We start from the raw sequence: 57,671 nt of genomic DNA, 5'->3' as shown, positions 1-57,671 counted from the left end.
TTACACGTATAAAGTGAAACTTTAATCAGCCCTCACCAATCGGTCTTTTACGGGAATCCCGCCCCCCACCTAACTTCTTTGCTTCCACTTAATTTTGAGATGTGGGTCTTACTACCCGTTAATGCGTGATAATACACTTTGCTTTTTTAAACATATTGAAGAAACCATCTGTTTTGCAAGTTGATTTGAACTGGGTAAAATAGCCCCCTACGATCCGAGGCCGCTTCACATACTCTTACATAAAACAAATAACATTCATAAATTCCTCTCCAATGTTAATTTAGAACATACAATCAATCTACTGAAAAAATCTTAATTTTCACCCTACAAAAATATTAAGATTTCTTAACATTGAATGGAGAATTTACATATTAAAAATGGACAGTTCCCTATACTATTAGACCTGTCCAAATTAACGTTTTTAATTTATAAATTAAAATATTATACTTTTCTTTATTTTATAATATCTGTCACTATAAACATTGATTTTCTATCTCTCTAAGTACATCATTTCCAATATTATCTATCTTTTCATTTTTTATGGTGTTATATAAACTCTGTAAAACTTTTAACTCTGTTCTTAAATGTAAAATGACACTAGATAATATATATAACTTAGCTACACTCTCTTTTCCACACTTCTCTTCATATACTTTTTGAAGGGTAGTAAGATATATCGTCAGTTGAGAAATTTTAGTTTTTAGCTGTTCTAGAATTAATTCTTCTTCCCCATATTGTGCAAAAAGTAGCGCTTCATATATAGGACGATGCATATCCTCTTTCTTTATCATTTGCTCTAATAATAAATGTTCAAATTCTTGTTTACCACTTTTAGTAATACCGTAAATAGTCCGTTCAGGACGTTGTTCATTACGAATAATATCAACAACCTCTATAAAACCCTTCTTTTCAAGTTGCTCAAATGTATAATATAAAGAGCCTTTAGTAATTTTTATATAATATTTCATTTCACTATTTTTTAAAAGTTGCTGGACTTCATACGGATGCCTATTTTTCTCCATAAGAAGACCCAGCATAAAAAGCTTTGTATTCATAACTCTCCACTCCTTAATAACCTATACCAATAGTATAAGCTAAAAATAAGTAAAGAATCTTTTTGTTTTATAAAATTTATAACTTCAAATTCACTTTATTATCCTTTGTACCAGCTTTGACATTCCCCATAAATAATATTGCCATAAACGAAACGATAATTGGAATTAAAGCTAATAGAAAAACAGTAGTAATGGAAGATGACATAGCAGCTATAACCTTTTCAAGAATAAAAGTAGGTATACTGGACCTTACATCTGAGCGAAATATTGCACTCGGATCACCTAGATTATTTAACATGCTGGAACCATGTTCTATTCCCTTAAAAGCATCCTTTAAGTTAGCTGTAAAGGTACTATTTTGAATGGAGCCAAAAATCGTTACTCCAATTGTCATACCTAGTGAACGAAAGAATGAATTTGTTGAAGTAGCTGAACCACGGAATCTCGGTTCCATATTATGAATAGAAACTGTGGGAAGCAAAGAGAACGAAAATCCAACTCCAAACCCCGTTATAATCATGTATATCGTTAAAAGTACACGGCTTGTTTGTGGATCCATCGTTCCTAACAAATACATACCTATCCCAAAGGATATTATAGATAATAACATCAAGTTGCGGTAACTAATTTTCGTTTGAAATATTCCACCAATTGCACTACCTACTACAGAACCTAACATCATTGGGGTTAAAATTAATCCAGCATTAGTTGCTGTTCCACCATATACAGCCTGAACAAAAATAGGAATAAATACTGTTAAAATAACAAATGTTGCTCCATAGAAAAACGTAATAATTTGTGATATTGCAAACTCCTTACGCTTAAACATCCAAAATGATATTATCGGATCTTTCACTTTTCTTTCTACCAATAGGAAGCCAACGAAAAATACAATAAACGATGCAAATAACCCAATAATTTGTATCGAATCCCACTTAAATTCCTTTCCTCCCAACTCTAAAGCGAACATTAAGCTAATTACTGCTATGACGAGTGTTATCGCCCCCCACCAATCAATATTTTGCTTAGTAGGTGGATTATTTTCTTTATAAGCTTTTAAAATAAAAATTAATGACATTAGACCAATTGGAATATTGACGTAAAAAATCCAATGCCAACTTATATTTTCTGTTATATACGCACCTAATAAAGGTCCTAATACACTTGAAGAACCAAATACGGCCCCTAATAATCCAGTCATTTTCCCTCTTTTTTCAATAGGAAAAATATCAAATACAATGGTAAAGGCGATTGGCATCAGTGCCCCCCCACCTATACCTTGAATTGCACGATAAATACTTAGCTGAACAATACTTTGCGCAGTACCACATAATGCAGAACCAATTAAGAAGATTAATAAACCAAAAATATAAAACCTCTTTCTACCATACATATCAGATAATTTCCCGAAAATAGGCATACCCGCCATAACTGCAACCATATAAGCAGAAGTAACCCAGATGAATTTATCCAATCCACCCAAATCTGAGACAATTGTACCAATTGAAGTGGCAACAATTGTATTATCCATTGCAGCCATTAAAATGCCTAGCATTAACCCAGCTATCACTAAGCGTAAGTTGCTCTCTTTTGCAACCATACCTCTTTCCTCCTTTTTTCACACTCAATAAAATATATAGTCTAATTAAACTATATACTCATTATAGTCTAATTAGACTATTTTTCAATAAATCATAAGAAAAAAATAAATCCCCCCAAATATATTGGAGAGATTATAATTGTAGAATTGCTTCCTATATAAAGTAATTAAAACCGTAAAAACTATTACTTTTTTATACTACCTTGATTTTGCATACATGTAGCTTACTCATTTAGTTTTGGTCTAGTTTGTAAATATAAATTCAAATCCGGACTTGAACCGCTAATAATTATATCTCGAACAATTTTAGAAAGCACCATACTATATACTAATCCATTATCTCCATACGCATAGATAAAGTGACAATTTGGAAACTCTTCATACATTCCAATTATAGGTAAACCATCATGAGTACCACCATAAAAAGCACTTAAATAAAATTCAGGTTCAACTGTTATATTGGGAAAGAGCTTATTAAATTCATTTACTAATTTCTCTTTTTTATGGATTAATTTTGAATCTCTTTCTTGAGCAATGTTTGTATCTTCATCTAACCCACCTATAATAATCCTGTTATCTGCAGTAGTTCTCATATAAATATATGGTCTCGCAGTTTCCCAAATGAGAGTACGTTTATACCAAGAAGATAAATCTTCTACAGGATTAGTAACAACTGCATATGAGCTAATCAGTGTAGCGTTCTTTTCCTTTTTAAATTCCAACCCTTCATATCCTGCAGCCACAATTACTTTATTGGCAGTAATAGAATTGCCCCCCTTTGTATAAAAGATAGCACATTCTTTCTCTAACTTTTTGCCAACAATCTCTGTATCTTCATAAATTTGAACTCCTTTATTAGCAGCTTGTTCTAATAAACTATGTGTAAATTTATAAGGATTTATTTCACCATCATTATACGTATAAATAGCTGCACGTTTTTTAAATGGATATCTCTGTCCAATTTGTTCCTCTGATAGCCAAGTCGCTTTAAAATCATGCTTATGTAAATAATACAGTTCTTTTTCTAATTTCTTTATATCCTCTTCATAACTTGCATAATATAAACTGTCACGTCGTTTAAAGTCAGAGCAATAAGGCAAGTTTTGATCAGCATATTCAATATCATTAATAGCTTGTTCACATAATTTCATATGCTTAACTGCATACTCTTCTCCAAATGTATTTACAAGTTCAAAAAACATCTTGTCACCTAAATATTGAATCAGTGCTGTATTTGTAAGGTTACTTCCGTGTCCTACCTTTCTTTTATCAACGACAACAATATTTAAATCGGATTCACTCAAATAGTATGCTGATTGAGCACCTGAACTTCCTGCTCCTATTATTAGTACGTCACATTTTATATCTTCTTCCAAGCGAGGATAAGAAGATGTATTAGAAAAAGTTGTGTTCCAATATAATTTCCCTTTCTGTAAATCCATTTAAAGTGCACCGTCCTAAATAAAATAGTTATATCCCCATCTGTATCTCCAAATCATTCTTACTATATACTTCTTATCAAATTTATTTTTGCTACCATTAGATTATTAATGCAATATTTTGTTCACCCATATATGGTATTAAACTAGGCTTATAAAAAGTTAATAGTATATATATTATTTATTTTCATTTAGAAATTTAAGAACTTGGTTAAAAGCTTCTTCACCTGCTGGAGTGTTCATTTTAAATTGAAATTCATGTGCTAACTCGCCAGAGATATTTTTATCAAAGAAAAGTGTATCTACAGGTACTCCTTTATTTTGTAAAGTAGAAGCTAATGCTTTACCTTGCTCTTCAAATGATGCAGTATTTCCATCTGTGATGAACGTTGGTGGGTAATCTTTTGTAACGTGTTTATAAATAGAGGCGATTTCCATTTCAGGTAATGTTTCAAATTTCTTTTTCCCAAAGTAAGCCCAGCCAGTAGTACGCATAAAGTCTTGCACTTCTTTGGATGTTTCCATTTTAGCTAATGCAGGCATATTATACGGGCCGCAAAATAGCAATATACCTTTAATTGTAGAAGGAGCAACAACAGCGTCAATCCCGGTTAATTTCGCATAATCTGGAGATGTTTGAATAGTAACAAATTGTCCAGATATTTGCGCTCCCGCAGAATCTCCTGCAAAATATAGGTCATCTAGTTTTACATTATATTTCTTTGCATTTGCTTTTATATATTCATAAGCCTCACCAAGTTGTAGTACTGGTGTAGGATACTTTCTTTTAGGAGCAAGAGCATAATTTATATTTATCACTGTATAACCACGAGCAGCTAATTCTACTGCATAACCAGTAATGTCTGATTTATCTCCACCTACAAATCCACCCCCGTGCACCCAAAAAATAACAGGTGTTTTCCCTATAAAATTTTTGGGATAAATAATGTCTAATGTACCACCAGGAAATTTAGAATTATAATTGATATCTTTAACAATTCGTGTCTCTTTTAGAGCGTTTTTATAATTATTAGATTGAACAAACATTCCACCTTCAAATGCTTTTTTTATGAGAAACGCTTTCGGAATAGGTGAAACATTCCAAAAAACAACCCCCGCAATAATCAATCCGAAAACAATAAAAAGAGTTAGCAACATTCTTTTTTTCCATATCACTTTAGGTTTTAACTTTTTTATTCTCATAATTAAAGAATCTCCATTCTTTTTAATAATAATCTTGAAATAAATCACAACATAATTTTTTATTTTCCGCTTGCTAATCCGTCCTTAAAATCTCATACAAAAGGTTATATATTTTTATTATGTACATATTAGATATCTCCTATAAAACACATGAAAAATTCAAACAAAAAGAGCAAAAGATCCCCATTTATAGAAGATTTCTTTTGCTCTTTGTAAAAGATATAAGTCCAAATAAAAGTTGCTTATCTATCGATAACTTACACATAAGAATGCATTTGTTTCAGTACTTTATTAGCAAAAACTTTAACAACCATTTCTTTTTCACCTGTTCTATCAATCCTGAAACCATGAACTTCAATATCAGAAGGTACTAATGGATGATGACGGATCATATCTATACTCTTTTCAATATTTTCACTAACATTTTTTTGTCCACTCAGCCATTGATTAAGGCTACCACTTGAAAATTCAGGCATGCAATTTTTAAAGAGATAGTCTAATTCTATATTATCTTTTATGAAATCACGTTGAGTTTGTAGATTAACTGAAGAAGTTTCTTTATCCTCTATTCCGACAACAAAAATTTCTTTAACATTTTCTTGATAAATAGCAATAATAATAGATCTCATTATATCTCCATAAGGATGTACAATTACAGAATCATAGCTGTGTATAGTCAACATGTTTTCTTGTTGAATGTTAGTTACTTGTTGGATACTAGGCTCTATTCCGTGTTCAATGTCTGTTAATAATAAAACTTTTTTATTCTTTGAATTCATATGGAGCACTCCTTCTTCATTATTGTATTTATGAAACTTTTAAGCTAGTAACAATAATAATTGTTACCAGTTTTTCCAGCGTCCCTCTGGATCAACACTTGCAAGTCTAACCCATTCATTTTGGACTTTTTCTCGAAATGTGAAATCATTATTTAACAAACGTTCTATATATTCAATAGGTGCTTGAATGACAATTAGTAAACGAAGTGGTGAATGATACGTCTCACTATCTGACTGCATAACCGATTGCCAAGGTAAGCCTGGCAACAGGTCACTAGCATTCCCTTGCATAACACCGAGACCCGCCGTTACGGTTTGGGTTGTTTTATTTCCACTACCATAATAATGAGGAGCTACAGTTGATGCGTAATATTGTAGATTTATCCACTGTGCAACTGTTCCTGGTCCTGCAATAATGTTAGCTAATATATCGCCACTTTCATCCTGTTTCCAATCATAATTATGAAGGAAAGCCCTACCTTCTAAATCACAATCTTGAGTTAATTCACGCTTTCCGATAATAAAAGATGCATTACGCGCTAATCCCCATTCTGGACGTATTTCACTCCAATCTTCTGCAAATCGATGCGCCTCTTTACTCGGATTTTTTATTTTCGTTTTGAAATTAGGTAATTGCGTTAAACGTTCTCTATTTGCATGTTGGCTCACATTTGGCATAATCGTCTCGATACAATCAAACGCTTCTTGCGCAGTTTTCGAAAGTTCTGGGACGTAAATCCATTCCAATTCGTCCACTGTTGTTTTATGTTCAGCTGCTGCAAAAATGGTATCCTCAGGAATGTTAATGCCTTCAGCAGACAACGCCTCTCTTACTTCTGGAAGATTACATAAAGTAGCGAAAACTCTTGCATTGAATCCCCCTGCTGCGCCTCCACAAGCACCACACTCAAGTGCTGCCGCATAAGGATTGTTCGTACTTTGACTACTATGTCCACACATTACAACTAAAGGAGCAAATTTTTCTGTCAGTCCCACCATTTTTAAAGCTTGACGCACATAGTTCACTTTTTCTTCTTTCGTAAAACCGATAGGTATCTCACCTTTTGTGTCATGAACATGATTAAGCGAGAATGTTGTATCAGGTTTTTGTAACATAGTTTTACGAAGTTTACGAATGAAACCACCAACTCCTCTTGGCACAAAACTCCTTGTCACCATCTGTAGACCAAGTAAAGGGCCACTTACCTCAGGTAGTAACATACTTGTCAGTACATTTTGTTTCATCGTCTTAAACGTATAACTTACTGAGCTGTCTATCTTCTTACGTTGCTGATAAGATTTATATTCATTTTCATCCGTGAGCTCTTTTATTTGATGTTTCGGTTTTAATATAACTGGTAAAGATGGATGGCTGTCATTACTCCCTAGTTCACTAGTCGCAATTGGTAACCCAAAGAAACCAGCTATTCCAAACGTTTCAAACGGACCTAGTTTTTCTAAGTGGCGACGAAACGGTTCTGAACGTACATCAATACAAAATGCTAATTGAGCTAATACATGCTTTTTATCATTAGTTACACGCTGTTTAGAAGCAATCTTCTCCCTTAATTGCTCTGCATGCGTTTGTTCCCAAGCTTCCAGCCAAAGTTTCCTGCGAATATTTTCATCAAAACGATATGCAAATGCTAACAATTCGCTTTGTTCAGCTGCAGGCATTCGTAACCATTCCCGTGTTGAAATATCTCCCCAATAGATCCAAGAAGCTATAAGTGGAGCAATCAAAACTTTTTTCTCAACCTTTTGATTTACTACAGATAAATAAGGTTTTACAATAGCCAACTCCATAGAAATTCGAACTGCTAAATATTCAATTAAGAGTTCCTGTTCCTGAATTGATTGTTTTGAGCGCCATCGTATCATTCCTGCCCACCCAGGCAAAGAAAGTAAGTGCCCTTCAAGATAAGCTTGGATGTTAGATTTAGAAATTCCTAGTTCAGATAATGCTCTCGTTAAAGCTAATCGGGCATCTTGTGGCCAATCTTTTAAAACTTTACGCTCATTTTTGCTGAGCGCTGGATCAAATTTAATAAGGTGTTGCCATGCACGATAAAAACCTTTCTCTCGATTTGGCATCGTCCAACTTGACTGGGAGTCATCAAGATATAATTTACACCATTTAATGATATGATAATTAAGAATATCAGATAGGTTTTCACCATTTTGATTCTCTATAAGCGAACTTATTGGTTGCATAACAGAGGCTTTCATACTCCCTGTATTTATATAACTCATTTCGTCTGCCAGTTTATTTAATTCTGGCGATGATAATAGACTAGAAGGTACTCTTTCTAATTTTAAAGCTGTTTGACAAAATCGCTCTGCTTTCTCTCGCGGAATATGAAAAGATTGTGAATCAAGCCAACGAGACAAACTACTTTGTAAAAATGATTCCTCAATCTCACCTTTCGCTTTTGCCGAATGAATCATGGAGGCACTAGGATACATATCCACATTACGAATTTCTTTTAACCAATTTGCAACTTGATCAAATGATTGCTTTTCAAGTCCCATCCAAGGATGGTGAGCTGCAAACGTAGAGATAGGCCAAAGTGGTGCAATAACTCTGCTAGCAGATGCAACTAAATCATTTATATTATTTTTTTGTATATCAATGTTTGTATCTTTCTTTAATATTGACGATATGCTCATCACGAATTACCTCCCTTTGATACATAATGTTTCAGATAGCTTGGGTGACTTTCTACTGATTTTCTTCTCGCCTCACCTACTCGAACTAACCAAAGATAAAGTACAGCGAATAAAGTAGAAGATTGATTACGAGTAACGAAAGTACTAATAGCACTACTAAATAGTAAAATACATATAACAAAGATAACGGCTGGAGCTGAAGGTTGAACACTTTGATAAATGTCAGTATGCAACCATTTATAAAGAGAATTATGAACAGTAGAGTAAATGAGAGAACATCCAATCAAAACAATTACGCCAGCAATTCGTCCCATTCTTCCCTCTCCAAAAACAACAAGCTGTTTCCATGAAAAATATAATGACCACCCTAAGATTAACGCACTAACTAGCTGATACCCCTCTCCAGAAGTCATAAACCAGAAAGTAATTGCTATAAATACTCCTAAAACACGCCCGACTATAATCCATAAATTGGACATCTTTTCATTAGACTGATTCACTACCCCACAACGTTGCACTGAAGAACCAGCTTGTAAAAACAGTGTAGCTTTAAACAAACCATGTAAAATTAAATGAATAACAGCCGCTAAATAGGCGCCTAATGCACATTGAATAAGCATAAATCCCATTTGTGCAATAGTTGAACCTACTAGCTGACGTTTATAATCAACTTGGACTAAACTAATTCCTGTTCCGATTAAGACAGAGATACTAGAGAAAATAAGTAAAATGATTTGTGCAATATCATCATGAAAAAGAGGTGAAAATCTAGTTAACATGATACCGCCAGCATTTACTAAACCCGCATGCATAATAGCTGAAACAGGAGTTGGAGCAACGGCAGACTCAATTAACCATCTTTGAAAAGGCCATTGTGCTGCTGGAATCATCACCGCTAATATAATTAATAAGTTAATTCCTGTTCTCTCCAATGTTCCATGTAGCGCTACATTTTCATTCGTTAAAACTGATGTTAATTGCCACTGTCCAGTTACTTGAAAAAGCCAAATGATAGCTGATAGCAACGCAATCCAACTTATTGTAAATAAATAGCCAGAGATTTTAGTTGCTTCACTAACTACTTTCCACCCTTTATTTAGCCCTATGAGTAGAACCAATCCTATAAGCGTTGCTCCCCAACAAATGATCATGAAACGAAGATCATCACTTAACCATGCAACCGAAGATACACCTGTAGTAAATGTAAAAAGTAAAAAATATTTTCGATATGAGCGGTCTCCCATTAAGTAACGTACAGAAAAACGCTGAATGATTAAACCAATTGTAAGAACAAAGAAAGCCATTAACCAAGCTAAAGTATCTAGATGCCAAGGCCCCACAACTCTATCTCCATTGTTATTAACAAGTGCGAGTAAAGAAATCAATGAAGGCAAAGCAGCGATACCAATATGGATATGAACAAAACGTAAAGGCATCCTTGCATTTAAAAACAATAATCCACTTAGCCAAGAAGCACTAAGCGCCATAAAAAATAATGTTAACAGTGTTGATGAACTCAGCGAAATTAACATGTTAAATACTCCCTTCTAAGCGAAAATAACCTATAAAATTCCTTTTAATTAAGATGTTTTTTTAAATTTCAATTTTCATTCACTCTTTTTAGTGCATCGTTTTTTCCCATAAAAAAAACCGACAACTTCCATAATTCAATGATTTTATATCATCATTGAATTATGGAGATTGTCGGTTTCCCTTCAACTAACTTCAATAAAGTTTTTTGAAGAGCTCCCATTTTATAGAGAATAATAATGTATGTATTACTCCTGTTAAAAAGAAATGTATATTTCTGATCTCCTAGATTATGCAATCAATATATCAATTTATGTTATACGCTATCTTTTAATTAAGAAACTTTTTCATTTAGTCAATATTACATATTAAAAAAATGCTAAAGCCTTAATTATAGCAAGCTGTTAAAATGAGCGTCTATCAATTTTTTAAAACAATTATAAGATAAACCATATTAAGCAGTTTGTCAATTTCTTTATCCGTTTTTTAAGAGTTATTTGAATTACGATTTATTATACCTAAATAACTTCAAGTTTTTAATTATTAGCCTGTTAATAAAGTGCAAAACTTGTAGGTTTCTTAATCCTTCCACTAACCTTAAGGTATTTTTAAAATTTCTCCTCAAGATTATGAAGCAATTTAAAAATCATCACTCGTTCGCCTGTACGGGAGCTTATATCCGTATGAAAGCTTTTCACTTTCTCTCCAGTTAATTCTAGTATAATCTCTTTCAGATCATCAATTCCAGATTCAACTAGCTCCGAACGATTCTTCTTTATCGTTAGCATACCGTCTTTTGTTTCGCAAACACTATATTCAGCCGGCGTTAAAACACCTTGTAAATTTACGATAATCATATCCCGTAATATATCTGTCTTAACGGATATAGACCCGCGTCCTAGGTAGTCCTTTTCCCAGTGAGTAATTGCTTTGCTTATCTCTGATTCAATAGAGCCTTTTGAGCTTTTCATCTATGTATCCTCCTTCAATAAAATAAATTTACAATAACAATATAATAATCCGGATTGATTTTATTTTCAATTATTGAGAAGAATTTATTGGGATTGCAAAAAAGAACTCTTATAAAATTAAGAGTCCCTTTTATATTAAATGCGCTTTTCCTTAGTAATGTAACGCAAAATAGCACTTAGGCATTTGTAGATTTATACAACATATTTCGAAGCAGAATACAAATAAACCCTAATACTAATGCAAACATGCCTACAAATAAAATATATTTCGTTCCAATTTGTGCAATAATTATCCCTGCGATCCCAGTACCAATTGTAGTCCCTAAATTACAAGAAGTTAAAAATAATCCATTAGCGAAATCTGGTGAATTAGGTGCTGAAGACATCATCCAATATTGATTGACATTACCACCAATCCCGCCAAAAACACCCCAAATTACAATAAAAATTGCAGTTGGTATCGCAAGATCTGATACAAAGAAAAAGGAAAAATATAATATCATTAGAGCAATGGGATAAATGATTACCGTACGGACAGGAGCTATTGTCAGTAATCTCCCTGCAAGAATATTCCCGATAATATTTGCTAACCCATAAACAAATAGCATGATACTTATCATATACGGCGACATTTTCGTAACTACATCTAAATATTCGGTTAGATAACTATAAATTCCAAATACCGCTCCATTTAAAAAAGTTACAGCAAGTATGGATAGCCATGTGATACCTTTCGTTAAAATCTTAAGCTGCGAACCATAAGAAAGCTTTTCCTGAACAGGCATAGAGGGAATAAATACGATTGTCATAATAAACGCAAAAATATTAACAAGTGCAAAAAATGTTAATGATATTTCAAGTGTAAATACATTTGCTAAAAAGTTGACAATCGGTACACCTAAAACCATACCAGCTGAAACCCCAATAAACACTTTAGCAACTGCTTTTGGAGCTTCTTTTGCACTAACTGAAGTTGCTGCTACTGATAAAGCCATCGATACGTACACTGGATGAAAGAAAGCCGGAATTACTCGTGCAACTAAAGCAACTGTAAAATTCGTTGTAAAAATTGAAATAACGTTGCCGATAATAAAGATTGCTAGTACGAACAACATAACCGTTTTTCGATTTACACCCGAAAAAACTAAAGGAAGCGTTGGAGCCGCAATGGCAATGGCGAGCGCGAACAAACTAACCATTAAACTTACCTTCGAAACACTTACATCAAAATGATCTGATAATGCCGGAAGCAAGCCAATATATCCCATTTCAGTATTAAGAATACCGAAAACCCCTACTGCTAATATAAAAATTAATACACTTTTTGAATTCTTCATAAAAAACATTTCAACTCCTCTTTCACTTCTTATCAATGCTTTTGGTAATGTGATTATAAAATGGTATTATTGAGATAACAAATACCTATATTGAATACATTCCTATAACAAATAGGCATACGAAGGAGAAGAGTTTTTTGGACATACGTGTATTACGCTACTTCATTGCGGTAGCAACGCAAGAGAATATATCTGCTGCTGCAAATGCATTGCATTTATCTCAACCTACATTATCAAGACAGTTAAACAACCTGGAAGAAGAGCTTGGAACTACTTTATTTGTGCGAGGAAATCGAAAAATCACTTTAACAGACGAAGGTATGTTTTTATTAGATCGAGCAATAGAAATTGTGGATTTAGTAGAAAAAACAGAAGCTAATTTTAACCAAAAATCTGAAATTATTAGTGGAGAAATTCATATTGGAGCTGGAGAAACAGAGGCAATGCAGTTCATTGCACAAACTATAAAAAAAGTTGTTGCCCATCACCCTAACATTAAATTTCATTTATATAGCGGCAACGCTGATGACATTACAACAAAATTAGATAGTGGTTTATTAGATTTTGGTATCGTTATTGAGCCAGCAAATAAACAAAAATATGACTACTTAAAGTTGCCAGCTACTGATGTATGGGGCGTACTTATGCGAAAAGACAGTCCCTTAGCGGAAAAAGCTTATATCCATCCAACAGACTTACTAAATAAACCTCTTATCATATCAAGACAAACGGCTGTAAGTAATGAATTATCAGGATGGCTTGGAGAGGAAATTGAAAACTTGAATGTTATAGGTACATATAATTTACTCTATAATGCATCCTTACTCGTAAAAGAAAATATAGGGTACGCATTATGTATTGATAAGCTTATGAATACGTCTGAGGAAAGTACACTTTGCTTCCGCCCCCTATCTCCTAAGCTAGAGGCTGGACTAAATATTCTTTGGAAAAAACATCAAACATTCTCAAGTGCTACAAAGATTTTTCTAACATATTTGCGAGGAGGTATGTAAATATTTTTGATAAACTGTATAGACTTATTTCTAGGACACATATAGCTAAAAAAGAAAAAATCTTAGATTAATTCTTTTTTTAGCAATGTGGTGCTCCCTCATCACCATCGAACTATAAAAAGCAAATACCCCAAAACGAAAAAACAAGCCGTTGTCTGTCAAATACACACTGGATTTTCGTTCTGGGGTGCTATAAATGTTTTAATTTGATAGGTACGGGGGCTACCAGAAAAAGAAGCCTATACATGTACCACAAGCTTTTTATCTGTTGGCAGTTTGTTTGATCAATTCACTTTTACTATCTCTTTGCAGCATAATTCTCCCCACCGCTATAAGAATGGTAATAATTGAAGTGCGAAGAAGAATATTCATATCGTGTGATAGATTTCCCCCTCCAAAAATTATTGTTTGATATCCATCGGCTACATAAGTTCCAGGGAAAAAAGAACCTACAGTTTGATAAAAATTTGATAGCAATGCTTTTGGGACAATTACTCCAAAAGTAACCAATTGTATTGACAGTGATATGATATTAAATACCATACCAGCAGGACCGAATAGAACGATAAACATTTGTGTTACGCTTAAGAAAGAGAAAAAGACAAGAGTTTGGAAGATCCATGTTTCAAATAAGCTTGTATTCAATTTAACGTTAAATACGGTCATCAATAATAACGTGATAATAGCTAAAATAACAGATACGACAATATTAATAACTTGTCTTGAGAAAAATATAGACCATTTTCCGTGCGTGTTTTTTAATATTGTTGCAACAATATTAAGATTTAAACTCATAAGCATAGCTCCAACCCATGAAGCAAGAACAATTAAAAATGGAATCATGGTTGCTGCAAAGCCATCTGTATTGTTTGTTTTTTCGACAGATGATTGCACAGAATCAATGTTTAATGAACTTACAGCTTTCGTAATGTTTTCTGATAACTTTTGGGCCAATTCTTCTGACGGTATCACTGTACTTAGTTCGTTAGATAGGTTAGATGAAATAAACTTTTGTTTATACGCATATACATTTTTATTAACTGTTTGCGTAATATCCTTTGCCGCGCCTTCCATAATCTGTTTTGCCAAAGATGAGTTTGCTTGATTGATGAAATAGTTAATCTCTGTAGTATTATTTTCTTTCAATAGGCTTGAGAAATTTGCAGGAATTTGAATAACCATATCTAAGTTCCTGTTATCCATGTCTTTTTGGGCGTGCGTTACCGAGCTATAGCTTTTAACTTTAAAGGGCAGATTTTCCTTCAAGCTTTTTTCAATATCAGTTCCCATTTGATTATCTTCATTAACTAATCCGATTTTTAATTGGTTTACCCGATCAGTAACACCATCGTATGCAGTCATCCACACACAAAAGAAAATTAACAGAAAGGCAAATGCTGTTGCAATTCCAATGAATGTTGGGGGGAATTTAAAGAAATTTTTTAAAGTTTTCATTGTCGTACTCCTTGTTGTTTTATTATAGCAAGTACTTACTTGCATCCGGTGTAAAAAAAGACCTAGGGAGTTAGCCCCCTAGAAAATAGTTGGACACTGTGTTTTAGAAAAATCTCTTTTGAATTTGAAAATAAATTGTCCCCGAAGCGTGAGTTAGAAAGAAAGTAACCGAAATTCATCCAAATAAAGTTCATCGCCTGAGCTTCCATATCAGTTTCAATAAGCTTTCCCTTTTCTCTCATCTCAATAAAATATGAAACCAAATTATCTTTTAATTGTTTAGGAATTAATGCAATTTTTTCTTTAAGCTCTGGGAACATTTCAGCTTCCTGAAAACTAATCAAAATTAAATCCTTTAACTTTTCTATATATGCAAGATATCCTTCTGCAATAGATAGCAAGTCATCTTCAAGATTCCAAGTCATCTCTCCAGGCATTAATTTATTCAATTCCATATCACGCGATAAAGATTCGACAGCTTTTTCCATAATATTCTTTTTGCTTCCGAAATTCCGAAAGATCGTTACTTCGTTTACGCCCGCTAATTCCGAAATCGAGCGAGTCGTCGTTCCCTTATAGCCATGAGTACGAAATAGTTCTAAAAAAGCCTCAATAATACGTTCTGATGTATTTGTCATTTCATTCACGTTTCATCCAACTTTCACATAATCTTTATCCAAACCCGAATGCAAGTCGTTACTTGCACAAGTAGAATAAACCTTTTTGATTAAAAAGTCAACTTTATAAAAAAAGCCGATTTCTTTATCGTATAGGAAATCGACTTTTGGCTTAATTATTGATTTAGTAATAAAAACACCTTTTTAAAATAACTATGTTTATACTATAGACGTTGATCTTTTTGGAAGTTTAGACGAAAATGATCCTCGTCATTATATACCCCAAATCCATACCCTTGCTCTTTATAAAATTTAATAATTTCAGGAAGGGCTTGTAATGTTTGCGCCTTTTCATGCATTAAAACAACTTCTACTTCTTCTGTTGTTTGTTTCTTTACATTTTCGATAATCTGAGTTGGATTATCTTTTAATTTCCAATCATTTGAGTCTATTGTCCAATCCCAAACTTTTATTGCTGCTTCTACAATTTGGTTACGAATTTCCTCACCCTTTAATCCTGGTGCAGATCCATATGGTGGACGAACTAGTTTAGGAGTTGTACCCGTAATATTATGGATAAGAGCTAACGTTTCTTGCATTTCCGGTACAAATTGTCCCTTTTTGTATAGCTTATCACTATTATGTGTCATACTATGAGCACCAATATAATGTCCTTCTTTTACCGCTCGTTTTACGTTTTCCTGAAAACCTGTATTTTGTAAATTGCTACCTTGCATAAAAAATGTCGAGGCGACATGTTGCTCTTTTAGTACATCTAAAAATTTCCCAGTTAGTTCGCTAGGACCATCATCGAATGTTAAATAAACAACCTTTCCCACCGGTTTTCCATCAGGTCTTTTCTGTTTTGCTGGTGGTGTTTCTTTTTTCTTTTCTTGTTGTTGCGTGTTAACTTGATTACTACTTTCGTTAGCTATTCCCTTCGCTGGGATAGAGTTCCATTTTCCTATTAAAAAGAAGGTGAAAAAGGTCGTTGCTAAAACAACTCCTAGAGATATTATTACCTTAGTTAGTCGACTTGTTTTTTTCTTACTTTGTGATTCTTTCATTATTTTTCGATCCTTTCCCTATTAATTTTTATATTCATTATTTATACGGCTGAGCATTAACTCCAGCTGATGTTTACAATAAATAGATTAATAGAGGAAGGTGAAGATAAAATGCAGATCATGTCGAATTTAGTTAAAGAATAACGTATGGCATCCACTCTTTAAAAAAATATTTGTTTCTCTACTACAGTTAAATTTGAAAACTGGATATACATCCAAAATAAAAAATACTACTCTTTCTAAACAATATTTTTATATCAATATAATAACATGCTGGTATAAAGATAAAATACAAAGATAGCCGCACTATTGAAATTCTATTATAATTTTGTAATTGGAATTCATTTGAACCAAATGAAGAACTAGAAGAAATATTATTATGTGGAGGTGCCCCGATGAACCTTGTAATTAGAGAGTTAGAAACAAATGATCTAGATAATCTCCCGGAGATTGATGACAGTTTTATAGTGAATGCTCGGTTAATTCTTTCTCTTTCCAAAGGAAATAAACGTATAGAATATACAGTAGAAGACGTTCCGAGTTATGAAAAAAGTTATTTACAAAATCAAGATGATAATGAAGAACTGGCTTACAATGAATATATAAATAAACCTAATCAAGTCATTTACATAGCACTGTTACATAACCAAATCATTGGATTAATGGTATTGAAAAAGAATTGGAACCACTATGCTTACATAGAAGATATAACGGTAGATAAAAAATATCGTACACTCGGAGTTGGTAAAAGATTAGTTGATCAAGCAAAGCAGTGGGCAAAAAAAGGCAATATGCCAGGTATCATGCTTGAAACGCAAAATAATAATGTCGCAGCATGTAAGTTCTATGAAAAATGCGGATTTGTAATTGGTGGGTGTGATTTTCTTGTTTATAAAGGTTTGGATATTGAAAATGATGAAGTTGCAATTTATTGGTATTTGCATTTCAAATGAAACTGTTTTTAACATTAAACAAAGTCAAAATAAAAACCCCAATCTCTCTATATTAAAATTGAGAAACTGGGGTTAAGTTATTTAACCATATTTTTTATTTAAAACAAATAACTAATTAATAATCCTGCTGATAATAAGAAGCCAAAAATCGTATTTGTCATCGCTGTTGATTTCATTGCGATGCGCATATACCCAGGATCCTTTGCCCCTTTTTGGAAACTTTGAATCGCAGAAATTGGCTTTCTCAAACCTAGGAACATAACTAATGCCCAAGGGCTTATATAACCCATTAATACAATTACGGCAATCCATAAATACGCAATGAAAAAGGCTACCGCTAGTGTTACCACAGCTTTCTCTCTCCCAAGGAGGATTACTAATGTCTTTCTTCCACCTTTAATATCTTCTTCGATATCTCTGATGTTATTCGACATATTGATTGCACCGACTAAAATTCCAATTGGAATGGAAATCAATACACTTTCAATCGTTATCGTATTCGTTTGAATAAAGAAAGCAATGAGTACAAAACATGTCCCCATTAACAATCCAGAAACTAATTCTCCAAACGGGGTGTACGCAATTGGTAGTGGACCACCTGTATATAAATAGCCAACTGCCATCCCAATTAAACCAATAACCACTAACCACCAACTACTATTCATACAAATATAAATGCCAATAAAAGCTGCTACGACATATAATAAAAGCGCAACTGTTAACACATTTTTTGGCTTCAATCCATGACGGACAATTCCGCCACCGATGCCAACGGATTCAGCGGTATCTAATCCACGTTTGAAATCATAGTACTCATTAAATAAGTTCGTTGCTATTTGCAATGCTAAACATGCAACCATCATCGCAATAAATAACAGCCAATCAATTTTGGCAACATAAAGTGATGCCACTGTTCCTAAAATTACAGGAGAAAACGTCGCCGTTAATGTATGTGGGCGCGTCATCTTCCATATTAATTTAGCGGAACTAATTTCTTTTTCTGTCCCCATAACTCTGTTCAATCTCCCTACATTTTAAGTATAAATTACTAGCAGTATCTTTCTATCTATTTCCTGCCACGCATCCATTCATTATATCAATAAATGATTATCCTTTCTAACAAATCAACTTTTAATAAAATAAAAATTATAAAATGAAACTTTAATCAGTAGGAGTTTTGGCATCCCGACTGATTATTAGTACATATGAGTTGGGCTTTTATGGGCAGCCCCCCCTCCCATTTAAAATAGGATAAAAAAGAAAGCAAATTACTTCCAAACAACACCTCGCCTCTCATATTCCATTCTGTATTCAACGGCAGCCGCAATTTTAGGGCTTGCGAATCTTTCCGTGATCCAAAGCCCCAAATCAACTCCTGAAGTGACTCCTCTTGCAGTGATAACATCCCCTTGATCCGCAATTCTGTAATGAAGAAGCTCTGCCCCGTATTCACTCATTTCATCCTGTGCCAAATAGTGCATCGTTGCCTTTCGACCGTTCAATATACCAGAGGCAGCTAATAGCATACCTCCTGTACACACACCAGCAACGATTGTTCCTGCATTGTGCATCTCGCTAATCATTTTAGTCAAAGTTCCAAGCTCTGCTTGCTTTCGTGCCCCATGCTCTGCTTTATGATTCCAGCCACCACCAGGTACAATTAACAAATCTGGACGATTCTCCATTCGTAAAAAATCATGTAGTTTAACTGTAACTCCAAACGAGGTAATAACTTCCTGCTTTTGTTCACTCGAAACGAATTCAACTATAAATGGAGCCCCTTCTTCTATAGCTCTTTTCAGTACCTCAAACGGTGCGAAAGAGACAAGTTCTCCGAAACCATCAAACAATACTATTTGTATTTTCATTTTTAGAACACATCCTATGGTTTCTTATTTGAGTCCCAGACTAGGAGAATACATGTTATGTACAAGTTAATAATGAAGATAGTCTTTCTCCCCTCACTCTATAAACTTCCAAATGTTCTTCTAATTCCCTCTCATCACTTATTACACCTAGCGTTTTCTTCACAAAATTCCAATTCAAACTACCGGATAACCATAACAAGGAAGAAAATCTCTTATAATCATTTGGTGTTAAAATATTATGGGCCTTATACCCTACTAAAAATGAACTAGCAACCTTCGAACACACCTCATGAGACTGTACTCGTTCTGTTCGAGAATACCATTTTATTAAAAAGGCTAGTCCTTCAATGCGGTCAACATAACTAATAGATTCAAAATCCACAATTCCTTTTACCTTTTGACTTGAGTCCCATAAAACATTCAAAGGATTTAAATCTGTTTGTACGATAAATTCTAGTTCACTCGTATATGCGCACTCTATATGATATTTAGCAAGATCTATATACTCCCGCAATTCCTTACATGCGCTTGCCCTACTTTCTAATATATTAATAAACTCAACATACCCATCCAAATGAGATATCTTTTGAAAAATTGAGCTTTGAAATTCGCAAGAAATATCATGAATCTTTCTTGCTTCCTTTCCGAAGGCTTCTACAATATTTTCTGTGCAATGCGTAATATGTTCTCCCTCAATCCAATTAGACAATACAAATCGGTATTGTTCATCATTCCAAGCGACAAGTGTAAATGGCTCTCCTGCCCTATTCTTGTTTATCTGCATAAAAGGAATTTCATGTTCGCGCAAATAATAGGTAAACCGTACTTGCTCTATCAGTTGTTCGTTTGATAACGCCCCAAAGGCTGGATTGATTGTTCGCTTGCTATTTATAAATCTTGCGGAATATCGCTTTCCATTTACCATTATTTTATAATGCAGATCCGTATTCCAACTATCCTTATGCAATTCTTCTTCCACTGCTAGTGAATGAATTTCTTTAAAATAATTTATTAATATGTCTTTTATTATGTGTTTCATTCTATTCTCCTTTCATGCAAAAATTATAGTAGCCTTCTATCTATGTAGATGAAAGAAGGCTACTAAATCTTTTTTTAAATTTAGATATTTCATAGTGAATATATTATTGATTAAATAATACATTTGTTTAATACAAGTACTCCGTAAGAAAATTAACCGTCATAATGTAATTAACAAAGTGAGGATTTTCATTTAAATTTTATAAAACTCAAATGTATTCTTTTCTAAACATATTGTTTCATCAGAAGTTTTGATAATGATATCAAAACGCTGACTATACGAATGCATAAATACTTCATATTGAATCCGTCGTTCTTCATGAGACTGCCTTAAATAACTTATATCCGCTCCCCTTTCAGCTATATCCCGGCTTGATCTTCTCATTAGTTCCGTTTCGCCATCTGTATAAAAATAAATTTTCAAATCAAATAAATCAGGGTTAATAAATGCGGCACTCATTCCCTCCACAATCGTTACTTTATTTTTCGAAGAAATCAACTTACTTTTCATATAATGCGTATCTATCGTATAAAAATCTAGCCCAGCTCTAACCATCTGAATATCTCTTTCTAAAGCTGCCAAATAGTGTGCCGCTGGATGACAAGCTGTCATTTTATAACGATGATTTTCATTTTGATATGTATAGTGAATCACTGCATGCTTACGGATATCTGAACTGACAATGTAAGGATCTGTATTAATATAATTTACTTCATTTTGATTTAGTAGATTTACGAGTCTATTAGCAAACGTTGTTTTTCCAGCTGCACCATGTCCTGAAATACCAATAACAATTTTTTCATCGCTCATCCTTAACCAATTTATAATTTCTTGTAACAACTTATCCATCATTCTCCCCCTTGCGCTAATATACTACCCTTTATTTCAACATCCGAAAATCCCTTTATTAAATTATACATAAAACAAGGAAGATATTGTAATTATTCATCATACCATCTCTAATTCTAAACAACTATATTATCTTTTAAATGAATTTATTATTTGTGAACACCTACATGATTAAATAGATTTCTAATTTTATCAATTCAATAGAATACCCTCTATTTTCCGGTAATTTATGCGAACCAATACAGTCATGACTATGTACAATAAAAAAAGAGCCAATCCCCTATAAGATAGAAGATTGACTCTTTCCTTTATTTACTCCCCTGTTTCAGAGAATCGCTTTATACGTTCACCAATTTCATCACGAACACGTTGAAATTCAGACCACTCTTTTCCTGCTGGATCGTCGAATCCCCAGTGAACACGATTTACATGCGGCGGAGTAGATGGGCATACAGCATCTGCATGACTACACAGCGTAACGACTAAATCAGCACTATTTAAAATATTTGCATCAATTATATCTGATGTTTGATTTGTTATGTCGATATTTACTTCGTTCATTGCTTTAATTGCATTTGGATTTACTCCATGTGCTTCGATTCCTGCCGAATACACACTCCACTTATCTCCTAAATATTTCTTCCCCCACGCTTCTGCCATTTGGCTTCGGCACGAATTTCCTGTGCATAAGAAATAAATTGTCTTTTTGTTTTCCATGTTGTTTTCCGCCTTTGTTTTTAAATTATACTGGTTGATCATTAAAATATTTACGCTTAAACCAAAAAGCGACGTTTACAAGCGCAATCATTACAGGTACTTCCACTAACGGCCCAATAACAGCTGCAAATGCTGCACCTGAATGAATACCAAACACACCAACTGCTACTGCAATCGCTAGCTCAAAGTTATTACTACCTGCTGTAAATGCTAACGTTGTAGTCACTGGATAGTTTGCACCAATTTTTCTTCCCATAAAGAAAGAAACAAAAAACATGACAATAAAATAGATTAATAACGGAATTGCTATTCTTACTACATCTAATGGTACGCTAACAATCATTTCCCCTTTTAAAGAGAACATAACGATGATTGTAAATAGCAATGCAAGTAATGTAAGTGGACTAATTTTAGGTATAAACACCTTTTCATACCACTGTTTTCCTTTTAACTTAACTAGTACAAAGCGTGTCAACATACCTGCTATAAAAGGAATTCCCAAATAGATAAATACTGATTTTGCTACTTCTATCATTGTAATATCGACAATAGCCCCTTCAATCCCTAACCATTCTGGAATTACAGTTACAAATACGTATGCATAAACTGAGAAAAAAAGCATTTGGAATACCGAATTAAAAGCAACTAAACCTGCCGCATACTCTTTATCCCCATCAGCAAGATCGTTCCAAACAATAACCATTGCAATACAACGTGCTAATCCAATCATAATGAGACCAACCATGTATTCTGGTTTATCAGGAAGAAAAATAATTGCTAACACAAACATAAGTACCGGACCGATAATCCAGTTTTGTACTAAAGATAGAACTAACACTTTTACATCTTTAAATACTCGGCCCATTTCCTCATAGCGAACTTTCGCTAATGGTGGATACATCATTACAATTAAACCAACAGCAAGTGGAATAGACGTCGTTCCAACTTGTAATGTATGTAGTCCGTCTACTACACTAGGAAACACAAACCCTAAACCAATCCCAACAGCCATCGCTAGAAAGATCCATAGTGTTAAATAGCGGTCTAGAAAAGATAAACGTTTCATTTTATTTTCCAGCTCCTATTAACAACAAGAATTTTTTTCTACTACTTTAGAAGTCGTACAACAAGATGGATCTTCTATTTTGTGAACATCACTATCTGCTTTTGTATAAAAGAACTCCCACTCATTACCATCGGGATCCGTTACCCAAAACTTATCTTGTACTGCATAGCAACAAGTCGTATCCATCTCATCACGCGCGAAGAAACCTTCTTTTTCTAATCGTTCTTTATGCAATGTAATTTCTTCAGCTGTATCCACTTGGAAACCGAAATGATTTACTTGGTTTCCCTTCACTTCATCTCTTACGTTCAGCGTGAAGTTAAGTCCTGGCGTCTCTAATAAAAATTTTGCATAATCTGTTTTCACTTTAACTGGTGATACACAAAATACCTTTTCATAAAATTCAATAGACTTCTCTAAATTCGTAACGTTTATACCGACGTGAACATATCTCATACCTTATTCCTCCTTTATATATATCTTTAATCAATTTTTTTTGATTAATAGTGCAAAATTTTAACAGCAGCTACCTTTTCCTGTTTTTCTAAAGATACAACACAATTCTTCTGATAATAAATTATTCACTTCCGCATCATTTAAATCATAATAACTCCACGTACCTTTTGTTTCTTTTACAATTAAACCCGCATCTAATAAAACCTTTAAATGATAGGACAACTTAGATTGCGTCATTTCAAAAACCTCTGTTAAATCACATACACACGTCTGGCCCCGCTGGCAAAGCTCATACATGATTTCTAAACGTTTTTGATCAGCCAACGCTTTAAACTTTTTCTCATATAACTGAAAATTTTGTGCCACTGTAGTTCACTTCCCTTCATCAACTTTTTTTGATGTTTATAGTATATACGCTAGTGAGTTTATTATGCAACTTATTAATCAATTTTTTTTGATTTAGAAAAACTTCCTCCCATTATATCTTTGTTACAATTAAAAAAGACCATAGCTTTTTCAAAAATGAAAAACTACGGTTCTTTTTACAACTTAATAGTTACAATATTTCCGAGGAATGGAGTCTCTATAATTGTTTTAAATGTTAATTTGACCATTATAGAGTAGTGCCCCATTACCATCAAGCTAAGAAAAACAAATACCCCAAAATGAGAAAAATCGATATAACTCTTCAGCAAATAAAGATAACTCTTGTTTTTAGTGCATAATCATAAAAAGCACGTCACCCTTTCTCATTAACATAAGAGAATAGTAACGTGCTTTCAATTTCAAAAATAGTCTAAATCCTTAAGTTGATGGTTGTGGGGCGGGCCCCAATAAGAACGGTATCTAAGATTGTATGAAAGGTGTTAGTTCCATTCAAAAGGCCTCAGCCGACGATTAACTCAAGTACCGGTTTCGGATGACTCCCATGTGATGAAGTTCGTGTCCTGCGATGCCGTACGCGAGGGCGCGCGCCGTAATGCTTAGGTTGTTGGCTGTACCCTTGCGGTTCCACGCCTCCGCCGGTAGCCCGCGCAGCAATGTGATCGTTGATTGCCGGACGGCCTGGTAGTCTTCGGCCAGTTGCGCGATTGTCCAGCTTCCGAAAGGAGGCATGAACAATTCCTGATCGAAACCGGTCAGCGGCGTCTGGTCCCCTCTTGCGAAACGGAGCAGGCGGTAGGTCATGACACGTTCCGCGTCTGTAATGTGGCCCACAACTTCTTTCAGTGTCCATTTTCCTTCCGCATACCGATATGCGGCCTGGCTTTCGGTCAACGATGCCAGGAACTCGGTCATTTGCTTTTCCTGAGCGAGCAGAATGTCGATGATGTTACCGTCTGGCACCAAACGGATATATTCGCCGGAGCTCCCAGCGTATTCTTCTTCTGATGGTCTTTGATTCATGCGTAGTCACCTCTTTATGTATATATAGAAAATTATAGCACTCGTCTATGTCTAATAAATTCGCGAAATGATAGAACTTCCCTTCTAATAATTGAGGCTAAGCAACTATTTAGTCGGTCGCCACACTATCCTGATTCCTTAGCGCAATAAGCAATTCTAATCAATAATGCATAAAAATTAGAAGTTATACAATATTTCAAAGTTATTAATATATATTAGTTTATTCCGAAACACACATAAATATATTTTGTCGAAACTATTAAAAAGGGAGAATTTCTCTAGCTGAAGAATTAATAATTGTGTTACCAATATGTAAAAATCTCAATTTAAAACTAAAGGAGAACAAAATGGGACAAATAATTGTATCGATGTACCTCTCACTAGATGGTGTCATTGAGGAACCAGCTTGGACTGCTCCATACTTCAATGAAGAAGTGGCAAAGTTTCAATCCAATTTACTGTTTGAAAGTGAAGCTCTTCTACTAGGGCGAGTAACCTATCAAGGTTTTGCAGCTGCTTGGCCTTCTATGACTGATGAAGAAGGTTTTGCTGATAAGATGAACAGCATGCCTAAATTTGTTGCTTCAACAACTTTGGAAAAAACCGAATGGAATGCAAATCTTATCAAGGGTAATATTGTAGAAGAAATATCGAAACTGAAGGAACAGCCTGGTCAGAACCTTTTAATCTATGGCAGCAGTGATCTTACACAAACATTAATGCAACATGACCTCATTGATGAATATCACTTTATAGTCAATCCCGTTATCGTAGGGAGCGGAAAGCGTCTCTTTAAAGACCAGAACAATACAAAAGCATTAAAACTTATAGAAACAATAACGACCAGTTCAGGTGTCGTTATTCTTTCCTATCAGCCGGAGAAAAAAGAATAATTACTGATAAATTATATAAACAAAAAAACTCATCAGAATAAATCCTGCTGAGTTTTTTTATAAGATAATACATATATTAATTTATAAAAATTACACGGGTTAGTACTTTATCAGTCATACCTACATAGGCATCGGATATTCCATATGTTTGCCCTGTTTGGAGAGAGCTCATTAATACCTCCATATCTAGCTGTATATACTCTGTACCTTTCTTTATTCTTCCATCCTGAAAATAATCAGGTTTGCAATTTTTACAGCCCATACAAAGACAAGGATCCAGAGAGTAATGATAATAATGCCTGTTATCCAATTCTTTGGTTTGCTTATTGTCTGTCTTTCCTCTACCTTTCTTTTACAATCCTCCAACACTTCTTTAGGAATAAGTTTTAATGCCAAGTATACACCTAATGGTACAAGAATCAAATCATCAAGATACCCCAAGATTGGAATGAAGTCTGGGATTAAATCTATAGGACTAAAAGCATACGCAACAACAAGCATTGTAAATAATTTAGCATACCAAGGGACTCTTTCATCTCGATATGCCAAATAAAGTACAAGAAGTTGTTTTTTTAAGTTTCTAGCCCATTTTTTCATTTTTTGTATGATAGATATTTTTTCTTCTGTTTCTATCGGTTTATTTTGATTCAAATTATTCCTCTCCCATTTTATTACTTCGTACATCTTCTCAGAATTGTTCTTATTAACTGTATAATAATTGCGTAGCTACTATTGAGTCTAATACTTTATTTTAATAAAAACTATTTATAATATAAAACCTAATGATCAGTCTACATTTTAATAATCAATAAATTAGAAAGATAAGGGATAAGAAACACGTTTAAATCAACTAGGTTTAATCTAATCCAGTTTTTAAGTGGGAACAAGCATGTGAGGGAGGGATCCCCAGATTTTCGTTCTGGGGTATTCTTTAATTTTAACCTGATAGACATAGGAGAAAACTTCTAATTTAGTAATTTGTGCAGTACAAGCTGTAACTAAATCTATTAATCTGACATACCATATAAATGTAACTTTAAATCAATAAAAAGTTGCAAAGGAGGCGAATATAAAATGGCATCATTTGAAATTGGAGCAAGATCTCTTTTTAATTTTCGAAACGAACGCTTTTTCTTATTAGTTGAAGATGAAATTACAATTCCAGATAAAGGTGTAGAAATTGATCCAGTTAATATCTATGAAATTGACGAGCAAACTTTCGATTTTATCAGAGATGAAGGAGATACACCTGTAATTGAACCAGTTGATACACTTCCAACTGTACCACCTGAATTTAAATTAGAACGAAAATGTATTTTCACAGTCGATAATTCATACTTTGTAATATACGATTTAGAAGATGGAACTGATAACAACGTCCTATTAAGAATCAGTGCAGCATTATTTAATTCATTAAGAAATTCTGGTGTTCGTGAATGTTTTCCTCAAATTTTCATTTAAGAACTTAAATTAATTAGACCTCAAATGGAATACTCTTTGAACAATTTAACCCCTCGTAGTTTTCTACAAAGGGTTAAATTGTTATGTAAAAAGTTTTTTAATTATTAGCAGTTTTTGGCGGTTCGACAGGTACGATTGCTAGTCCAATTCGAGCAACCTAAGAAAAGCAAATACCCCAAAACGATAAAACTAGCAGCTCTAGGTGAAAATGTACAATTTTTTGTTTTGGGGGCACTTTAAAATGTTAGCTTGATAGGCTTGGGGTGGGACCCCAAACAGTACAATTTTATTTCAAAGACAACGATCTTACTACACACTTTTTATTTATCTCACACTCTCATATGCTAGTATTACTATTTTTTATTACTAATGTTGCCGTTTCACTCGGATGGCTAAGAGGAAAATGATGGCCATATGGAACAAAATCAACCTTACCAAGATGCGATGGAGCAGAATAGCCTCTGTCATACTCCCCCCAAATAATGTGAAGATTATACTTTGTTACTTCATTGAAATCACCTTGATTATTTTTTAGTAGCAAACTGTTAAGCTGGACCGTAGTATTTAAAATTCTAGGAGAAGTAAAACTGTTTCTTATTTTTTCAATATAATGTTCAGGGATACTCTCGATACTTTCAAACAAACCATTACTTAATAAATATCGCCCTATCAAATTAGTAGTTGCCAATTTTAATGTCCATTTGTTCATAAATTGAGGAACATTTAGCGATTTAGCATTTTTTTTAGCAACAGGTGGCTGAAGTAAAGTGATTGCATACTTCTTATCTATGTACTCTTTTACCAATGCTTCTAGAAGAATAAACGCACCGAATGAATGGCCAATTAGATGTGCACCATTCGCAGCTTTCTCCAATAACTTTTTCACTACATTCAAATAGATATCTAGAAGATTTTTCTCCCGTTTAAAGGGAGAACGTCCCAAACCTGGAAGATCCAAGATCCATACAGGTTGACCAGTTTTTTCATGAAGCTCTTGTGCTAAAGGAAATAAATCCTCTCCATCACTCAATAAACCATGTAATAAAATAAAGGGTTTACCCTCTCCTTGTAATTGGTAAAGGGTATTGTTATCGCATAATGTTCGTTTAAATACATGATTATGCTGGCCATATTGATACATCATTCGATAATCCAGATCAGCTACTACGGCAGGGAAAAATTTCATTACACTCGTCTCCTTAAACCAATCTCCTCCCATAATTTTTTTCGCTGAAACATTTGAAAATTTTCGTTTTGTAATAAAATTCAGTCCATCAGAAGGAATTTTTGTTATTTTACTTACTCCACTATTCATAATTGCTTTCATAAGTGGCATTGGGACAGAGATTTTTGGTGCCCTCATATTCATACTTTCCGACATAATACTTAATAACTCAGCAATGTTCTGATCGTGCTGTTTGTCTTCAACAAGTGTATATGTTTGAATAGTCGGTTGCTCCAATCTGAAAACCTGCACAATAAACTTCGCAAGCTCATCGTTTGAAATAAGTGGTAACCTGTATCCCTTACCTCCAGGAATCACTGGCATGAGCCCTCTTCGCATACTCTTCACAAGCAAACCTAATCCTGCTATCTGCTCTGTACTCCCTGTTTTACTACTACCGACTACAGTTGGCGGATTAATTACAGAAAGCGGATAACCTACTGCTGATGCCTGCTGACGGATATAAAGATCTGCTAAAAATTTTGTTCTCTCATATGGATTTTTTATTTTCAAATAATTATTTCCTTCTTGAAACACATCAATTGCAATCTTGCTATTTTTATCATCAAAGGGACTCATATAACCTACAACATGAATAAATTGTTGCAAGCCCTTCAATTGATGAATACTTTTAGCTAATTCACTAATATGTTTGGCACCATTTAAAAATACGGAAGCTGCCTCTTTACTTGTCGCTTGAATATCCATGGGGCCTCCTGCGTGAATAATCACATCCGTTTTCAATACCCTCTCCTTATCTTCAGCACTTAGACCTAAATCTATTTTCGTCAAATCACCTTCAATAAAGTGCATAACTTCCTTTTTTAAGATGCCTCTTTCTTGAAAAAGACGTATTGCTTTACTTTTCGACCTCACTAAAAGAAGAATTTTAACATCCTCTTTGGCTAATTCTTTCACTAATTGCTTTCCAATAAAGCCTGTTCCACCAGTTAAAAATACTGTTCTCATATAAAATCCCCCTTTTTAGTACTACTCAGTACTAATTTGATATAAAAAAAATGCTTCTTTTATCGAAGCAATTTTAAAAAATGATCTGCTGTTTTCGTGATTACAGTTGCATCCTTCAATGTTTCTGAAATAAATAACGCTCCTTCAAGATTTGTAATAAAAAGTGATGCAACCTCATCAATATGAATCGTATTTCTAAATTCTCCATTCTCTACCCCTTGTTTAAGTAATAGAGAAACTTTCTTTTGTAATCCTGTAAAAAAAAGACCTATTTTTTCTTTTATTTGCGTGGCCTGTTTAGGACTTTGAATATAAAGAGTAATAAATGGACAGCTCCCCTTATACTCTCTCGACTGAACTCCTTGTGATAATTGCTTTAAAAACAGTTGGATACGATCTTCAACTAAAAATTGCTTCTGAGAAAGTACGTCATCAATTGCAGATTGATACATTTCAATCCAATAATCAACGACCGCTTCTAATAATACTTCCTTATTAGAAAAGTGATAATACACATTAGACTTTGAAACTTTGCTTACACGTACTAATTCATCCATACTTGTATAAGCAAACCCTTTTTCTAAAAATAATGTTGCAGCTACTTCAATCACACGTCTTTGATTCATTAATTTTACCTTTGTCATAACTAGAACTATATAGTACTAATTTAAATATTACAAGTATTTATGTTCATTTAGAAAAAAGTTTGTTTAAAAAAGTTCCACTAACATTGATTTTACTGCAAAAAAAATCTTATTTTGAATAAAGTTGAACTGAACCCCGAAATCGTTAATTTACTATCGTCTAATAGGGGTCACCATACATACCCATCAACTTAAGAAAAAGAAATGCTCCCAAAATGAAAAAATGAGCAGCTTCTCAGAATAACTATCTGTAGAGAAAGAAAATTTTAATTTAGGGAGATATGAAAATATTAGTTTGATGGTGATGGGGTGCTCCCCTATGTCTATCAAGTTAAGATATTATATTATCCCCATAATGAAAATTGTTTGCATGACGTTATATTTAGAGTAATTATCTTGATTATTTTTAACATCCCCTTAATTCTTAAACTGATGTATTGGGAGACCACTCCATATACATCAGTTTTTAAAAATTAAATACTTTATTTACCAAGTTAATATAAATTGCCTTCGCATAAGAGACAGTAGAATTTCTAAATCTTCATTTTAATATTAATCAATTCAAGCGTATTCCTTCGAATGCATTTATTACCAAGTCATGCACATAGGAATCATCCAACTTTTCACCGGTTACTAGCAACCGATAGAAAATTGGTCCGTAAATGAGATCGATACTTAAGTCAACATCGAGATTTTCTTTTAATTCGCCCCTTTTAATTCCCTTCTCCAGGAGTTGTTTTGCTTGCAGGCGACGTGGCTGGAAATATCGAGTACGATATTCCTCTGCCAGCTTTGAATCAAATTGTCCTTCACCAACTAACTCAGTAATAATAGTCCCTTCACGACTTATCAAAAATTTGGTTAAACTTGTAGCATGAATTAAAATATCATTCAATGCTGAACCTGTGTCAGGTATAGGCAATCTAGCTGCGGCAGCAAAAAGAAAACCATCCATTACTACAGCAGCCTTATTAGGCCACCATTTATAAATTGTAGCTTTACTAACTTTAGCACGGTCTGCAATTTTATCGACTGTGACTGCTTTAAAGCCACTTTCCAGTAATAACTCATAAGATGCAGAAAGGATAGCTTTTTGGGTTTCGACATTACGTGGTCTACCTCTTTTACCTTGCACATTAATCATTCCTTCCAAGAATCATAAACTATACGTTTAGTATACTTAATATGAACAAAAAATAAAATAGCCTATTTACAAAACTAAACGTTTAGTATATATTTTAGTTAATTAATAAACTGAACGTACAGTTTGTTAATTGTTAAGGAATCTCGTAATAATCATGGCTTTATCTAAGTTCCAAAATACACCAAGGTAATTCTGAAATAAAAATATGGGGGAAATACTTATGTCTAATTTTAAAAATAAAGCAAGTGATAAGGAAATTTCATCGGGTTTAATCATTCTTCTGGCAACTGCATGTGGTATCATCGTGGCTAATCTTTATTATGCGCAGCCTTTAATTGGGGTAATTAGTAATGAAATTGGGCTTTCTAATAGTAGCGCTGGATTAATTGTAACGCTAACTCAAATTGGATATGTTGTTGGCTTATTATTTCTTGTGCCTTTGGGGGATATTGTTGAGAATAAAAAATTGATACTTATATTGTTATTTTCAAGTGCATTTGCACTCATTTCTATGGTTTTTGTAAAAAGCGCAACCTTGTTGTTAATTGCTTCATTCTTTATCGGACTGGGTTCGGTCGCAGCGCAAGTGCTCGTACCTCTTGTATCATATCTTTCATCTGAAAATGCACGCGGTCGCGTAGTTGGCAACGTCATGAGTGGTCTGTTATTAGGTATTATGCTTGCGCGACCGATATCTAGTTTAGTAGCCGGTATGTGGGGATGGAATGCAATATTTGCTTTATCTTCTACTGTAATTATTGTTTTGGCATTTGTATTATCGAAAGTACTCCCTACTAGGAAACCAAAGGCAAAAACAAATTATACCACCTTACTTAATTCAATGTGGCAACTACTACGAACTACTCCAATTTTACGCCGTCGTGCCATTTATCATGCTTGTGTATTTGGGGCTTTCAGCTTATTCTGGACCACTGTTCCATTATTATTATCTAGTCCTGCTTTTCATTTTTCTCAGACTGCCATAGCATTATATGCACTTGTCGGAATTACAGGTGCAATAGCCGCTCCAATAGGTGGTCGTCTAGCTGATCTTGGCTGGACACGACCCGCCACTGGGATAGCTCTCACTGTTGTTATTATTTCTTTATTACTACCACTTATTATTCAAAGTAGTTCGCCCATCAGAATAGCTGTTTTAGTAATTGCTGCAATTCTGTTGGATATGGGAGTATCTGCAAACCTTGTGCTTAGCCAACGTTTAATTTTCTCGTTGAGTCCAGAAATTCGTAGTCGATTAAATGGGCTATTTATGGCTATTTTCTTTTTAGGAGGTGCAGTTGGATCCTTTATTGGAGGATGGGCATATGCCTTAGGAGGATGGAATCTAACATTATGGATAGGAATCACTTTTCCGGCCATAGCCTTGCTTTATTTCGCCACAGAAAAATAGTTCTATAATCAAATTATTTACGAATTGTATTGAGCTTTTGGTGCAGATTTAAAGTTTTTAAAGACTTCCAAATTCTGGTTATAACAGTATGAAATAGAAGTGATGGGACGTCAGGAGACAGGAAATCAAGAGCCAATTATCCAAAGATGGATGCTGACTGCGAGTGTATACTTTTTGGATCATCATGTAACATAAAAAGCCCCTTTTTAGTCTATAAATATTTTATAATGAGTGTAGTTTATTTAGAAAATACTAAACTACACTTTTTAATTCGGTTGTCAAATCTTTCACACACTCTCTCTTTTAAATAATAGCTCATAATAATAAGTGCGCCTTTTTTTCCTATTTTTCGTACATCTTCATCAATAAAACCACATTTTTTATATAATAACTGTGCAGTAATGTTTTTCACATTTATCGCTAGCCAATACAATTTCACTAATATGTGGATATTCTTTGCGTACAAAATCAGGTAGTAACAATAATGATTGTTTGGTATGCCCCTTTCCTTGATAATAATAATCCGTTGAAAGAGCACGTAATAACATAGCTTTTGGATTTTTAGATTATGGATTTATGCCTGCATTTTCATGAAGCTCAAAAAATGTTACAAGCTCATTATTTGCAAGAAATAATATAGAATGTATGTCAGTATCGCCTTCTGATAATTCTACACATTTCTTTGGTTTACCTGTAAATTGTAACTGTTCCTCAGATAATTCATAGCATTCTACTTGTTTTTTAAATCGTTCTTCAAATTCAAATAACCCCATAATGTCCCTCCATTAATTCTCCCCGTTTGTTAAATAACTTTATATGGAAAAAGTTGATACCCTCGTATTTGAGAATATCAACTTTCATTTTTATGTAACTTTATAGTATAAAAAAGAACTTTATTTCCATTAAACAGCTTCGTTGCTATAAAAGGCAAAAAAGCTCATTTTTTCATTTGGGGGTAATTCTGAATTCTTAAGTTGATGGGCATGGGGTCGCGCCCCATCTCTATCAAGCTAAGCTTATATAAAATAAATTTCAGGTGAGATTGTTTCTTATTTCTAAAGGACAAGTGTAGGTAATTGAAAGATTTGCATACAAAATAAACCTTAAAAAGTTTCACATTTAAGCTAAACTAAGCTAAGAAAGTCAATTTTAACAATCTATGTTTTTCTTTTACATATTAGCAGAATAAGAAGGTTATCAAAGGCTGGATGAAACCCCCAGCGAATGATAACCTTTTGAAATAGCATATCAATGATTTAAATAAATACCCTCATGAATATATTATTGAGCCACTCCAAATACATTGATTTCTGCCGCACTTGTCCATGGATTATTGTTTACCTCGCTTAATGCACGTAGTCTAATATAACGACCTGTCTTGTTTGCAAAGTTGACTTCTTTCAAATTAGTATTATTTGCAAAAGCACCTATGGATACAGCTGTTCCCCAATTCACTCCATCACTACTTACGTAAAACTCATAATCCTTAATCGTTCCGTTTATTTGGCCGTCTTGCCTTGGCAGGTAGCTGAATTTGGAGAGGTTATAGGTCGCACCTAAATCAATTTGAATCTCATGTGGCATTGGAGCAACAGGACTCCAGTTTGTATGCCAAAATGTGTCTTTATTTCCGTCAAAGGCATACGTACCTAAATTGTACCAATTATAGCTATCTACATATTTTAGCGTCCAGTTTGTCTGCGGAATTAAACTAGCTTCTTTTGTTGTGACCGCTACATTCATAGTCGAATTACTTGTGCTTGTCGTTGTAATCGTTACACCTGATTTTTCTCCCGTGTAGGTATTACTATTCGGATTGGTGTCTGGACTAAAGGAAGCAGCATGATTTTGATTCGTGTAATAGAAAGGGTCTTGGTATTCACTGACGGATTGTTCTATATCAATGAAAGGATGAGGATCACTGGAATTATTATTCATGGATTCATCAATATGCCAAACCGCAATACCACCAGAATTAGTTGGTAAGCTCGCATCATACCCAACCTTTGCGCGATTCTCAACTAAAAAATACGTATTATCCTTTAAAGGAATCTTTAACACATTATAGTTATTTGGGATCGCATTTAGAGTAAAATTGTTGCTGGTATTTACTACATTTGGCGTTACAAAACCTAGTTTTACCTTGGACCAAGCATCCATATGATCTGGCGTAGTTCCATACTCTTCTCCTGGAAGACTATTCCAAGCTCCATTCCCCATTATACTTAGACTACCCACACGGTTATTGTCGCCATATAGATCTGGAAGACCAAAAGAATGACCTAACTCATGAGCAGGTATACCAATTGTCGCCATATGACCATATTGCTTTTCCCCCTGCGCTGTATACATGCCTGATACTGTAACACCATCGTGATTTGTATTAGGAGCATATGACTGATGTGCCCAAATATTTGGAAGTGGACCACCACTAGCCTGTTCATTACCAGCAAGAAAACTTACAATGTAGAAGCCATCTTTAGAGTCAATGACTTGATCATTATTAGTATCAAGACTAGCAAAATTCACTTGAGAATCAGCTTTAGCCAGTGCATCTGTTATAACCGTACCCATACTTTTTCCCGATGTACTCGGATGAGCGTAATCTAATTTCACTTTAACCACTCCATCATTTTGAGTACCATATGTTTCAGGAGCTGGAGTTATCTGTACTTTTCCGTTACTTACTTCATTATAGTAATTCTTAACTGACTTTTGATTTGTAGAAAAGAATTTGTTACTCCAATCGTTATCGTTATATGCAATATCAACATCTGTAAACCCAATTAACAAAACAAGTAATTTTTTGTTTCCTAAAACTGGAGTGACAGTTCCATCAATATTTTTTGGTGATTCTTTTTGTAATTTATTCATGTGCTCCTGTTTTTTCTTTGCTTGAGGGTTGTAATTCTTTATCCATTTGTTCAAATTGTTCTCATTTACTGCCATTGAAGGCTTCTTATCAATTTTATATTTTTTCCCCGTCGATTTCAGTTCATCTAATGTAAGCTCCGCGTAATTCCAATACCCCTTCTGATCTTGTAAAAGTACATCTCCATCCTTTGTACTTACCCAATGGAACCATTCATCTCCATGTAACGTGCCCTCAAAAGATTCGCCTGAAGGCTGCTTCATTTTGACAACTCCCTCGTATGCTGGTGCGGCAAAAGAGTCCGTTTGAACATACAAAACACAAATCAAAGAAAAAACGGACATGAACAGGAATTTTAAAATTCTTTGCATAAACTTTCCCCCTTTTTCAATTGTGTGTGGAATATTCTGTTGATAGCCAGACTAGATTCATACATGGAATAAATCGACAGATACATTTGTATAACACTAACAGAATACCTTTAATTATAATTACAGGAAATTGAAAAAATGTTATTTTTTTAATTCTGTTAATATTTTCTCAAGATTATCCAGTTAAGCAGAATCGATGAAAGTTACATGTAGAGTTCCGGAAAAAATTATACTTTTAGTATGTATATAATGCCACATGTTGACTAATCCAAATTAAATAAAGTTTATGAGCAAAAGAGAGTGTAATTTGACATTGTGTAATAAAGATAAGGCCCACCTACTAAAATAGGTGGGCTTTTTGTTGGGTATTACTATCTCATTGCACAAAAGGGAATTTGTATTAAAATATTAACACATTTTTAGAGTTCTTATATTGAGAAAAAAGATACTATAAGGACTCTAAGAATGGCAAAATAATATACATTATAAAAATATAAAATCCGGTCATACAGATAGTTTAATTAAATATTATAACGCATTAACTCTAGCAGAAAAGAGGAATTAGTTTGTTTTAAAGTAATAAGTGGACAATACTTCTTAGGTGTAGAAGGTATCGAGATTCCTGTACCAATTCCAGCGTTGGCTGCAGCTCTATTAATTAGTTTAGGAATAATTCCACTTTGTTCTTAATTTAAGGAATTCCAAATACCCATACTTTTTAATGGATAAGCCCTTAAGTACATAAATGCTTTTGGGTTTTTATAATGAAAAAAGACACCTAAGGTGCCTTCCTCCGACTTGAGAATTACATCTATGTATTGAAGAAATTTATAAAAGATAAATACAAAAAGGACAGCTTCTAACAATAATTTATAGATGTTTATTATTCTCCAGATGAAGTTACTGGATTTTTTGTGATGATGAATAACAGTTGTTAGATAATAACTTATTTATCCCGAAAGTGCAGTTTGTAAATGATTCTGATTAAATCTTCTCATTAATTCAATTTTGTAATCTGTATAGAAATAAATTTTCAAATCAAATAAATTAGGGGTCACCATACATGCTCATTAAGTTAAACTATCATAATAGTTCCAGAACTAATTTTTTACATGTTAATCATTTTTATCGTTTTTGGTGAAGAATGTGTTTCTTAGCTTGATAGCGATGGGGTGCTCCCCCATATAAAGAAATTTTAAACCTCTTAATCTACATTTCCTTTATGTAAATATGGAAATAACGAAATTACCCCAAGGATAGCTAAACAAGCTCCAATCCATAGAGGAGATACAAAACCATATCCTTTACTGATCCCAAGACCACCTAGTGACGAACCAATAACAATACCTAGCGTAATAAAAGAACTATGAACGGTATTTATCATTATTCCATTACTAGCTGTCTTCATCACCCTTGCAACCATAGCTGGATTCAATGCTACACCAGTTAAACCAATAAAAATCGTAGAAATAACTGCAATGTATTTATTCTCTGCACTTAAAGCAAATAAAGACAACGCTATGATTAATATAATTAATCCACCCATAAGTATTTTCATTGTAAATTTATCAGCGAACTTGCCAATTATTATATTCCCAATTACCGTCGCACTACCATAGAGAGCAAGTAAATATGGAATACTTGCACTTGAAAACCCTGTAACATTTGTAAAGATAGGAGTGAAATAACTAAATGCTGCAAACGTACCACCAATAATGAACATACTTGTTACGTACGCTGCCCAAAGATGAATATTCTTAAATCGCAGAAGTTCATCTTTCCAATTTAATTGCTCTTTATTTGAAGAAGATGGTAATAACCGTTGAATCATAATTGCTGATACTAGCACAAGAACAGAAACAGCTCCAAAACTAATACGCCAGCCAAAATATTGCGAAATAACGGTTGTTATAGGTAAACCTAATACAGTTGCGAACATTAAACCTGCAAGTACAATTGATGCAGCTTTTCCCCTTGAATCAGAGTGAACCAATGCCGCAGAAAAGGAAATCGCAACTCCAAAAGCTGAAGCTGAAGCAATACCAGTTATAATACGTGAAATCATCATAATATCATAGTTCCAAGCAATAGCTCCGAGCGATTGACCAATTAAAAATACGAACATTAAAAACAATAATGCTTGTTTGCTGCGCATTCGTAAGAGGATTGCAGTTAAAATGGGGCCTCCTATTACCATTGCTCCTGCATAAGCTGAAATTAAATACCCAATGGATGATACAGAAACCTGGAATGCAAGAGCAAGTTCATTCATCATACCTGCAACCATAAATTCTGATGTAGTCATACAAAAGATTGCTAAAGCTAATAAATAAATAATCGATGGCATAAAAACACTCCTTATTCATTATTGTAATGATCGGTACAAAAATAGTGCGAAAAAAGGGCGCACTAAGCGCCACAAATAGACTCTACTGCTCCTTTGATAACTTGTTCAGACAACATCCGATTTTGCATCGATACATTAAGAACACGGAATCCGTAATAACTGCTTAAAAGCAGACTAGCTAATTCCTCAGCGGATTGCTTCTTTGAAATTTCACCTGTTTGCAATCCTTCCTCCATCACTGTTTCAATAGCTTGTTTAAGAAGTTCAACATGCTTCGAGAAAATTTCTTGTACCATTAAATCGTTTTTAGCACGTTCTATACTGGCATTAATCAATAAGCATCCTTTTTGATCCATATTCTCAAAGTCTTCTTTCAATGCCCATTCAAAAAAATTACTTAATCGTTCTTTAACTGGAATTGGAGTATGTAACAATTTCTTTTGTTCCCTAATCCCAATTTCATGGTAGCGTTCTAATACTTGTTTATACAGTTCATGTTTACTACCGAAAGTATTGTATAAACTTCCTTTTCCAAGTCCTGTATCACTGCATAAATCTTGTGTAGAACATCCTTCATATCCTCTTAACCAAAATGTTTTCATTGCAACATCTACAATTGAGGAATAATCAAACTCTCGAGGTCTGCCGCGTTTATTCAATCGTATCCTCCTCTCATTTTAAAGATAACATGAATAGAATACTCCTTTTTGTACCACGCGGTCAATAATTTTGTTTTAATGTTACTGTAAAATAAAATTGGATTATTTTAGATTATGAATAATTAAAAATAGCCCCCTTATTCAAATTGCCTAGCGAAAAAATCACGTTTTAATAGATTTCTTTATCATCTCTACCTTTCTATAGATTACTAGTTATGAAACGAGGATCGTTTCATAACTAGTAATTTACTTAATTAGCTTGCTGGTTATGGAGTAGTGCCCCTATAAACAAAACCCTCCAGAGACATCTATAATCTGCCCTGTTACCCAGCGGCTATCAGAAGAAGCAAGGAATGCTACTACATCTGCAATATCTTCAACTTGCCCTATTCGTCCGAACACAGATGAATCCGTAGCAAAATTCCGTATTTCTGAATCATCTAGCAATTTCGCATTGATATCTGTCTTCGTATATCCAGGCATAATTGTATTCACTGTTATACCTCGTTCTCCAAGATGTTTAGCTAGAGGAAGTGTCATCGTATTTAGTGCACCTTTACTTAAACCGTATGCAATGGACCCTGTAAAACCAAGTCTTACTTCCGCTGATGAAATGTTAATAACGCGCCCTTCTACTCGTAGTAACGGTAATGTTTGCTGAATTAAAAAGAATGGCGCCTTAATATTTACGGCCATAATTTCATCAAAAACTTCTTCTGTCGTATTTTCAATCGTCCCTTGTGTACCTATCCCTGCATTGTTTACTAAAATATCAATCTCTGATGTACCAACTCTTATTTGTAATTCATTCTTCAATTGTTCTACTATTTTTTTGACACCATCCATTAAATTGAGATCAGCTTCAATTAAGAATGCCTTTCCTCCATTAGATTCAATCTCACTAATTGTTTCATCTGCAGCTATTTTATTTCGGCCGTAGTGAATCGCAACTAATGCACCGTCGTTTGCCAATCTCATCGCAATCGCACGACCAATGCCGCGACTTGCCCCTGTTACTAATGCTACTTTCCCATCAAGATTCTTCATTTTTTCCATCCTTCCTAAATTCCCTTTTGATAAACCCTATACTTATATTTTCATGCAAATACTAATCATTTTAAATATAGATTTATAGGTAATTTAGTTCGTTCACTTATGATATTATAGTTATAATTCGCAATTCACTTTAGAAAACACAACAAGGAGGCTACACAATGCAAAACGCTGTAAAATTGGATGAAATCGATCATAAAATTATGAACCTGTTATATGAAAATGCGAGAATTTCTGTTTCAGAAATAGGACGAATTATATCCATGACGCAACCTGCTGTAAAAGAACGTATTAACAAGCTTGAAGATCAAGGAGTTATAGCGGCTTATCGAACGAAATTTGAGCCTGCAAAAATTAATAAAAACATTCAAGCATTCATCATGTTTAAAACGAGCCAATGCTCTGATTTTATTCAATTTTGTAATGCCGCTCCTGAAGTAACAGATTTATACCGAATTAGCGGGGAATTTAATTATATGATGAAGGTCATGAGCGATTCGATGGATTCTCTCGCTACATTTTTAGACTCTTTAATGCAATTTGGATTATCGTCTCCTTTAATTGTTTTAAAGAGTGAGTTTGAGGAGAAATTGTCGTTCTAATAAAAGGATACGTATTATCCCCGGCTAACAGTAAAAGTTTTTCCTTTATGAGAAAAGCCAATGAAATCAATGATTAGTAAACAAAAAAAGAACATTGATATTTCAATGTTCTTTTTTATATCTCTACTTATGAATTAGATCTCTATTCGAAAAAAGCACCTTAATCCCCTTACCCTTGATTCCTCTGCGCCTCTCTAAACTCCTCCTTCACCTTCTCTAACAACCCTTCTTCCGTAATTAATCGATACGCTGTATTTGCTAATGCTTTTGCCGATGTAATTAATGCTTTATCTCCAAGTTCTGAACGTGCTGCTTCTCTAAATTCATTCGTATGTGCAATTAAATCATCTGGTCCGATTTTAATGTACGGATGAATTGTCGGTACGACTTGACTTACGTTTCCTGCGTCGGTTGAACCAATCCCTACTCTTTCTTTACGATTTACATCTTCACCTAATAGTTCTAGTTCTTCCGCTACGATATCGTTATATGTTTTTGTTACGAGTAATTCATCGATTTCATTTTGAAATTGATGGATTTTTACTTTTGCACCTGTTGCTAATGCTGCTCCCTGTGCAATGTTTCTTACTTTTTCTGTTACTTCCGCGCATCTTTTTCTCGTTGCTGCACGGATGAAGAATCTTGCTGCGGCATAGTCAGGAATAATATTAGGTGCTTTTCCGCCCTCTGTAATGACACCATGAATTCTCACGTCTGACGGGAGTTGTTGGCGAAGTGCGTTAATACCGTTATAGAGCTGAATAACCGCATCTAATGCGTTAATCCCTTCTTCTGGCGAAGCTGCAGCGTGAGCTGTTTTTCCGTAAAAATGAAAATCAAGTGGATCGACTGCTAGTGAAGGACTCGTTGTCGCTGTCTTTCCGCTCGGATGAATCATAAGCGCCGCATCAATGTCTTTAAATAAACCTGCCTTTACATAACTTGATTTCGCGCTACCATTTGGCCCGCCTTCTTCTGCTGGCGTACCAAACACGACAACTTCCCCGCCAATTTCTTCAAGCGTTTCTGATAATGCGATTGCTGCTGCAACGCTAATTGTGCCAATTAAATTGTGACCACACGCATGACCTAGTCCTGGTAAAGCGTCGTACTCCGCTAAAAATGCGATTGCAGGTCCTTGTTTTCCAGAGCTTTTTCGCGCGATAAATCCCGTTTCATGTCCAGCTATATTGTGCTGCAACTGAAATCCTGCACTGCCTAGCAATAAACTTAACGTTCTAGATGCATAAAACTCTTGGTTACCAATTTCCGGATTCGCATGAATATCATGACTTGTTTCTATGTACTTTTCCTTATTTCTTTCGATACTCTCTTCAATTGTTTTTCTTTGTGACGCTACTCCTGTCGCTCCCATTTTTCTTCCTCCTTTTATTTTCACATAAAAAAGCCTCTTTCTAAAAGATAGAAAGAGGCTTCTGTATATACAGTCAAAATGAGCTTCTTTCTTATCTTTCAAGTTACCTTGCTGGAATTGGCACAGTATTCATAACGAATCCGCTGCCGAGGTATCATAGGGCCAGTCCCTCCACCTCTCGTGATAAGAATTTTCATAAAATTATATTAAATTATTTTTTATTCTAAGTTCATTCCAAGTAAAAGTCAAGGAATTCCTATCCGAATTTACCGAATATCTAAAAATCCTTTTAATACACCAATTGTCTCAGGTGCTTGCAGTCTTGCACATACGTACGGAAATTCCGTACTACCTTCAAACATCATTTGAGATGTAAGCGGTGCGCCTGCCCAGAAGATTTCATCATCAATTACTAAGAATGGGAATGCTTTATTTTGTCTTTGTAACTTTACATTTTTCAGTGGAACTGGTCCATCACTATAAACTGTTATTTGCGCATTTGTACGCATTAACGCTTGCCATACTCGCTTATCCACTTGTTTTGTACTTGGAAGTGAAATAATAATTTTTCGTTTTGCGGCTAAAATATCTTTTAATAACCCTTTCGGCTCTTCAAGATTCATTTCCATAAACCAGCGTAAACGTTTCGAAATTTTCCGTTCCCACAATTGTCTTGATGTCGTGCGATCATACACATCTCCGTGACGTTCTATATGAGCTGTTAATTGTGATAACGCTTGTTTTCTCGAAAGGTTTTTACGCATATAATGGCAATCTGATAATTGAATGAACTTCCCTCTCGCCCTTGTCACTGCTACATTGACGAGGCGATGGTTTTTGTGATCAAAGAATAATACGCCAGGTCGTTCTTGCGGATAACTGTCAACCGTATCAAAGATCATCATATCTCTTTCAGAACCTTGGAACTTATGAACTGTCGCCGCTAAAACTGGTATGTTTTGATATTTCGTTCTCTGCACCATTTCTCTAATACACGTCGCTAAAAAGCGTGACTGCGCCCTGTAAGGTGTCACAATACCAATTGATTGCACACCATCTAACAATCCGATTAACATCATTTGCATTGCTACTAAACCAGACATAATGTTAAAACGTGAACCAGAAGCAGCATCTTTTAACGAAAAAGCTCCCATTTGGCTCGTATCAAATAAAACACTCGCTTCATTTGCGAACGGCTGCAATTGCGCAAGTTCTTTACGCTCTGAAACAGACGGATGATCGTGTACTCTATTTTTATAAATAAACGAATTCGTAAACTTCGATATATCCGCATGCATACGTCTTTGTTCCTGCAACATAAATAGGTTTGGGTGTGCTTCTGATTTATTAACAGACTCAACAATCCCAGCATGGTAAAACATATCTTCCCCAAGCCATTTACGAACGAGTTCATGATTTGCCATCGCAATTGGAGGTAACTGTAAAAAGTCACCGCAAACGACGATACGTTTTCCAAGTGAAGCAGCTAATGCAATTTGCGGAACATATGCCATACTTACTTCATCTACAACAACTAAATCAAATGTACGCTCATAAATAAGTGAATCAATGGCACATTTTGATAAAGTTGCGCCGATTACTTTTGCATTTTCAATATATTCTTTTTCTACTTCTTTAATTTTAGCCTTTTGCTTTCGAAGATCACTTTCAATCTCTTGTATACGCTTCTTATCAGCAGATGTTGCTTTATACGATAAGATTTTTTCACGAAGATCTTGTCGTGTCTCTTCTAAATAGAGTCTTTCTTCTCCCCAAGATCCGTTCGTCGTTTCAACTAACTTCGACGCAAGTAACGTTTCATGATTTCGTATATGTTCATGTTGACTATAACCGTAACGAACAATTTCACCAGGTGTCCATTTCTTTTTCTTCTCAATTTGCTTCGTTACTTCACTCATTAATACGTCTACTGCCGCATTACTATGAGCCAACACAAGTACCGATTTTCCTTTTTGATAATGAGCCGAAATAATACGTGATAAATTGTAAGACTTCCCTGTTCCCGGCGGTCCCCATACGTACGTTGTCGGATTATAAAACGAACGATATGCCAGTTCATTTTTTGGATTTTTCATCTTCTCAATATGTTTCGGACTGCTCGTCCCATCAACAAGACGCTTTATACGATTACGTTTCAGCTTATCTTTACGTGCTTCTTTCAATCGCTCTTGTAGTTGCTCTAACAATTGCCACGGTTCACTATATAAAACCGCTTCTCTTATTTCACCTTGTATATAATCATTTAATTTCAGCTCTATTTCTAATCCATGTATAGATAATACTTCCCCTGTCGCTTCCTCACCATCGAACTCAATTCGAATGGGTGAACCTTCAGGTAAGCTTACTTCCGAAATAAGCTGAAATACGTATACTGTACTTTCATAATCTGTATATAAAAAACGACCGTTCATGATAGAAATTTTACTACCACCTATCGTTTTCCAATGTTTAATTTCATACGCTAATGCATAATGCCACTCTTTCATCGTTTCCGATAATGAAGGAGTTTGAGTAGTTGTATTCATCGTATAATCTCCTTCCTTCTCCCCAAACATACTTTCTCACTATACCATATAACACGCTAAAATTTGTAAGGTTTTTATCTTGCTTATTTTCTTAATTTTCAATAATATATTGTATATAATTTTCAGAAAGAAGGAATCTACATGCCAGTTAGAAGAATTGAACACGTTGGACTTATGGTTGCAAACTTAGAAACATCTATTTCATTTTATGAAGAAGTAGTCGGCTTACAGCTCATGAAACGTATGGGTCATCCGAATCCAGACTTAAAACTCGCTTTTTTAGGTGTAGAAGAATCAAAAGAAACGATACTAGAACTCATTGAAGGCTACAACTCTTCTCTTCCGGCAGAAGGAAAAGTACATCACATTTGCTTTAAAGTGGATTCATTAGAGGATGAGATCGAAAGACTAAAGAAACAAAAAGTAACCTTTTTACTAGGAGAAGAAATTGAAACATTACCAGATGGAACACGTTACATATTCTTCGCTGGCCCTGATGGAGAGTGGATTGAGTTTTTTGAGACGGAGAGATAAAGTAAGACTTTATTTTGCGGGATAGAAAAGGAGCCGGAATTCCGGCCCTTGTTTTTAACGAAACATATTTTATTATAGGAATAAAAATCTTTCTAATAGCTCTAACTTGCACAATGCTTCCCGTTAATATAATAGGCTGATTCTGTGAAAACTGTAAATACAACCTCTACTTCTGGAAGTCCAAAATCCATTACATATGTAGTAATGGCCTTGGCAAATCGATCACGAATTTCCTGTCCACGCTCGAACCATTTCACTTCAATAAGAGGAAACGCTTCTATTTCTTCTCCATTGAATACAAACGTAGAACTTGGTAGTTCCAAGGTGAAATTATCCGTACCACACTCACAGATATCTGCGAGTTCTTCTACTAATGGCTTGCTTATGCTTTTTAATTGTTCAGTAGTAATTCCACGAAACACAACATGCGGCATGTTATTCCCTCCGTTACATAGCTTTATATTTCCTCATATCATAACACAATTTATTTTGCTGCACTAACATCTATTCGTACATTTCAATGACATTCTTAAGAATGATCATATGTTATTGAAGCTAATATAATCAGGAGTTAAGGAAAAGCAGACTGATAGAATTAAAGGTGAAGAGGTAATACTTGACCTCAATTCTAATCGTCATATAATCAATGCCATGCACAAAATGACTCATCAAAAAGTATTATCTCATGAAAAGCAAGGATTTATTAAAATGACTCCAGAAAACATCGAAGCAATACGTTGAGTAATTGATGAAAATAATAGTGGAACCTTACAACATAAAGAATAGTACCTCAAGATTTTGATTGGTTGGTATGAAGGCGATTTCTCCCTTATCGTTTTATGATATGCTAACAACATTTGATAAAATACGGTATCTATAGACAGTCAAACACCTTTAAAGATACCTCGTCCAGTTCTTGCTGTTGCAAGATAAACAGCATATAATCAGTTAACCACCCACATTAGTAACGAACACATAAAGAAAAGGCATTCCAAATATGAAACGCCTTCTTTCGTTTTATAAAACCATCCAACACGCTGAACTTTTCAATTTAATATAATCACTCGTTTAACTAAAGAAATTGATTACGTGCATAACGCTCTTCTCACTTTTCTTGCAAAATTTAGTGGATCATCAACGTCTTCGATATTAACGTAAATTAAATTTGGATCATCACATAACCACTCATTGTGTATAGACGAAACGATTATTCCTTGTTTAATAATTGTCGCCACAAATTCAGTGACTTCTTTTTGTAAAAGTGCTACTCGGCCTAGGCATAATGCCCGTCCAGTTTTATTGTCTCGTGATTCGAATGAAAAGGAAGTTGTTACTCTAAAACGTTTTCCCAAGATTGTTGCTCGTATTTCATCACGGTTTATTGTTGCCACGCATTTCCCACCAGCGAATCCTTCTTGACCGCCAATGATTCTTGCAAACTGTTGACAAATTGATTCCTCATTAACCGCCATACCTTTAATCATTCCTCCTTTTACTATTAGATTATGAATTCATACATAGGTCTGAAACGGCAATGAATCTAATCTATTATAAAAAAATGATGGCGATCTACCGAAAGCTATTAACTCAATTATTCTTGATCGTATGAATTGTTATCAGAGTTTAAATGGTGCAGAATTTTTATTTTATGCCTAATGGACATCGGAGACTGAAAGCAAAACTCAGCTATTATAATGGTAAGACATTTTTAAAAAGCATAAAAAAGACACCCTAAGGTGCCATCCTCCGACTTGAGAATTATATCTATGTATGGAGAAATTTAGAAAAGACAAATACAAAAGAGAAGATTCTAACTATAATTTATAGAACTCTTATGCCATGACTTACTTACATATTTCCTTATTTACCAGAAGAAGAATCTCAGTTACATTATTTTCTGAACAGTCTCGTTAAAGCCATACCAAGAAATCCAGCGCCCATTCCTATTAGCCATCCAGTTTGGGCATTACCTAACATAGATCCCACTCCTCCACCAAGAAACATACAGCCAACGAATACTAATCCTCCAATTCCCCAATTCGGCCGTTCCATAGTTCCATCACATCCTTTCAATAAAATATATGCGATTAGCTAACTCAACTTTCTTCCTTAAGATAGTTCATTACTTTGCTTAGGTTTAGCACATCAGGGAATTCATAAGATGCGAAGCTTGAGTCATTTATATAGATTGTAGAAATACGGGTATCAATCGTTATTAAAAATAACTGACGCATTTTAAACATCATCGATTTTATCATTTTGGACAACCTATTCTGTTAAATTGATATACATGCGAAAAAACTATCAAAATAAAACCCCAGAAATCCAAAGGTCTCTGGGGCTCCATTATATATTTAGCTCTTTTTGCTTTTTGTTTTGTTTATGTCTATACAGCAATTTTCGGCTTATTAGAGAAATCACTAATAAGGTCAGAATTAATAAGATAAGTTGCATAAATGATAAATCAAAATATTTAGCACCTGTAACGATTAAAAGTGTAGAAATCGTGCCTTTTACAACGAAAAAAATAATAACCCATAATCCGCCTTTTTTCCAGTTCATTTTATATTACCCTTTCCTACGTTTAAATTCTTAAAATATTTAATGATAGTTCTTAAATGTGACAACTTAATAGAAATCTATTATATTAACAAAAAATTCATGTCTAATTAAATACAATGATTCTATATTAAGTGAAAATGATATTCATTGTCAATTTTATTGACTATTTGAATACTTATTATTTCTTTCTACTTTGTTTCTTATAAGCAATACGCTCTTGTATTCAAACAAAAACACCTCCATTGCATTTGCACACTTAGTATGCGAATGCAAGAGGTGTTTTTTCATATACCATCAGGTAAGATTTCCTGCTTTGTTTATTTCTTGATACGTAGCTATTTTTTAATACACAATAACTGGATCATACGTGTTCAAACTATCATATACAGTTTTTGCAACATTAGGAAGAAGGTTCACACACCCACCTGATCCTCCTGTTAAATAAGCATTATTTCCCCAGTCTTTGCGCCAGCCGGCATCGTGGAATCCTTGACCACTATTTGTGAACGGAACCCAGTAATCTACTTTAACCGCATAATCAGCTTTTCCTACTGCGTTACCTCTTAGCGTATATGGTGTTCGTTTATATAGGACGTACCACACACCTGGTGATGTATCTTCACCAGTACTATGTTTACCAGTTACTACATTTGTTGTAACAACTAATTTTCCATCTTTGTAAATCCAAATTTGTTGCTCTGCAATTGAAACTTCTGCATACGTGTCTCCGATGCCATTATTCGATGTTGTTTTATAACCGATACCTTCCTTCTCCCAACCATTCCCGTGAATATTAGAAGCAGAAAGCGATTTTTCGCCTTTCTCAAAGGCTTGTTGAACTTGTTTAGTTTCTTTTTCAACATCTAGTGCCCAGCCGTATCCTTCTCCTTTTACTGATATGACTGAACCGGAATGAGTTTTAAATGAGAAATCTTTATTTAATGTTGATTTGGCATTATTAATTTCAGTAATTTTCTTCTTAATGTCACTCGCATCAATTGTAACTTTCATATCCTTTGACATAGAGGCATTTTGAATTAAATCTTTCGCTTTTAAAGGATAAACTTCATCCTGCACTTTATACTCAACAGACTGCCCAAGAAGATTCTGTAGTGCTTTCTCCTCTTTTTTGACAATCGGATCGTCTTCTTTAATAGGTTTTATGTATGCAGACTTCAGATGAATTTCGCTTTTATATTTTTGCTTATCATAATCTTTCAGTAGACTAGTAACATCATACTGTTTTCCTTCAACACTTTTCGAAATAACAATTTTCCCTTGTTCTAGCTTCGCCATAGCATCTTGAGGCGCTTTTAATTTCTCATTCATAGAGATGAGCTTTTCTTCTACAAGTTTTTTCATCGTTTCACTACGATACTGATCTGCCTTCTCTGGTAGCAATGAATAATTTTCTCCCTTTGAGGAAGGGAAAAATGTCCACTGGTTTTTTAATAGTTTCTTAACTTGAGGCAAATCTTTTTCCGTAAGTTCCGTTTTTGTATCTTTTTCATCTAAAATTTGTTGTTGATCAACATAGACTTTGTTTGCTAGTCCAGATGTCTTTAATTTCTGTATTGCCTGATCAGCGCTCAGACCACCAACTTTTGTGTCATTAATTGTAACATTCGAATTGAAGTGAGTTGCCTGATAATAACTCATTCCCCCAATAAGAAGTGCAATTACACCAATACCCACTGCAATAAACTTCCAATTTGTAGAACGTTTTTTTGATCTTACTCGTTTTTGATCAATTTCTTCAACTGATTCATTTGTTGTATTGTTGTTCATCAATCTTTCCCCCGTATGCATTAACGTCAAACGATTTTCAACTAAAATCATAAACTAGTGTACCTTATTTTTCCTAAAATTTCATTATTTCCGACCACATTTTATCGCAATTTAATGATTAAATTTAGATTTTTCAATAGTACGATGCATTGCACAGCCCTTTACAAGTTATAAAATGAAATTTCAATCAACCGTTATACCAAGGAAATTAACTACATCTTCTTTGGAAAACTTTTTCTCTTTACGCAAATACGAATTATATTATCCATTTTATGAACATCACCTCCTAATTTTGTCAAAAAAATAAACGATAGTCCTTCTATCTAAAATGTAGAAGGACTATCGTTTTTTCAGTTAGAGTATTTGTATAATCGTTTAAGTTTTTATTTCCTGAAGGTCAAACTTGATGAAGATGATGAAATTTCATCTCATAGCCTTTAAATGAAAACATTATGTTTTTTATGGCAACCAAGTTTATTTTCTTAGCTTGATGTCCCCCACATATCCAGCAGCCTAAGATGAAGTAAGAGTCTGTTCAACTAGATTTTTTCTAATATTTTTAGGAGCATCTTATTTCGCCTCGTCATATTTCACTAATTGAATTTAAAACACATCCGTATGCTATTTAGTAAAATTTACGATTCGAGACGTAATTATTGCAGTAATCAAGATAATACTAGCGGTTATCAAGCCAGATTCTCCAATCCAAATCTCAGTTTGATACCCTGTACTTGCACGTGTGAAAGGTCCTTGAATAATGGCATTCCAAGTAGCATGGATGATAACCGAAGGCCAAATGCTACCTGTGATAAGTCGTAAATAAGCTATAATATAACCGAATGGTACAATACAAAGATAGATACCAAGTACTGAAAGAACGACAGATGGTCCCGCTACATATAGACCAGCAATAACTATTGGAACATGCCACGTTGCCCAAATCAATCCACTAATAAGGATGGGCCGTGAAAACTCTGCATCGACTAGCCTTGTGAGCATATAACCTCGCCAACCCATTTCTTCTCCCAAAGCTGGGATTAAGCCAAGCAAACTTCCGAAAATGCCGCTCAATACTACTAGATAAATGAAGCTGAATGGTGCCGTTACATACTGAAGCCCAAGCATATTGTAGATCGGTTCTAAAATAAACATACCAACTTCGGGATACTGAAACCCCGCAATTCCGCTCGACCAGGCGATAGAATAAGTAATTCCACAAATAATCATAGGGATTAGCAGAGCAAAACCAATCCCTTTCCATATCTTTAAGTTACCGAGACTAAAAGATACATCTTTAAACCCTTCTTTCAGTATTATGCGAGTCAAAATAGAAGATAATGCTGGGGTAAACATATATACCACAATAAGTGGCATACTTTTCGTAATTATTACTACTACATTTAGGATAATTGAAGTAATGATTAAGATACTCAGAAAAAGTTGAAGTCCTATTTTAGCACGTTGGATTTTATCTTTATTGTGGAACGATTTTGCGTGTAATATCATTTTAATCCGCCCTTCCCCTATAATTCACTTGTTTATCGAATATACTTCTTGTCATTTCCACAGACACAACTTAGAATAAAAATATTTTTGTATACAAATTCATTCATCTTTAAAATCCCTCCCCAATTTATAATCTAGTCTTACTTACGACTCATCAATGTAATTATTATTTATAAGTTGTCATAGCGGATAGTACAAAAGTGTAATGATTAGTCTATGACCTGTGTCAATTAACCTTATGACAATATGTAACTAGAAAATATGATATGGGATAGATAACAATTGAATTAAGGCAATTGATTCGTGCAAGTACAATGAATCAATCTTGCTTTTACAAATAATTCAATTGAGGTGAAAAAAATGAATAAGAAAAGAATAATTGCAATGGTTAGTACAGCTTTATTAGTCACAGGATATGTAGAAGTAGGAAAGGCTCAAACAATAGCAGTCGAAAATTCAGGTCAATCAATCCAAAAAAATATAGTTAAATCCATACAATCACAGGCTTACCCATTAAAAACGATAGAGCCGTCAAAAAAATTTGAGGATTTAAAACCACTTAAGAAAATGATTGGGAGCGCACAATATGTAGGTTTAGGGGAGAATACTCATGGAAGCTCTGAAATTTTCACTATGAAGTTTCGCCTTGTGAAATATTTGGTTACTGAGATGGGTTTTACAAATTTCACAATGGAAGAAGATTGGGGAAACGGCTTAAAGCTAAATGAATATATCCAAACAGGAAAAGGAAACCCTAGAGAATTTTTAAACTTGTTATATCCTACTGATGAAATTATAGCCATGATTGAGTGGATGAAAGATTATAATGCTGATCCATCCACTAAAAAAAAGATCCAATTTATTGGGCTCGACTTAAAGGAGTTGGACCAAGGTTGCTTTAATAAAGTAATTGATTATGTAAGGCTGCATCGACCAGATTTGCTGGCAGAAGTAGAAGAAAATTATAAAGAATTGCCGTCTTTTACTGGAAGTTTACAGGAATATATGAAACTTGCTCCTGAAATAAAAGAAAAGTTCAAAGGAAATGCTGAGAGAGTATCCCAATTACTAAAAGATGAGAATGAGCAAGCCAACACAAAAATAGTTTCACCCGAGTACATCTGGGCGAAAGCAACGGCAAGTGCAATAGAGAAATTTACAACAATGCTAATTCCTAACGACCATCCAAGTCTGTTAAAGTTACATGAGCAATACATGGCCGATCATGCAATGTGGGCGCAAGAAACATTCGGTGGTAAAACGATGGTATGGGGACACAATATTCATATAGCTAAAGGAATTATCGATGATGAATCATACCCTTATGCTGCGGGGCAGTTTTTGAAGGAACGTTTAGACAATAATTATGTCACAATTGGTAGTACAACTACGGGGGGGAATTTCACCTTATACAGTGAATATGATCCTTCCACTGGAGGTAAAATTACATCGCGTGCGATTCCACAAAATGTAAATAGTTTCAATTATACCCTCGGAAAAGTACCATATAACATGTTTTTATTGGATAACCGTCACCTTAAAGGACCAGCAGAGAAGTGGGTTAAAGCAAAAAGACCATTACTAAGTATAGGGGCACAACTCTTCCCCAACGAATCGGCATACTTTGATAAGTCATTGCTTGAGCAATTTGATATTATTTTTCATATTCGAAAAACAAGTCCATCTCATATTAAATAAAAGTACAAAACAATCCCGTTCTTGCAGATGCAAGAACGGGATTGTTTTATGGTGATTCATATAAGCATCTTTTTTAACCAGAATTAGGTTACTCTCCCCTTTTTATCATCATTTAAAAATGTCATATGACACTTTTACACTAGTGAGAATGACAAAAAAAGCAGTACAATTCGGTTATTACATAGATAGGAGCGAGAACTTTATGAAATCAAGATTCATCCAGAATGGTTATTTTTTATTGCTAACTTTCGTTACAGGGTTGTTTTATTTTTGTTTTTATCTAATAGCTCTGCTATTCAGTTTCACCCTTTCATTTACGGTAATTGGGATTCCACTAGTTATACGCGTACTACAGACTACGACACCTTTTATCCAATTCGAGCGCATACAGACGAAAATTTATACAGATATTTCAACAGACTCTTATGATAAAAGTATAACAATAGATACATCAAACTGGGCTCAGGTGAAATTAGTGCTTACAGATCGTCGTACTTGGTCTGCTGTCTTTTGGTTAATGCAGAAATTTGTGATTGGCATTTTTAGTATCATTTGTGCAACCATTTTTTATGTAATGCCACTTATGTTCTTGTTGGCACCACTACTGTATCGCTACATTGAAATGAATATTATATTCATACAGATAGATACTTTTACTAAGTCACTCTTTGTAATGTTTATGGGTATAGTATTTACCGCCATAAGTAGTAGAATAGTAGATCGTTTGACAAAGAAAATTGGAGGCTATACACGTAGCATGATCCAGCGACTAAATCAATAGAAGTTTGCCTTCTATGAGAGAATTACAGCGTAAAATTAAAAAGTACAACAATGTATGAAGGATTAATTTATAATATAGGAAGTAAAAAGGTTGGCTATTTAGGGGGTAAATGACTTGTTAGATATAGTTAAGTATTGGTTTTGGTACGATTGGATTATGTTAGGAGTCCGTATACTTATTAGTGTCTCTATCGCCATAACCACATTCGATTTTCAGGATAGTATAACATTGCCGCTTTGGATTATTATTCTTTGGGAAATTATTGCCTTCTCTGTTCCATGGGTAGCCTTACTATTCAATTATAAATATTATTTGTTCACAGACATACTGCTATATGGTGGACTATGTATATATTTAACCTCATTATTCCCGGAAGCTTACAACACATTTCTTATATCAGTTTTTCTGATTGCTGCGAATAGTAAGCATTTATCCTATTATTGGACAGCTCCAATAACAGTTTTTATAACAACTGGAATTTTCTATGCGCTTGCGCCAAGTAATAACTATTGGATTATGGTTACCTACTATGGACTTGCTTATGTAATGGGCTTCGCTTTCCATTTATTAATCGTCAATCATAAGCAAAATGAAGCAATTCGTAAACAAAACGCAGTACTTGAGCAATATATGTCTCAGATTGAACGTATTACACTGGCAGAAGAACGGAACAGGCTGTCGAGCGAGCTTCATGATACAGTTGGTCACGCTTATACTTCTATTATTATGGGGATGGAAACGTTGCGCACCGAACTTGCTACTGAAATGGGTATACAGAGGCTAGATTCTCTGCTTGAAATGGGACGGAAAAGCATCGAGGACGTGAGAGGTTACCTACATCAAATGGATTCTCGATGTCAATCTCCTTCCTTGATTCAATCTCTACAAAATCTTGGAGCCGAATTTCAGGAGCACGCTCAGGTAAATGTAAGTTTTAGGACATTCGGAGAGGAATATCAACTATCTCGGCAAGCGAAGATCACATTCGTTCGTTGCTTACAGGAGTCCCTTACGAATGCAGTACGTCATGGTCAAGGGACTGAAATTATAGTTTCATTGCAGTTTGAACAACAATATACGAGGTTAGAAGTTCAAGATAATGGAAAAGGAAATGTAGAATGGCAGGAAGGCTTCGGTATGAATGCGATGAAAGAACGGGCAATGAACTTGCAAGGTCATTTGTCTGTATATACAAAGCCAGAGGAAGGAATGCTTGTTACATGCACCATACCGCGACAAACTGAAATAAAAAATGGACTTATTCGTTTGTTAATTGTAGACGATCAGCCATTTGTTCGGGAAAGTTTGAGGACACTACTCGATAGATATGAAGATTTAAATGTAGTCGGTTTGGCTGAGGATGGCAATGAAGCCATCGATTTGTGTGGGCGCCTTCAACCCCATGTTATACTTATGGATTTAGATATGCAGCACATGGATGGAATCGAAGCAACCAAAAAGATTAAGCAACAATGGCCACATATCCGCGTATTGATTTTTACAACGTTTCAAGATACCGAACAGGCAGTGGAATCACTTCGCAACGGTGCGGATGGTTTTTTACTTAAATCTATTGAAACGTTGGAGCTAGCCAATACGATCCGACTTATTCACAAAGGTGGGACACTAATTGATCAGGGAATGTCTCACAAAATATTTGAGAAGTTTGATGAGCAAAAAGAGACACCACAATCAAAAGCAGCCGTTTATGAGCTAACAGCTAGGGAGATAGAAATATTACAGCTAGTAGCAAAAGGACTTCGATACACTACCATAGCATCAAGGTTATATTTGTCAAATGGTACGGTCAGAAATTATGCTTCTACAGCTTATACAAAGCTAGGAGTCTGTAACAAAGAAGAAGCTGTTCAAAAGGCTCTAGAAATTGGAATTATTGAATAAAAAAGTGTTTTTTGTTTCTTTACAGCAAGATGAAATGTAGTTACAAAATACATAGAGGATAAACTTATGAATTTAATTGGATATCATTTTTTATAGGTAAATTTCTTGAAAAATTTAACCCTGTTTAAAAAATTTAAATAGCGTTGCTACATATTGAATGTAGCAACGCTATTATTTTCTATATTAGAAATTAGACATCTTTATTATTGCTATAGGAAAGGCTGTTTCAGGTCTTTTCACATGAAGATTCCTCTAAGCCAAATGCCCCCTCCCTAATACACTTGTTGCCTCTGAAAATAACTATTTAAAAATATGGTTGCTAATTTCATTTCAATCTTCCTTGCACCCAAGTGGCAATATTATTTATAACATACTCTGGGATATTAGCAGGCTATAATATTCATTCGATTGACTTAATTCTCCATCTCCTTCTGTAAAGAAGTGATTTCACTTTCGATACAGTCGATAATTAATGTTATCTCTCTCTTAATTGTTCTTTCCAAAAAGGATTATCTATCATTCTTTATGAATAACATCATTACATTGATCTTTTTTTCGAGAGTACAATTCCTTTATATAATTGAACTGTAATCAAGTAATAAATCGAATAAATTACTACAAAAATAACAAGTGGTAAGCAAATACGAGAGTACGGATTGATTAAAATAGGACTAAACATGTTCATACCAAATAATATATGAGTAATCCCGACAATTGCTGGGAATAAAAATATGAAGTATAACTCTTTATAGATTGAGTTTGTTAATAATTCTCGGCGGACAACAATTTTACGAAACGTTTGATAACGTGCCACATCTTTTGATGCTCCCGACAGAACTTTAAACATTAAGCAACTTGCCATCGTTGCTAAAAATGCAACTCCAACGAAGAACCCCATAAACATTAGTCCGCTAGCAAAATCATGACTCACAATATTGTGACGAAAAACCGGGAAAATAATAATAACTAGTTACTATTATTATTTATTTGTCACTTTTAAAGCATCTAACACTATCTTGGTTGCTTCTGCAATAAGCTTATCATCGTATTTAGCATCCTCTTTATCATGATTAGAAAGTATCGCAACAACAATTGGTTTTTTATTTGGTGGCCAAATAATTGCGATATCATTTCTGGTTCCATAAGATCCCGAGCCAGTCTTATCAGCTACTTCCCATCCTCCTGGAACTCCGGCACGAATTAAGTTGTCTCCGGTAGTATTCCTTTTCATCCAATCTATTAATAAATCCCGTTTCTCAGTTGAAAGTACATCTCCTAGCGTAAAAGCCTGAAGACTAGTAGCTAATGCCTTTGGGGTACTAGTATCACGTACGTCTCCTGGAGGCACTTCGTTTAATTCTGGTTCAAAACGTTCAGGATTTGTAACGGTGTCTCCTACTTCTCTTAGTGATTTTTTGAATTCACTAGGTCCACCTAATTGTTTAAGAATAAGATTTTGTGCAGTATTATCACTATATCGAAGAGAAGCATCTGCAAGCTCTTTCAGGGTCATACCACTATCAACATACTTTTCTGTAATTGGATTGTAATTAACAAGATCTTCACGGGTATACAAAACTCTTTGATTTAGATCTTCTATTGATTTCTTTTGTAAAAGTACTCCCACAGCTAAAGCTTTGTGGGTAGATGCGTATGCAAACCGTTCATCTGATTGATAAGTAACGGTTTGATTCGTATCAGTGTCCAATGCATAAATACCGAGTTTAGCATCAAATTCTTTTTCAAGTTTAACAAAAGAATCATTACCAGTAATTTCTTGTTTGATTTGATTTGTTTGTTTCGTTTGTTTAGGTAATTCAGATTGAGTATTACCATCGGAACAGCCTATAAGCGTTGCACATGAAAGAAATACTACAGGTACCATCTTTTTGTAATGTAAAATGTTAAAAAACTTGTTTAAGACTATCATACATTTTCAACCTCTTTCAAGAATATATGTTTTTTTAGGTGTTATACATATCGATACAATTAAAAAGTGTATCGGATATCACTCTCTTGCATCTCACTTTTCATAAAATGAGTGAACTATCATGAACCCCTGTTTTATACGTATACTTAATAGACAACCTAAATAACAAGTTTGTTCCATTTTTATCAGTAGTCGTATCTAGAAACCTAAAAAAGTCCATTTAGAAAATCTGAAGTGCACCCCAATTGTTAGACACATAATTAACAATTGGAGGTGCATTTTTTATGGCTAAATTTTCTTCAAAAGA

Annotated in this window: 49 protein-coding genes, 5 pseudogenes and 1 riboswitch; of the genes and pseudogenes, 12 read left to right on the top strand and 42 right to left on the bottom strand. The window is 34.4% G+C overall.

Features of this window, described 5'->3' with window-relative positions:
- Positions 1 to 473 precede the first annotated feature (473 nt).
- The 9 genes from ES895_RS16880 to ES895_RS16840 all read right to left on the bottom strand — a co-directional run bounded on the left by ES895_RS16880 (position 474) and on the right by ES895_RS16840 (position 12,593).
- Entirely contained in the window at positions 474 to 1,055 is a 582-nt protein-coding gene (locus ES895_RS16880) for a PadR family transcriptional regulator (RefSeq protein WP_001093174.1), read from the bottom strand.
- 76 nt (positions 1,056 to 1,131) lie between these two features.
- Positions 1,132 to 2,655, bottom strand: coding sequence for an MDR family MFS transporter (locus ES895_RS16875; protein ID WP_000225814.1), 1,524 nt, complete (start codon positions 2,653 to 2,655; stop codon positions 1,132 to 1,134).
- A gap of 224 nt (positions 2,656 to 2,879) precedes the next feature.
- Entirely contained in the window at positions 2,880 to 4,097 is a 1,218-nt protein-coding gene (locus ES895_RS16870) for an NAD(P)/FAD-dependent oxidoreductase (RefSeq protein WP_000365648.1), read from the bottom strand.
- Positions 4,098 to 4,271: 174 nt separating this feature from the next.
- Positions 4,272 to 5,297, bottom strand: a complete 1,026-nt coding sequence (locus ES895_RS16865) for an alpha/beta hydrolase (RefSeq protein WP_135238504.1) — start codon at positions 5,295 to 5,297, stop codon at positions 4,272 to 4,274.
- 257 nt (positions 5,298 to 5,554) lie between these two features.
- A complete protein-coding gene (locus ES895_RS16860; protein ID WP_135238503.1) occupies positions 5,555 to 6,076 on the bottom strand; it encodes a carbonic anhydrase in 522 nt (173 codons plus the stop codon).
- Positions 6,077 to 6,139: 63 nt separating this feature from the next.
- Positions 6,140 to 8,746, bottom strand: coding sequence for a DUF2309 domain-containing protein (locus ES895_RS16855; RefSeq protein WP_135238502.1), 2,607 nt, complete (start codon positions 8,744 to 8,746; stop codon positions 6,140 to 6,142).
- On the bottom strand, positions 8,746 to 10,278 hold the full coding sequence (locus ES895_RS16850) for an NADH dehydrogenase subunit 5 (RefSeq protein ID WP_098006187.1): 1,533 nt from the start codon (positions 10,276 to 10,278) through the stop codon (positions 8,746 to 8,748). The genes ES895_RS16855 and ES895_RS16850 overlap by 1 nt, the downstream gene beginning before the upstream one ends.
- A gap of 606 nt (positions 10,279 to 10,884) precedes the next feature.
- Positions 10,885 to 11,247 carry a Na-translocating system protein MpsC family protein gene (locus ES895_RS16845; RefSeq protein ID WP_000842548.1) on the bottom strand — a complete coding sequence of 121 codons (363 nt, stop codon included), beginning with the start codon at positions 11,245 to 11,247 and terminating at the stop codon, positions 10,885 to 10,887.
- Positions 11,248 to 11,423: 176 nt separating this feature from the next.
- Positions 11,424 to 12,593, bottom strand: a complete 1,170-nt coding sequence (locus tag ES895_RS16840; protein ID WP_000465842.1) for an MFS transporter — start codon at positions 12,591 to 12,593, stop codon at positions 11,424 to 11,426.
- A 128-nt stretch (positions 12,594 to 12,721) separates the two neighbouring features.
- Between ES895_RS16840 and ES895_RS16835 the strand changes: the two genes are divergently transcribed.
- Positions 12,722 to 13,597: a LysR family transcriptional regulator gene (locus tag ES895_RS16835; RefSeq protein WP_135238501.1), complete on the top strand. Its 876-nt coding sequence runs from the start codon at positions 12,722 to 12,724 to the stop codon at positions 13,595 to 13,597.
- 261 nt (positions 13,598 to 13,858) lie between these two features.
- Here the strand turns inward: ES895_RS16835 and ES895_RS16830 are convergent, their stop codons facing one another.
- The 3 genes from ES895_RS16830 to ES895_RS16820 all read right to left on the bottom strand — a co-directional run bounded on the left by ES895_RS16830 (position 13,859) and on the right by ES895_RS16820 (position 16,736).
- Positions 13,859 to 15,052 carry a YhgE/Pip domain-containing protein gene (locus tag ES895_RS16830; protein WP_135238500.1) on the bottom strand — a complete coding sequence of 398 codons (1,194 nt, stop codon included), beginning with the start codon at positions 15,050 to 15,052 and terminating at the stop codon, positions 13,859 to 13,861.
- Positions 15,053 to 15,114: 62 nt separating this feature from the next.
- On the bottom strand, positions 15,115 to 15,699 hold the full coding sequence (locus ES895_RS16825) for a TetR/AcrR family transcriptional regulator (RefSeq protein WP_001004645.1): 585 nt from the start codon (positions 15,697 to 15,699) through the stop codon (positions 15,115 to 15,117).
- 194 nt (positions 15,700 to 15,893) lie between these two features.
- A complete protein-coding gene (locus tag ES895_RS16820) occupies positions 15,894 to 16,736 on the bottom strand; it encodes a polysaccharide deacetylase family protein (protein WP_087875550.1) in 843 nt (280 codons plus the stop codon).
- A gap of 395 nt (positions 16,737 to 17,131) precedes the next feature.
- Here ES895_RS16820 and satA point away from each other — a divergent pair, with 395 nt between their 5' ends.
- A complete protein-coding gene (satA, locus tag ES895_RS16810; protein WP_001054991.1) occupies positions 17,132 to 17,689 on the top strand; it encodes a streptothricin N-acetyltransferase SatA in 558 nt (185 codons plus the stop codon).
- 98 nt (positions 17,690 to 17,787) lie between these two features.
- On the opposite strand, the gene menA is transcribed toward satA, so the two are convergent.
- From menA to ES895_RS16765, 9 genes are all read right to left on the bottom strand, one after another.
- Positions 17,788 to 18,699, bottom strand: coding sequence for a 1,4-dihydroxy-2-naphthoate polyprenyltransferase (gene menA, locus ES895_RS16805; protein WP_000536384.1), 912 nt, complete (start codon positions 18,697 to 18,699; stop codon positions 17,788 to 17,790).
- Between the two features lie 258 nt (positions 18,700 to 18,957).
- On the bottom strand, positions 18,958 to 19,557 hold the full coding sequence (locus tag ES895_RS16800; RefSeq protein WP_000701553.1) for a DJ-1/PfpI family protein: 600 nt from the start codon (positions 19,555 to 19,557) through the stop codon (positions 18,958 to 18,960).
- A 55-nt stretch (positions 19,558 to 19,612) separates the two neighbouring features.
- Positions 19,613 to 20,596, bottom strand: coding sequence for a phosphotransferase (locus tag ES895_RS16795; protein WP_135238499.1), 984 nt, complete (start codon positions 20,594 to 20,596; stop codon positions 19,613 to 19,615).
- A gap of 192 nt (positions 20,597 to 20,788) precedes the next feature.
- Positions 20,789 to 21,445 carry a uridine kinase family protein gene (locus ES895_RS16790; RefSeq protein ID WP_000359537.1) on the bottom strand — a complete coding sequence of 219 codons (657 nt, stop codon included), beginning with the start codon at positions 21,443 to 21,445 and terminating at the stop codon, positions 20,789 to 20,791.
- Between the two features lie 312 nt (positions 21,446 to 21,757).
- Entirely contained in the window at positions 21,758 to 22,162 is a 405-nt protein-coding gene (gene arsC, locus ES895_RS16785) for an arsenate reductase (thioredoxin) (RefSeq protein ID WP_135238498.1), read from the bottom strand.
- 25 nt (positions 22,163 to 22,187) lie between these two features.
- The gene (arsB, locus tag ES895_RS16780) at positions 22,188 to 23,228 is read right to left on the bottom strand and encodes an ACR3 family arsenite efflux transporter (RefSeq protein ID WP_135238497.1); all 1,041 of its coding nucleotides are present in this window, start codon (positions 23,226 to 23,228) and stop codon (positions 22,188 to 22,190) included.
- Between the two features lie 18 nt (positions 23,229 to 23,246).
- Complete coding sequence (locus ES895_RS16775; protein WP_098592882.1) at positions 23,247 to 23,684, bottom strand: ArsI/CadI family heavy metal resistance metalloenzyme; 438 nt, start codon at positions 23,682 to 23,684, stop codon at positions 23,247 to 23,249.
- Positions 23,685 to 23,744: 60 nt separating this feature from the next.
- Positions 23,745 to 24,050, bottom strand: coding sequence for an arsenical resistance operon transcriptional regulator ArsR (arsR, locus tag ES895_RS16770; protein WP_002062841.1), 306 nt, complete (start codon positions 24,048 to 24,050; stop codon positions 23,745 to 23,747).
- Between the two features lie 531 nt (positions 24,051 to 24,581).
- Positions 24,582 to 25,091 (bottom strand): DinB family protein, encoded by a 510-nt coding sequence (locus ES895_RS16765; RefSeq protein WP_001076310.1) that lies wholly within the window; start codon positions 25,089 to 25,091, stop codon positions 24,582 to 24,584.
- Positions 25,092 to 25,438: 347 nt separating this feature from the next.
- Here ES895_RS16765 and ES895_RS16760 point away from each other — a divergent pair, with 347 nt between their 5' ends.
- Positions 25,439 to 25,984: a dihydrofolate reductase family protein gene (locus ES895_RS16760; RefSeq protein WP_000529750.1), complete on the top strand. Its 546-nt coding sequence runs from the start codon at positions 25,439 to 25,441 to the stop codon at positions 25,982 to 25,984.
- An 88-nt stretch (positions 25,985 to 26,072) separates the two neighbouring features.
- Here the strand turns inward: ES895_RS16760 and ES895_RS16755 are convergent.
- Together ES895_RS16755 and ES895_RS16750 are read right to left on the bottom strand one after the other, a co-directional pair.
- A pseudogene (locus tag ES895_RS16755) lies at positions 26,073 to 26,237 on the bottom strand (IS4 family transposase); the annotation flags it as partial.
- On the bottom strand, positions 26,198 to 26,635 hold the full coding sequence (locus ES895_RS16750) for a YkvA family protein (protein ID WP_001075128.1): 438 nt from the start codon (positions 26,633 to 26,635) through the stop codon (positions 26,198 to 26,200). The gene ES895_RS16750 and the pseudogene ES895_RS16755, both read right to left, overlap by 40 nt.
- Positions 26,636 to 27,058: 423 nt before the next feature.
- On the opposite strand from ES895_RS16750, the gene ES895_RS16745 reads away from it, so the two are divergent.
- On the top strand, positions 27,059 to 27,445 hold the full coding sequence (locus ES895_RS16745) for a type 1 periplasmic-binding domain-containing protein (RefSeq protein WP_000135751.1): 387 nt from the start codon (positions 27,059 to 27,061) through the stop codon (positions 27,443 to 27,445).
- 337 nt (positions 27,446 to 27,782) lie between these two features.
- Here the strand turns inward: ES895_RS16745 and ES895_RS16740 are convergent, their stop codons facing one another.
- From ES895_RS16740 to ES895_RS16730, 3 genes are all read right to left on the bottom strand, one after another.
- Positions 27,783 to 29,639 (bottom strand): alpha/beta fold hydrolase, encoded by a 1,857-nt coding sequence (locus ES895_RS16740; protein WP_087948653.1) that lies wholly within the window; start codon positions 29,637 to 29,639, stop codon positions 27,783 to 27,785.
- 59 nt (positions 29,640 to 29,698) lie between these two features.
- A complete protein-coding gene (locus tag ES895_RS16735; RefSeq protein WP_061654899.1) occupies positions 29,699 to 30,265 on the bottom strand; it encodes a TetR/AcrR family transcriptional regulator in 567 nt (188 codons plus the stop codon).
- 574 nt (positions 30,266 to 30,839) lie between these two features.
- Complete coding sequence (locus ES895_RS16730; RefSeq protein ID WP_002062846.1) at positions 30,840 to 31,427, bottom strand: TetR/AcrR family transcriptional regulator; 588 nt, start codon at positions 31,425 to 31,427, stop codon at positions 30,840 to 30,842.
- A 220-nt stretch (positions 31,428 to 31,647) separates the two neighbouring features.
- Between ES895_RS16730 and ES895_RS16725 the strand changes: the two genes are divergently transcribed.
- On the top strand, positions 31,648 to 32,838 hold the full coding sequence (locus tag ES895_RS16725; protein WP_135238496.1) for an MFS transporter: 1,191 nt from the start codon (positions 31,648 to 31,650) through the stop codon (positions 32,836 to 32,838).
- A gap of 33 nt (positions 32,839 to 32,871) precedes the next feature.
- Positions 32,872 to 33,018 (top strand): annotated as a pseudogene (locus ES895_RS29790) (VOC family protein); the annotation flags it as partial.
- 386 nt (positions 33,019 to 33,404) lie between these two features.
- On the opposite strand, the gene ES895_RS16720 reads toward ES895_RS29790, so the two are convergent.
- The 5 genes from ES895_RS16720 to ES895_RS16700 form a co-directional block, all read right to left on the bottom strand.
- On the bottom strand, positions 33,405 to 33,611 hold the full coding sequence (locus ES895_RS16720; RefSeq protein WP_087948651.1) for a hypothetical protein: 207 nt from the start codon (positions 33,609 to 33,611) through the stop codon (positions 33,405 to 33,407).
- 508 nt (positions 33,612 to 34,119) lie between these two features.
- Entirely contained in the window at positions 34,120 to 36,081 is a 1,962-nt protein-coding gene (locus tag ES895_RS16715) for a M6 family metalloprotease domain-containing protein (RefSeq protein WP_061654901.1), read from the bottom strand.
- A 1,204-nt stretch (positions 36,082 to 37,285) separates the two neighbouring features.
- Positions 37,286 to 38,428 (bottom strand): MFS transporter, encoded by a 1,143-nt coding sequence (locus ES895_RS16710; RefSeq protein WP_087964929.1) that lies wholly within the window; start codon positions 38,426 to 38,428, stop codon positions 37,286 to 37,288.
- A 62-nt stretch (positions 38,429 to 38,490) separates the two neighbouring features.
- A complete protein-coding gene (locus ES895_RS16705) occupies positions 38,491 to 39,087 on the bottom strand; it encodes a TetR/AcrR family transcriptional regulator (RefSeq protein ID WP_087948649.1) in 597 nt (198 codons plus the stop codon).
- A gap of 282 nt (positions 39,088 to 39,369) precedes the next feature.
- Complete coding sequence (locus ES895_RS16700; protein WP_016111604.1) at positions 39,370 to 40,134, bottom strand: SDR family oxidoreductase; 765 nt, start codon at positions 40,132 to 40,134, stop codon at positions 39,370 to 39,372.
- A gap of 167 nt (positions 40,135 to 40,301) precedes the next feature.
- On the opposite strand from ES895_RS16700, the gene ES895_RS16695 reads away from it, so the two are divergent.
- The gene (locus ES895_RS16695) at positions 40,302 to 40,742 is read left to right on the top strand and encodes an Lrp/AsnC family transcriptional regulator (protein WP_001178562.1); all 441 of its coding nucleotides are present in this window, start codon (positions 40,302 to 40,304) and stop codon (positions 40,740 to 40,742) included.
- 169 nt (positions 40,743 to 40,911) lie between these two features.
- Here the strand turns inward: ES895_RS16695 and ES895_RS16690 are convergent, their stop codons facing one another.
- Together ES895_RS16690 and ES895_RS16685 are read right to left on the bottom strand one after the other, a co-directional pair.
- Positions 40,912 to 42,117: a M20 family metallopeptidase gene (locus ES895_RS16690; protein ID WP_061654903.1), complete on the bottom strand. Its 1,206-nt coding sequence runs from the start codon at positions 42,115 to 42,117 to the stop codon at positions 40,912 to 40,914.
- An 88-nt stretch (positions 42,118 to 42,205) separates the two neighbouring features.
- Positions 42,206 to 42,307, bottom strand: a riboswitch (SAM riboswitch).
- 76 nt (positions 42,308 to 42,383) lie between these two features.
- The gene (locus ES895_RS16685; protein ID WP_135238495.1) at positions 42,384 to 44,693 is read right to left on the bottom strand and encodes an AAA domain-containing protein; all 2,310 of its coding nucleotides are present in this window, start codon (positions 44,691 to 44,693) and stop codon (positions 42,384 to 42,386) included.
- Between the two features lie 111 nt (positions 44,694 to 44,804).
- Between ES895_RS16685 and ES895_RS16680 the strand changes: the two genes are divergently transcribed.
- Positions 44,805 to 45,197: a VOC family protein gene (locus ES895_RS16680; protein ID WP_001145286.1), complete on the top strand. Its 393-nt coding sequence runs from the start codon at positions 44,805 to 44,807 to the stop codon at positions 45,195 to 45,197.
- Between the two features lie 101 nt (positions 45,198 to 45,298).
- Here ES895_RS16680 and ES895_RS16675 read toward each other — a convergent pair whose 3' ends face one another.
- Positions 45,299 to 45,631 carry a DUF1904 family protein gene (locus tag ES895_RS16675; protein ID WP_001120970.1) on the bottom strand — a complete coding sequence of 111 codons (333 nt, stop codon included), beginning with the start codon at positions 45,629 to 45,631 and terminating at the stop codon, positions 45,299 to 45,301.
- A 130-nt stretch (positions 45,632 to 45,761) separates the two neighbouring features.
- Between ES895_RS16675 and ES895_RS16670 the strand changes: the two are divergent.
- Positions 45,762 to 45,980: pseudogene (locus tag ES895_RS16670) on the top strand (DUF6241 domain-containing protein); the annotation flags it as partial.
- A 302-nt stretch (positions 45,981 to 46,282) separates the two neighbouring features.
- Here ES895_RS16670 and ES895_RS16665 read toward each other — a convergent pair.
- The 5 genes from ES895_RS16665 to ES895_RS16645 form a co-directional block, all read right to left on the bottom strand.
- Positions 46,283 to 46,669 (bottom strand): DUF1259 domain-containing protein, encoded by a 387-nt coding sequence (locus ES895_RS16665; RefSeq protein WP_001986336.1) that lies wholly within the window; start codon positions 46,667 to 46,669, stop codon positions 46,283 to 46,285.
- A gap of 418 nt (positions 46,670 to 47,087) precedes the next feature.
- The gene (locus tag ES895_RS29320) at positions 47,088 to 47,249 is read right to left on the bottom strand and encodes a hypothetical protein (protein ID WP_000441008.1); all 162 of its coding nucleotides are present in this window, start codon (positions 47,247 to 47,249) and stop codon (positions 47,088 to 47,090) included.
- Positions 47,250 to 47,543: 294 nt separating this feature from the next.
- Positions 47,544 to 47,759 (bottom strand): hypothetical protein, encoded by a 216-nt coding sequence (locus tag ES895_RS16660; protein ID WP_001104104.1) that lies wholly within the window; start codon positions 47,757 to 47,759, stop codon positions 47,544 to 47,546.
- Positions 47,760 to 48,101: 342 nt separating this feature from the next.
- Complete coding sequence (locus tag ES895_RS16655) at positions 48,102 to 49,547, bottom strand: L,D-transpeptidase family protein (protein WP_135238494.1); 1,446 nt, start codon at positions 49,545 to 49,547, stop codon at positions 48,102 to 48,104.
- Positions 49,548 to 50,168: 621 nt separating this feature from the next.
- Entirely contained in the window at positions 50,169 to 51,053 is an 885-nt protein-coding gene (locus tag ES895_RS16645) for a CPBP family intramembrane glutamic endopeptidase (RefSeq protein WP_000600470.1), read from the bottom strand.
- A 360-nt stretch (positions 51,054 to 51,413) separates the two neighbouring features.
- On the opposite strand from ES895_RS16645, the gene ES895_RS16640 reads away from it, so the two are divergent.
- From ES895_RS16640 to ES895_RS16630, 3 genes are all read left to right on the top strand, one after another.
- A complete protein-coding gene (locus tag ES895_RS16640) occupies positions 51,414 to 52,751 on the top strand; it encodes an erythromycin esterase family protein (RefSeq protein WP_001036187.1) in 1,338 nt (445 codons plus the stop codon).
- Between the two features lie 202 nt (positions 52,752 to 52,953).
- Positions 52,954 to 53,532 carry a sensor domain-containing protein gene (locus ES895_RS16635; RefSeq protein ID WP_000842197.1) on the top strand — a complete coding sequence of 193 codons (579 nt, stop codon included), beginning with the start codon at positions 52,954 to 52,956 and terminating at the stop codon, positions 53,530 to 53,532.
- A gap of 114 nt (positions 53,533 to 53,646) precedes the next feature.
- Positions 53,647 to 55,434: a helix-turn-helix transcriptional regulator gene (locus ES895_RS16630; RefSeq protein WP_065703686.1), complete on the top strand. Its 1,788-nt coding sequence runs from the start codon at positions 53,647 to 53,649 to the stop codon at positions 55,432 to 55,434.
- 325 nt (positions 55,435 to 55,759) lie between these two features.
- Here ES895_RS16630 and ES895_RS16625 read toward each other — a convergent pair.
- The 3 genes and pseudogenes from ES895_RS16625 to bla all read right to left on the bottom strand — a co-directional run.
- Positions 55,760 to 55,951 (bottom strand): annotated as a pseudogene (locus tag ES895_RS16625) (alpha/beta hydrolase); the annotation flags it as partial.
- Positions 55,952 to 55,972: 21 nt separating this feature from the next.
- A pseudogene (locus tag ES895_RS16620) lies at positions 55,973 to 56,368 on the bottom strand (ABC transporter permease); the annotation flags it as partial.
- A gap of 45 nt (positions 56,369 to 56,413) precedes the next feature.
- A complete protein-coding gene (bla, locus tag ES895_RS16615) occupies positions 56,414 to 57,364 on the bottom strand; it encodes a class A beta-lactamase (RefSeq protein WP_000636459.1) in 951 nt (316 codons plus the stop codon).
- Positions 57,365 to 57,671 lie beyond the last annotated feature (307 nt).

The organism is Bacillus sp. 007/AIA-02/001 (genome assembly GCF_004634455.1).
GTDB classification, from domain to species: domain Bacteria; phylum Bacillota; class Bacilli; order Bacillales; family Bacillaceae_G; genus Bacillus_A; species Bacillus_A cereus.
Note: the sequence above shows the minus strand (reverse complement) of the source record. Positions and strands in the feature narration are given on the sequence as shown.

Bases quoted from the DNA above. Each gene is read 5' to 3' on its own strand.
- ES895_RS16880 (WP_001093174.1), bottom strand. From the start codon at position 1,055: ATGAATACAAAGCTTTTTATGCTGGGTCTTCTTATGGAGAAAAATAGG.
- ES895_RS16875 (WP_000225814.1), bottom strand. From the start codon at position 2,655: ATGGTTGCAAAAGAGAGCAACTTACGCTTAGTGATAGCTGGGTTAATG.
- ES895_RS16870 (WP_000365648.1), bottom strand. From the start codon at position 4,097: ATGGATTTACAGAAAGGGAAATTATATTGGAACACAACTTTTTCTAAT.
- ES895_RS16865 (WP_135238504.1), bottom strand. From the start codon at position 5,297: ATGAGAATAAAAAAGTTAAAACCTAAAGTGATATGGAAAAAAAGAATG.
- ES895_RS16860 (WP_135238503.1), bottom strand. From the start codon at position 6,076: ATGAATTCAAAGAATAAAAAAGTTTTATTATTAACAGACATTGAACAC.
- ES895_RS16855 (WP_135238502.1), bottom strand. From the start codon at position 8,746: ATGAGCATATCGTCAATATTAAAGAAAGATACAAACATTGATATACAA.
- ES895_RS16850 (WP_098006187.1), bottom strand. From the start codon at position 10,278: ATGTTAATTTCGCTGAGTTCATCAACACTGTTAACATTATTTTTTATG.
- ES895_RS16845 (WP_000842548.1), bottom strand. From the start codon at position 11,247: ATGAAAAGCTCAAAAGGCTCTATTGAATCAGAGATAAGCAAAGCAATT.
- ES895_RS16840 (WP_000465842.1), bottom strand. From the start codon at position 12,593: ATGTTTTTTATGAAGAATTCAAAAAGTGTATTAATTTTTATATTAGCA.
- ES895_RS16830 (WP_135238500.1), bottom strand. From the start codon at position 15,052: ATGAAAACTTTAAAAAATTTCTTTAAATTCCCCCCAACATTCATTGGA.
- ES895_RS16820 (WP_087875550.1), bottom strand. From the start codon at position 16,736: ATGAAAGAATCACAAAGTAAGAAAAAAACAAGTCGACTAACTAAGGTA.
- satA (WP_001054991.1), top strand. From the start codon at position 17,132: ATGAACCTTGTAATTAGAGAGTTAGAAACAAATGATCTAGATAATCTC.
- menA (WP_000536384.1), bottom strand. From the start codon at position 18,699: ATGGGGACAGAAAAAGAAATTAGTTCCGCTAAATTAATATGGAAGATG.
- ES895_RS16800 (WP_000701553.1), bottom strand. From the start codon at position 19,557: ATGAAAATACAAATAGTATTGTTTGATGGTTTCGGAGAACTTGTCTCT.
- ES895_RS16795 (WP_135238499.1), bottom strand. From the start codon at position 20,596: ATGAAACACATAATAAAAGACATATTAATAAATTATTTTAAAGAAATT.
- ES895_RS16790 (WP_000359537.1), bottom strand. From the start codon at position 21,445: ATGGATAAGTTGTTACAAGAAATTATAAATTGGTTAAGGATGAGCGAT.
- arsC (WP_135238498.1), bottom strand. From the start codon at position 22,162: ATGGAAAACAAAAAGACAATTTATTTCTTATGCACAGGAAATTCGTGC.
- arsB (WP_135238497.1), bottom strand. From the start codon at position 23,228: ATGAAACGTTTATCTTTTCTAGACCGCTATTTAACACTATGGATCTTT.
- ES895_RS16775 (WP_098592882.1), bottom strand. From the start codon at position 23,684: ATGAGATATGTTCACGTCGGTATAAACGTTACGAATTTAGAGAAGTCT.
- ES895_RS16765 (WP_001076310.1), bottom strand. From the start codon at position 25,091: ATGAATCAAAGACCATCAGAAGAAGAATACGCTGGGAGCTCCGGCGAA.
- ES895_RS16760 (WP_000529750.1), top strand. From the start codon at position 25,439: ATGGGACAAATAATTGTATCGATGTACCTCTCACTAGATGGTGTCATT.
- ES895_RS16745 (WP_000135751.1), top strand. From the start codon at position 27,059: ATGGCATCATTTGAAATTGGAGCAAGATCTCTTTTTAATTTTCGAAAC.
- ES895_RS16740 (WP_087948653.1), bottom strand. From the start codon at position 29,639: ATGAGAACAGTATTTTTAACTGGTGGAACAGGCTTTATTGGAAAGCAA.
- ES895_RS16735 (WP_061654899.1), bottom strand. From the start codon at position 30,265: ATGAATCAAAGACGTGTGATTGAAGTAGCTGCAACATTATTTTTAGAA.
- ES895_RS16730 (WP_002062846.1), bottom strand. From the start codon at position 31,427: ATGATTAATGTGCAAGGTAAAAGAGGTAGACCACGTAATGTCGAAACC.
- ES895_RS16725 (WP_135238496.1), top strand. From the start codon at position 31,648: ATGTCTAATTTTAAAAATAAAGCAAGTGATAAGGAAATTTCATCGGGT.
- ES895_RS16720 (WP_087948651.1), bottom strand. From the start codon at position 33,611: ATGGGGTTATTTGAATTTGAAGAACGATTTAAAAAACAAGTAGAATGC.
- ES895_RS16715 (WP_061654901.1), bottom strand. From the start codon at position 36,081: ATGCAAAGAATTTTAAAATTCCTGTTCATGTCCGTTTTTTCTTTGATT.
- ES895_RS16710 (WP_087964929.1), bottom strand. From the start codon at position 38,428: ATGCCATCGATTATTTATTTATTAGCTTTAGCAATCTTTTGTATGACT.
- ES895_RS16700 (WP_016111604.1), bottom strand. From the start codon at position 40,134: ATGAAGAATCTTGATGGGAAAGTAGCATTAGTAACAGGGGCAAGTCGC.
- ES895_RS16695 (WP_001178562.1), top strand. From the start codon at position 40,302: ATGCAAAACGCTGTAAAATTGGATGAAATCGATCATAAAATTATGAAC.
- ES895_RS16690 (WP_061654903.1), bottom strand. From the start codon at position 42,117: ATGGGAGCGACAGGAGTAGCGTCACAAAGAAAAACAATTGAAGAGAGT.
- ES895_RS16685 (WP_135238495.1), bottom strand. From the start codon at position 44,693: ATGTTTGGGGAGAAGGAAGGAGATTATACGATGAATACAACTACTCAA.
- ES895_RS16680 (WP_001145286.1), top strand. From the start codon at position 44,805: ATGCCAGTTAGAAGAATTGAACACGTTGGACTTATGGTTGCAAACTTA.
- ES895_RS16675 (WP_001120970.1), bottom strand. From the start codon at position 45,631: ATGCCGCATGTTGTGTTTCGTGGAATTACTACTGAACAATTAAAAAGC.
- ES895_RS16665 (WP_001986336.1), bottom strand. From the start codon at position 46,669: ATGGCGGTTAATGAGGAATCAATTTGTCAACAGTTTGCAAGAATCATT.
- ES895_RS29320 (WP_000441008.1), bottom strand. From the start codon at position 47,249: ATGGAACGGCCGAATTGGGGAATTGGAGGATTAGTATTCGTTGGCTGT.
- ES895_RS16660 (WP_001104104.1), bottom strand. From the start codon at position 47,759: ATGAACTGGAAAAAAGGCGGATTATGGGTTATTATTTTTTTCGTTGTA.
- ES895_RS16655 (WP_135238494.1), bottom strand. From the start codon at position 49,547: ATGAACAACAATACAACAAATGAATCAGTTGAAGAAATTGATCAAAAA.
- ES895_RS16645 (WP_000600470.1), bottom strand. From the start codon at position 51,053: ATGATATTACACGCAAAATCGTTCCACAATAAAGATAAAATCCAACGT.
- ES895_RS16640 (WP_001036187.1), top strand. From the start codon at position 51,414: ATGAATAAGAAAAGAATAATTGCAATGGTTAGTACAGCTTTATTAGTC.
- ES895_RS16635 (WP_000842197.1), top strand. From the start codon at position 52,954: ATGAAATCAAGATTCATCCAGAATGGTTATTTTTTATTGCTAACTTTC.
- bla (WP_000636459.1), bottom strand. From the start codon at position 57,364: ATGATAGTCTTAAACAAGTTTTTTAACATTTTACATTACAAAAAGATG.